This is a genomic window from Moorella naiadis (nom. illeg.), assembly GCF_051020825.1.
Lineage (GTDB): Bacteria > Bacillota > DSM-521 > Neomoorellales > Neomoorellaceae > Neomoorella > Neomoorella naiadis.
On sequence record NZ_JAXGFQ010000004.1, the window covers coordinates 115,344 to 173,014 of the forward strand.

Here is a 57,671-nt window from a genome sequence, read left to right on the forward strand (position 1 = left end):
AAGAACTAAACCTCCTGCCAGAACATTTATTTTTGCCTATTGATCATACTTTCGGTTTAGTCAAAATAACGATCTGCTACTTTTGGTTTAAATCCGCAACAACCTGGTTACACCCCAATCTTTTTATCAATCCCTTTTAAACCGTCCGGGTAATTTAATGCTATGCAGCATCATGTTACGCTTAACACAAGCCTGCAGGCAAAGGAGGGAGGCCAGAGGTTAAAGAGGCAGGAGTTGTTGTTGGTAGACCAAATAGCCCGAAGATTTCATTACAAGGAGGAACTGGTATGGCTGGTACAGTCAAGAATTTGGCGGATATCTTAAAAGAAAAGGGGATCCCCATCAGTTCCCAGTACGGTGGCCAGGCCCCGGAGAAATTGACGGATCGCGAAGTAAAAAAGGAACCGACACCCCGGGCCAAAAAATTAAGGGATCTTTACTTTAACACCTACTCCTCAGCCACGGTGGAATTCCCCTACTGGTACACCCGTAAATGGAATGAACTAGATTGTGAACCCTTTATCGTCCGCCGGGCGGCAGCTATGAAGTGTGCCTTTTCCCATTTGACCCCTACCATCTTCCCCGGCGAACTCCTGGTCATGGGTAAAGCCCACTATTACCGGGGCTCTTTCCCTATGCCCTGGCTGTCGGAAGGCTTCTTTATGACCAAGGAAGACGAACTCTACCAGGAAGCCTTGAAAAAAGGCGGTGACAGTGCCGATGAGGTCTCGAAGTTTGGTTCCGGCGGCGGTAATGTTACCAAGAGTTTCGGCAACGTTGTCTCTATCGCCGGTAAATTCGGCATCCGCAGCGAAGAGGTACCGGCCCTGATTAAACTGGCCCGGGCCTGGGTCGGCAAATCAGTAGATGACCTGGGTCATAAGTACGAACAAATGGTGCCTGAATATGAAACAAAAGAAAAAATAATGCGTAGTGTAATTTGTATGTTTGAATCCGGTTACACCCTTCCCCAGGGACGGGAGGTTATTAACTACTATTACCCCTTACAGTACGGCATTGACGGCCTTATCGCTATGGCAAAAGAAAGAAAGGCGGAAGTGGCCGGTAAAGCCGATGGCGATGGCCTAATCGGTATGGATCGCCTATATTACTACGATGCCGTCATTTTAGGTTTAGAGGGCATTCAGATCTGGATCCTCAATTATGCCAAAGAAGCCCGGCGTCTAGCCGCTATCACCGAGGACGCAACCCAAAAGAAGGAATATGAAGACATCGCCGAGTGTCTGGAATGGATCGCCCACAAACAACCACGTACTTTCCGGGAGGCCCTTCAGCTAACCTATACTATCCACATCGCCGTCTTAAACGAAGATGCTATTTCCGGGATGTCGCCGGGACGAGTAGGTCAAGTCCTGTATCCCTGGTTTGAACAGGATATGGCCGCCGGCCGGATCACTGAGGAAGAGGTCCTGGAACTCCTGGAGTGCCACCGAGTCAAATTTACCTGCATTGACTGCTTCGCCTCCATGGGAGTCGTCGGCGGCGTCCTCTCGGGTAATACCTTTAATAATCTGAGTATGGGCGGTTTGACCAGGGATGGCAAATCAGCCGCCAATGATCTGGAGATGCTCATTATGGAAGCAGGTATGACCTGCGCCACCCCACAGCCGACCCTGTCAGTGCTATATGACGAAAAACTGCCGGAAGAATTCCTCTTGAAGGCCATTGAATGCAATAAGGGTGGTACCGGTTATCCAGCCTGGATGAACAACCAGGTCGGCATCCAGTTCCTGCTCCAGCAGTATGGTCCGGAGGGTATGACCCTGGAGGAAGCCCGGGCCATAACCATCGGCGGCTGCTTGGAGACCTCCCCCTGCAGCTGGCATGAATTGACCCTTAACGGCAAAAATTACGTCATCCCCGGCGGTGCCGGCCAACCTACCAGCGTGGGCGTCCACTTTATCGCTAATCCCAAATTGCTGGAACTGGTTTTATTCAATGGCTATGACAATCGCACCAAGGAGCAGGTATTTGCCCCCCATAACAAAAAACTGGAAACCTATGAAGAACTGTGGGAGGTTTATAAAGACTACTACGAGCAAACCGTCAACTGCCTGGCAAAATGTAATAACATTCAACACGATATTTGGCGCAAAAACAACATGAGTATTTTAAATTCCATTTTGAAACCGGATTGCTTAACCAAAGGGCACCATATCGGCCATCTGGGTTATCGCTATAACGGCACCTTTAACGTTGAAAGCTGCGGCACGGCCAATATGGTCAACTCGCTGGCCGCCTTAAAGAAACTAGTCTACGATGATAAAAAGTACACTCTGGAAGAAATGAAAGAAGCCATTCTAGCTAATTTCGGCTTCAAAACTGCTGAAGAAGTAGGCAGCTACTCCCTCCTCTCCCAGGAGAAAAAGGAAGGCGGCGACAAATACGACCAAATTCATAGCGACTGCCTGCTGGCGCCCAAATACGGCAACGACGACCCCTACGCCGACGCAATCCTGAAAGAATATGAAGACTGGTTCTGCGCCATGTGCCATAACTACGAATCCCTTTACGCCAGACCATTGTATGCCTGCCAGATATCCGTTTCCACCCATGGTCCCCAGGGGGCTGTAACCCTGGCCACCCCCGACGGCCGCCTGGCGGGGACGACTTATGCCGATGCCTCCATGTCGGCCTACCCCGGCACCGACCGCAACGGCCCCTATGCCCTCTTTACCTCAGCCACCGTTTGGGATCATACCCAATCCCAAAACTCCCAGATGAACTTGAAGATCCATCCCAGCGCCATTAAAGGCATTGAGGGTTCACGGAAGCTCCTTGATCTTACCCGGGCCTATATGCGGCGAGGTGGTTTCCATATTCAATATAACATCGTCGACTCTAAAATGCTAAAGGATGCCCAAGCACATCCCGAAAATTACCGTGGCTTGATGGTCCGGGTGGCGGGCTTCACCCAGTATTGGGTCGAAATCGGCAAGCAAATCCAGGATGAAGTTATCGCTCGTACCGAATACGAAACCGCGTAAAGGAGTGGCACAAATGAGCAACGAGACTTCCAGGCATAATGATTGCCGGAATTTTGTACCCGTTGACGTAGCTAAGGGTATTTGTAGGGTACGAAATGAACTAATAGCGATCGATACGCCAACCTGCCAAAAATTTGACCCCCTCCCCAAGTGCAAAAACTGCGCCAACTTCACCGCAACGGAAAATACCTTGGGTGTCTGCGAAGCCGACAAAAATAAGCCGTGGGCTTTCGAGGATCTCATCGCTGTAACCTGTGCGATGTACCGGGCCCAGTAAGCCCGGCTAAGGCAGGGGGTGCCCGGCGCTGGTTCGGCACCCCCTACCCCTTTAAAGCTAACTTGATATCCCTCTGATAAGAGCAATTGGCCCGGGTAGTATAAAATATTTCTCTGCCAACGTCCCACTATGGCCAATCATCAGGGAGATAGATGGGTTATAACATTTAGAAGTGGGGGAAGTATCGCATGGATGATAATAATGCCAAGAAGATCGGTTATATGGTTGTCGGTGCTGCCTGGTTGGCGGTATTCTGCCTTTTCGGTTACCGGGCCACCTTTTCCGTTCTCCTAGGGCCTATGGCCAAAGATATGGGTTGGACCGTAGCGCAAACCTCCCTGGGCTACTCACTAATGATGACCATCTATGCTGTTACGGCCTTTTTCAGCGGGATGATCATTGACCGTTGGGGTACCCGGCCGGCTTATTTCCTAGGAGCTATCTTCGGCGCCCTAGGGTTTTACCTCACTAGCCTTACCCATAATTATTTTCAATACCTGGCCGTCTATGCCATCTTTGCCGGTATCGGGACTGGCATGCTCTGGGTTTCCTCCACGGTATCCGTGCGAAAGTGGTATGTCGGCAAGGCCTATGCCACTATGTGGGGCCTGGCCTTTATGGGCGCCCCCGTTGCCCAGGCTGTTTTAAGCCTAGGAGTCAAAAGTATCCTTCTGACCCTGGACTGGCGCCAGGCCATGCAGGGGTTATCGATAGTAATCTTGATAGCTTTAATCATCGCCGCCCTCATCGCCAAGAAAAACCCCGAAGCCTACAACCTGCAACCCTTTGGCTTAATGCCTGCCAGTGCATCTACACCGGCTAAAGCTGAATATAGCTGGACCGTCAAGGAAGCCTTCGGGCGGTACGCTATCTGGGGAACTATCCTGGCCTTCCTGACGAGTATGGTGGCCGAGTTCCTCATCTGGACCCAGGTGGTCATGTACTGGACTAAAGACGTTAAACTCTCCCTGGGCACGGCCACCAACCTTTATATCGCCATTGGTATTGCCGGCATCTTCACCATGCCCCTGATGGGGATGGTGGCTGATAAGATCGTGGCCGGGATCGGCAACGAACCCAGGGGCCGAAAGATCATGTTGGTGTTCGCCCCGGCGGCTGGCGTCCTGGCCTGTATCCTCCTGCTTTTAAGCAAGGTTTCCCTAACTTTCGGCATCTTTTCCTGTATCATCTTTGCCATCTATTGGGCCATTGAACCCGGCGGCTGCGCCGGTTACGCCGGCTCCATCTACGGACGCAAAAGCCTGGGCAAAATCTGGGGCCTGGCCACTTTGATCGTCATGGGCATCGGCCCCGCTGTAGGGAGTTTTATGGGCGGCTATCTCTATGACATCTCGGGTAGCTATAACAACTCTATCATTTTCGCCCTGGTTGCCTATGCCCTATCGGCTACTATCGCCTTTACCCTACCCCTTGCCGCTAAACCCAAAACTATTGCCGATCAAAAAGATACTTCCACCATACCTGGTTAAAGCCCTACAGCGGCGGGTATAGACGTTCCAACGGTCTATACCCGCCGCCAACGGCTCCGTAAAAAACCTTTTGGAGTGATCAAAGAATGCAAGAAAATAAGGGCTTGATCTTCGACATTCAGGGGCATTCAGTGCATGACGGTCCCGGCTGCCGGACGCTAATTTTTATGAGCGGTTGTCCCCTACGCTGCGAGTGGTGCGCCAACCCCGAAGGAATGGAATTCAAACAGCGTTTAATGTACCGGGAGCAAAAATGCGCCAATAGAACGCAAGGCTGTACCCGTTGCCTGGCAGCCTGCCCCCGGCAGGCCATCAGTATCAATAACGAAGTCGAAATACCCTTGAAAATAAACCGGGAATTATGCCACTCATGTACTACCTTCGATTGCACAACAGTATGTTATTTTGAGGCCTTAACCATCAGTGGCAAGTGGATGACTTTAGAGGAGCTCATGCGGGTAATCAACCGGGATCGGCAATACTGGGGCCAGGGGGGCGGCGTTACTTTTACCGGAGGCGAGCCCTTATTGCAAAAAGACTTTACTATAGCGGCTTTAAAAAAATGCCAGAGCGTTTATATTCACACTGCCATTGAAACCTCCGCCCACATCCAAAGAGAAACCTTCTTGAAGGCCATGGGTTACGTTGACTTCGCCTTTATAGATATTAAGCATATGGACCCGGAAAAGCACCGGGAAAAAACCGGCGTGACCAATGAACTAACCTTGAATAATATAGCCGCTCTGGTGGCTTCGAGCTGGCCGGGCCGGTTGATTATCCGCCTGCCCGTCATCGAAAACTTTAATGATACGGATGCCAATATTACCGCCACTGCGGCTTTCATTAACCAGATGGGCCTGCGGGAGATCAACATCCTGCCCTTTCACCGTTTGGGTGATTCTAAATGGACCCAGCTTGGCCTAACGTATCCATATAGAGATTACCAAGGAACATCGAAAGAAAAGTTGGAACAGATACAAAGCCTCTTCCACGAGCGCGGCATAGCTTGTTATATCGGCTCCGATACGCCCTTTTAGCAACACCTCCTTAGCCCCCAACCGCAGGTAAAGAAAACCGGCCCGGAGCCTGCCGGCATCTAAAAAATTATTTCATCTAAACCTACCCCGCGCGGAATATTCATAAAAACTATTGACATGCTGTAGCGAATTATTTAAGATAAACTTGTAACATTAACCGGCCGGCCCGCCGGAATAGATAGTACGGTAGGATGGCAGGAAGGGCGGCAATACTCCCTCCGGGAGTATTTTTGTTTATGATGCCCCATGCACTGCCTTGCCCACCGAAAAAATTATCAAGGAGGCAAGGGCGAAATGCTAAAAAAATTTGCGGCAGGATGGTTCCTAGTTATCCTCCTGACCCTGTTGCTGTCTGGCTGCGGTTCCGGAGGAAGTAAACAACAAGCCGGCAGTGACGGCGCCACAGGGAGCCAGGTCGGGCAGGCTAAAAACGTCAAACTGGGTATTATCCAGATCGTCGAACACCCGGCCCTGGATGCAGCCCGCAAGGGTTTCCTGGCCGCGCTAAAGTCCGGCGGCTATGAAGAAGGCAAAAACCTGCAGGTGGATTTTCAAAACGCCCAGGGCGACCAATCAACCTTGCAGAACATCGCCCGTAAATTCGTCCAGGATAAAAAGGATCTCATCCTGGCTGTGGCCACTCCCTCGGCTATGGCTATGGCCAACGAGACCCAGGACATTCCCATCCTGATTACGGCCGTTACCGATCCGGTCACCGCTAAACTGGTTAAAAGCATGGACAAACCCGGAACCAATGTCACTGGTACCACCGACATGAACCCCATCAAGGAACAGCTGCAACTGCTTAAACAACTGGTCCCGGCAGCTAAAAATATCGGCGTTATCTATAATTCCAGCGAGATTAATTCCCAGGTTCAGGTAAAAATAGTTAAAAAGGAAGCGCCCGGTTTAGGCCTGGCTGTAGTCGAGGCCCCGGTCACGGCCAGCAGTGAAGTAGTCCAGGCAGCCCAGTCCCTGGTGGGGCGGGTAGATGCCATTTATGTCCCCACCGACAACACCATCGTCTCCTCCATTGCCGGGGTGCTGCAGGTAACGGAGCAGCACAAAATACCGGTCATTGCCGGAGAGAGCGGTACTGTCGAGGCCGGCGTCCTGGGCACCATCGGCATTGATTACTACAAACTGGGGGAACAGACCGGGCAGATGGCCCTGCGAGTGCTTAAAGGCGAAAAACCTCAGGATATGCCCATTGAAAAACAAAAGGATTTGAGTATCGTTTTAAACGCCAAAACAGCGGCGGCCCTGGGAATAAACATCCCTGAAGATCTCCAAAAGAAGGCTGCCAAGATCTTTAAGTAGGTGACACCATATGTCCCTAAACATCTGGTTAGGGGCCCTAGAGCAAGGTTTACTATGGGGTCCAATGGTCTTGGGGGTTTACCTTACCTTTAGGATCTTGGATTTTCCGGATCTAACCGTTGATGGTGCTTTCACCCTGGGGGCGGCAATAGCCGCCCGGCTGATTATGTCCGGATATAACCCCTGGTTAACCCTGCTGGTAGCCCTCTGCGGGGGCGCCTTAGCCGGTTGGATAACGGGCATCCTGCATACCCGCCTGGGGGTTGCCCCCCTGCTCTCCGGCATCTTAACCATGATCGCCCTTTATTCGATTAATTTAAGGATCATGGGACAGGCCAACCTGTCCCTTCTCCGTGTTCCGACTATCTTTACCGGCGTTAAAAAAATATCCGGCATCGACCCCTACGGCCCCGCTTTATTGGGCTTGCTGCTGGTAATGGTAGTCGTTACCTTGCTTTACCTTTTCCTCCAAACGGAACTGGGGATGGCCGTCCGGGCTACTGGTGACAACGACCAAATGATCCGCAGCCTGGGAGTAAATACCGGCAGCATGAAACTGGTGGGTTTAGCCATTGCTAATGCCCTGGTTGCCCTTGCCGGAGGACTGGTCGCCCAATACCAGGGTTTCGCCGATATCGGCATGGGCATCGGCATGATTGTGGCCGGCCTCGCCGCCGTAATTATCGGCGAGGCCCTGGTTGGCAGTGCCACCCTGGTCCGGGCCCTGCTGGCCGCCATCGTCGGTTCCATTATCTACCGGGTCATCATCAGCCTGGTCCTGCAGTTAGGCCTGCCGGCTACAGACCTTAAACTCCTGACCTCGTTAATTGTCGTGGCGGCCATGGCCTTTCCCCTGGTACGCCGGCGCCTGGGATGGCGTGCCTTACGTTTAAGGAGTGAGCAAAGTGCTGCAACTGGCCCGCGTAACTAAAACCTTTAATCCCGGCGGGGTCAACGAAAAGCTGGCTTTGCGGGATATCTCCTTGCAAGTTAAACCGGGGGAAGTCGTCACCATCATCGGCAGCAACGGCGCCGGTAAATCGACCCTGTTAAACGTAGTGGCTGGAGTCTATGAAATTGAGGCCGGTCGGGTTTTTTTGGACGGCCAGGATATCACCATCTGGCCCGAGCATAGCCGCGCCTCTTTAATTGGCCGGGTTTTTCAGGACCCTTTAAAAGGCACGGCTGCGACCATGACTATTGAAGAAAACCTGGCCCTGGCTTTACGCCGCGGCCGTCCCCGGCGTTTACGCCGGGGCATTACGACGGCCGAGCGGCAGCTTTTTAAAGAGCGCCTGGCCCTGCTGGGACTGGGCCTGGAAGAACGCCTGAAGACCCGGGTAGGCCTGCTGTCCGGCGGCCAGCGCCAAGCCCTGACGGTGCTCATGGCCACCATCGCCACGCCGAAACTGCTCCTGCTGGATGAGCACACCGCCGCCTTGGATCCGCGGACGGCCGGAATAGTATTGGAACTGACCGCCAAAATAGTCGCCCAGAATCGGCTGACCACCCTGATGGTGACCCATAACCTGGAACAGGCCCTGCGTACCGGCGACCGGACCATTATGCTGCACGAGGGCCGGATTATTTTGGACCTCTGCGGCCCGGAACGAGCCCGAACAACAGTAGCCGACCTGCTGAAAATGTTTGAAAGGGCCAGCGGCAACGCCTTTGCCGACGATCGGGTGCTGCTTGGAGAAGGTTGCGGTAACTCCGCAACCGGGGGGGGTTATGCCCCCATGCCGGCGGCCGGCGCCAACGTAACCCCTTTCCCTTCCCGGAGGCAAGTGCGGGGTTGATATAATTAAGCCCGCATATCCGGTTTAAAAGAATAACCCCGCGAACGGGGTTATTCTTTTATATCCTGACCATCATATTAATTAGAATGATGCACCTCCACCACGCACCATTCTTCAGTTAACTTTTTACATCCGGGCGGTACTAGTACCTGGCATATCGTGGAAAAAGCTGCCGGAAAAGGTTACAGAGGGCTGACCCTGGGCCACTATCCTGGTCCCCGCCTTTCCCTCCATGGCGGCAACCAGTTCCCCCGGCGAGGTAATCAGGCCCTCCTTGCCGCCACGGCTAAGGTAACGCAGGATGGCCTTAACCTTGGGGCCCATATTACCCGGCGGGAAATGGCCTGCTTCTAGATAACTTTCGGCCTCGGCGGCACTAAGAAGGTCCAGTTCCTTTTGCTCGGGTCGGCCGAAATTGATGGCCACCCGGCTGACGCCGGTGGAGATAACCAGCAGGTCGGCGCCAATAGCCGTCGCCAGCAGGGAGGAGGCGTAATCTTTATCAATGACAGCGGCCACGCCCTCCAGAAGGCCATTCCTTTCAACTACCGGCACTCCCCCGCCCCCGGCGCAAACGACAATATAACCGGCGTTAATTAGATCCTTGATGGCCGCGCCTTCGACAATCTTTTGCGGCTCCGGCGAGGGTACCACCCGCCGCCAGCCCCGGCCGGCATCCTCGACTACCGTCCAACCGTCTTCCCGGGCGTGACGCTGCGCTTCTTCCTCGGTCATGAAACTACCGATGGGCTTGGTGGGATTTTGGAAAGCCGGGTCATTTTGATCGACTACCACTTGAGTAACGACGGTTACAGCCTGCCTGGCGATACCCTTATGCCGGAACTCGTTCATCAGGGATTGCTGGATCATATATCCTATAGCACCCTGGGTATCGGCCACGGCAAACTCCAGGGGTATCAAGGGCAACTCCCCCATGGCCAGCTCCGCCCGGCGGATTAAAAAACCCACCTGGGGGCCGTTGCCGTGGGTAACGGCCACATTCCAACCTTTTTGTACCAATTCGGCAACCTGCCGGCAGGTCTCTTTGACTGTAGCCAACTGGCTATATAAATCAACATGGTTCTTATCTTTAATCAAAGAATTACCGCCAATGGCTACCACTGCCAGTTTGCCCACTACCTGTTCCCCCTCTATTTGCGTTCTCATTATAAACATAAATAATAAATATGATTTAAATACCGGCGGACGATTTCCTTTGTAGGAACAAACTAAACAGCAGCCGAAATTACTATTAAACTTCAACATAAAAGCATCCGGGTAGTTCTCATCGAGGAACATTACCCGGATGCTTGATTCCTCTACCTTGTACAAACAGTGCCTTTTCCGTCCCCCCTACAAGGCCTCTCCAAAACAGGTCTTTACCCCTTTTTCTTCTAACGATGCTGACTGTAGGCATAGTTGTCTTTTACCGGCTATTTCATCCTGGTTGCGGCCAGTTGTACGGCGGCAATTATACTTTCGTAACCCGTACAGCGGCAGAGATGACCGCTTAAGGCCGCCTTAATCTCTTCTACACCAGGGTCAGGTTGGCGCGCCAGCAAGGCTTTGCTCGCCAGCAACATCCCCGGCGTACAAAAGCCGCATTGGACGGCTCCCTTTTCCATAAAGGCCTCCTGGAGAGGATGGAGCTTCCCATCTGTAGCCAGGCCTTCCACGGTCTCTATTCTTGAACCGTCTGCTTCCACGGCCAACACCAGGCAGGATTGAACGGGTTCACCGTTCAGCAAAACGGTACAGGCACCGCATTCACCGATTTCGCAGCCGGCCTTGGTGCCTACCAAACCCATTTCCTCTCGTAAAAGGCGCAAAAGGGTTAAATGTGGTTCAACCTCGCCCTCCCATAGATCTCCATTCACCGTTATGGAAAGGTGCTGTTTCATAACGTGGCTACCTCCTCGAGGCGATACTCCAGGGCCGCCAGTTTTGCCAGGGCCATCTCCATGAGTTGGCCAACCATTTCTTGCTTATACTCCGGCGTTGCCCGCAAGCTGCCGGCCCGCGGCGCAATAACCTCGGCAAATCTATCCCTGGCCTGGCGTATACGTTCATAAGTCAGCGGACCCTGCTTTAAAATCTCTTCTACTGTTCCGACCCTGGCCGGGGTTGCTAAGACAGCCCCGGCTGCCACCCGTATCTCTCGCTTACCCTCGGAATCAGGCAGTCCGGCCAGCACCGCTACACTGACCGCGGCTAGATCCATGCCTTTGATGCGTGAGCGCCGCAGGTAAGCCGTCCGACTTCCCGAAGGCAGGGGTGGTAGAATAAAGCCGACTAAAACCTCTCCCTGCCCCAGAGCTGTCCGGCCGGGTCCGAGCAGAAATTGCTCCAGAGGCAAAATTCTCCGGCCACCGGGACCGCCTATCTCTACGGCAGCATTGAGGATGGCCAGGACAGGGCCTGTTTCCGCCCCGGGTGAAGCGTTGCAGATGTTGCCACCGATAGTGGCCCGTACCCGGATTTCAAAGCATCCCATTACAGAAGCCGCTTCCGCCAGGGCTTTATATCTCTCTTGAATGAGGGTGTTAATAGCTATTTCCTTCATGGTGGTCAGGGCTCCTATCCATAAACCGCCCTCCCGGGTCTCTCTGATACCTTTTAATTCCGGAAGCCCTTTGATATCAACCACCAGCTGGGGATACACTTTGTTGCCGCGGATATTAACCAGCAGATCGGTTCCTCCTGCCAGGACTACCGCGCCCTCCTGCTTTAAAGCAGCGGTAGCTTCAACAAGGTTTCTGGCGCGGAAATAATCAAAGGACCCGGGCATACTTTTCATCTCCTTTGCCGGCAGGCTTTGCCCCCATCTTTTTTAAAGGCCGGAGCACGGCATCCGGGGTAAGGGGCAACTCGTAAAAGTCAATACCGAGGGCTGCATAAAGGGCATTAGCGATAGCTGGTGGGATAGCTACAGCTCCGTGTTCCCCCAGGCCCCGGGCACCAAAGGGGCCGGTTTGATCGGGGGTTTCGATAAAGATTGTTTTTAGTTCCGCCGGCATATCCATAGCAGTCGGTATTTTATAATCCGTCAGGGTGGGGTTACGCATAGCACCGTTGGGACCAAAAACCAGCTTTTCCGAAAGGGCCGAGCCCATAGCTTGGACCATGGCGCCGGTTATCTGCCCCCTGGCAGTTAGGGGATTGATCACCCGGCCGGGATCAATAGCCGTAACCAGCTTCAATACCTCAATCGTACCTGTCCGGAGATCAACTTCTACTTCCGCCCCCTGACAGCCGTAAGTCCAATCGGCGGCGCAATTGCCCTGCCCATTTTCCGGATCGGGATAGGTCAGGCCACGGGGAACGAAGGTAGCCCGGCCGATAATGGGATCATTGGCCGTCCGGCCGTCAGGATAAGTGTAGCCTGCGGCCAGTTGACTGAAGGGGAGGCCTTTATCCGGCCTGGATTTAACAAATACCCGTCCCCCTTCTATTTCGAGTTCCCCCGGTTTTACTGCCAAAATCGTGGCGGCGGCAGCCAGGACCTGTTTCCGGGCTTCCCGGGCAGCTGCTAAGACCGCCGTTCCCACGGCCCAGGTGGTATGGCTGGCCACCGTCTGCCATTCCAGGGGGGACACGTCCGTATCAACGAAAGGTACTACATGAATCTTGGTGACAGGTAAAGATAAAGCCTCAGCTGCAATCTGTCCCAAAGCGGTATAGGTTCCCTGGCCCATCTCCACAGCGCCGACACTTACACTCGCCGTACCATCTTCATTCAAGCGTACAATCGCCCCGGACTGGGCATTGGTGGTCATTACCGGCGATTTGCCGAAAGCTGCCAGGCCTGCTCCCCGGCGCCGGTACCAAGGTAAAGCCCTTTTAGCAGCTGCCTGGTTCCCCTGACCCTCTTCTAACCCCAGTTCCCGGGCAACCGCTTTGATGCAAAGATCGAGCCGGCCGTTATATTCCTCGATCATTTGACCTAGGCTGTTAACCTTACCCGGTCCCAAACAGTTCTTAAGGCGCAATTCCACTGGATTGATATTCAACTTATGGGCAATAATCTCCCGCTGGCGTTCACAGGCCCAGTGAACCTCGGGATGGCCATAACCGCGATAGGCCCCTGTAGGGGGAGTATTAGTATAGACGCCATAAGAATCGATGTGCAGATTGTCAATGGCATAGGGGCCGGGAGAATTATGACCGCCACCGGTGACAATATTGACAGCGTAATCGCCATACCCGCCCCCGTTCCAGTAGAGGGTAATCTTTTCCCCCAGAAGGCGCCCATCTTTAGCAACAGCAGTTTTATAATAAGCCACCAAACCACGCCCGATAACCGTTCCCTGAAAAACCTCCTCCCGCTCTAAAACCAGGCGTACGGGCCGTCCGGGTACCGCCGCCGCCAGAACACCCACCAGGGGCTCAATGGTAACATCCGATTTGCCCCCGAAACCGCCGCCCAGATAAGGTACTACAACGCGTACTTTACTAAGGGGCAGATTAAACATCGAAGCCAAGGTATGGCGGACGATGAAGGGGGCCTGAGAACTGCACCAAACAGTCATGCCCCCGCCCGGATGCACCTGGGCAATCGCCCCATGGGGTTCCAGGGCGACATGGTGGTTGGGAGGGAAGGTAAACTTGTTTTCAATGATCAAATCAGCTTCGGCAAAGGCCCTCTCCACATCGCCCCGCCGTAGTTTGTAATGATGAAAGATATTAGTTCCCGGCTCTGGAAAAAATCCGGGCAAGTGTTTATAGGTAGCCAGTTCTTCATGGATCAAAGGGGTTTCCGGCCGGGCTGCTTCTTCCGGATCGGTAACTGCCGCCAGGGGTTCGTACTCTACTTCTATAAAATCCCGAGCCTGCCTGGCTAAATCGGTGCTGCTAGCAATTACGGCCGCTACCGGTTCACCCATGAAGCGTACTTTGCCCCGGGCCAGGGGATATTGATCCGTAAGGCAGATGCCTATCCGTCCTGAAAAGTCGGCGCCGGTGACTACTGCTTTTACTCCTGTTACGGCCAGGGCTCTGGATTTATCTACCCGCAAGATCCGGGCATGGGCATGGGGAGAGCGAAGAATGCTGGCATATAACATACCCGGCAGAGTGATATCGGCCACGTACCTGGCCTGGCCGGTTACTTTCTCAATACCGTCGGCTCGTAAGACCTCCTGCCCTACAACTTTAAATTGTACCATCGGGTATCCCCCCTCAACAAAGCACGATTTAACCATTTTTTATTTACTACCAGTGCCATCTTACGGTATAGACTGCTCTAAGATTTAATCGTAATCATTTCTTCTGAGAAAAACCCACGGGAGTGAAGCAGCCCCCTCCCGTGGGCTCCGGGGTTAAGCCGTTAGTCTGCTTTGCTTATCCTGGCTGGCTGCACCCCTGGCAACAAACCAGTAGATTATCGCTGTAATGATTAGTGTTGTATATATAGCACCAATAGAATTGAAAACAAGAGGCCAATTCCTGACTACCAGAAAAATAATCGCTCCAATCACCCACGTTACTATTGCTCGCCAATTAATACCATTGGTGTACCAATAGCTTCCTCCCACTCTATTGGCCTGGGACCAATCATAATGACCACGACGGATAAAATAGTAGTCAATTAACATAATGGCGAACAGGGGAGCGAAGATAAAGCCTACATAATCAAGGAAAAGGATAAAAGCGTTCAGAAAACTGCCGATTATTATCGGAATTAGAGAGACTATGGTTGCCAAAATAGAAACAATCCAAAGGGCTTTGAAGGGAGAAATATCGCTCCAGATATTTACCGTAGACATCCCGGCGGCGTAGATATTCACTACGTTGGTAGTTACCGTACAAAGAATTAAAACCAGGAAAGCCACCCAACCCAAGCCAAGCTGTCCAACAACGCTTGAAGGATCCGACATATTGGGATCGAATTTACCACTCATCAGGGTTGCAGCAATAACGCCCAGGGTGCCAACTAGAGCGAACCAGAAGAGGGCAAAGTTAGCACCAATCATGGGAGCCACAGTCGAGGAGGCTTTATTTTTAGTATAACGAGTAAATTCAGCGATAGCCGGTACCCACCCTAAGCTGAAGGCTGCCATAGCATCCATAGCTTTGCCAAAGGGCATTCTTAATTCCGCCGGCGGCCGCCAGGCAAGAATCTGATCGAGGGACCAAGTCCGGAAAATCGCTACCGTTTCCCAGACAGTAAGTACGGCCAGCAGAATCACGGCATATTTTTCGAACAGCTTAATAGAACGGGAACCTCCGGCAACGGTCAGCCAAATCTGCAACAGACTATTAATCAGTACCCCGATTACCAGGACCCACCAGGAACCCGGGTTCCCAAAAGCCGGCCAGCCAAAGAGCTGGTTAAAAAGAAAACTCATCGAGATAGCGGCGATGAAGGTATTCACCGCGCACCAGCCGATAAATTGAGTAATATTGAGCACCGACGGCAAAGCGCTTCCCTTAATGCCAAAGGGAACGCGGGCCAAACCCATAGTAGTGGTGCCTACCCGGTAACCCATATAACCAATCAGGGCCATAATAGCGTAGGCGATCGGGTTAGCAATCAAGGTTACCGCTACTGCACCGCCAAAACCCAGCGCTGCCACTACCCCGCCGACAAACCAGGAACCAGTATTGGCATTAGCTCCAATCCAGGTGGCTACCATTTCCCCAAAGCCGATATGCCTATCCTCTAATGGTACGGCGACTTCCACGGGATATTCTTTTGTCGGGCTTTCACTCATTAGCTTCACCTGGCCTTTCTTATTATTCTAAGAAGAATTGTTAGCTACGGTTCAATTGCCGTTGCGTTTTATTAGTGGCTATCACCCGCCCCTCCTTGATTACATAAAGCCGGTCCGGCTGTAACCGGATGGCATCCTTGGCCGAATCACAGTCGAGAATTACCAGGTCGGCCCGGTTTCCGGGTTCCAGGCCATAGTCATTGAGCCTTAGAACCTTGGCCGCATTATAGGTCAGCATATCGAATACGGTTTCAATTTCATCAGGCAGGCTCATGTGGGCGGCATGGGCGGTGATCAGGGCCACCTCTAGCATATCCGCCTGACCGAAAGGATAAAAAGTATCTTTAATGCAATCCTGACCGAAGGAGACATTGACCCCGGCTTCCAGGAGCTCCTTCACGCGGGTGATACCCCGCCGCTTTGGTTGTTTGTCAAGCCGGCCCTGGAGCATGAGGTTGGTGGCCGGATTGGTTATCATATGAATCCCGGCGGCTTTGACTTTGTCAATAACATATTGGGCATAATGATCGTCATAAGCAGCTAAAGCGCAAGTATGTCCCGCCGTAACCCGTCCTTCCCAACCCATCTCCATAGTCTTGTCGGCTACCATTTCTAAAGTGCGATAAAAAGGATCGTCGGTTTCATCTACATGCATGTCGATATCGGCGTTAAAGGCTTTAGCAATCTCGAATACTATATCTACGTGCTTCTTGCTGTCTTGAGGCGACTTTTCGTTAGCTGGCATGCCGCCGACGAGATCCGCCCCTTGCTCCATGGCCTGCCACATCAATTCTTCTGTGCCCGGGTCTTGCACAATACCTTCCTGGGGAAAAGCTACAATCTGGAGGTCCATAATATCCTGGTAGCGACGCTGGGCTTCGGCCACACCCTGTAAGGGCATTAACTTACCAATGGTATCAACATCTACGTGGGTCCGCATCCGCGTCGTCCCGTTGGCGGCAGCCTGGCAAATAGCCTGGCCAGCGCGAGTAACAATGTCTTCAATCGTATACCGGGCCTTCTTTTCCCAGATAATCTCGATGGCTTCTTTTAAAGTTCCTGAGACATTGGGACGTACCACATCAACGATCATCGTCTTGTCGAGATGGATATGGGGATCAATGAAAGCAGGCGTCACTAACTTACCCCCGGCGTCGATCTCCTGGACTCCGGTTGCTTCAATCCGGGCGGCAACCTGGCTGATATTGCCACCCTCAATGGCAATATCCTTTAGTTCTGCCGCACCCCTTAACCTGGCGTTTTTAACTAACAAATCCACTTTAATCACCCTTTCCCTGATAATTTGAAATCTACTTCTACATTCAACTTCTGCTTTTTTCCTTCTTTTCCTTTATATAGTACATATAATCCTGTTGGTTGCGATTTGTAGGAAACTAATAATAAAAGCCATCTACCCCAAAAAGATAGATGGCTTATTTGCCTCTGCCGACAACCCTGCTCGCAATTTACTTGAATTCGCTTTAAGCTGTTATTCTAATTTGCTATATATCCCTATTCTATCTATGTCTCTAATACCCTCCCAGCAGATTTCACCATTTGTCCGGCCTCAAGTTTGTATACATTTTACAAGGGATAGGTTGCGCGCCAAAAACCAGCTGGCGCTCAGGCCGGTTGGCGGCCCCTACTCCGCCTCCTTAAAGATAAACCCATAGTAATCCTGGTTGACACCCTCTTTGACCACCCCTACGGTGGCCTTCAATTTCATCCCCATAGTAATATCCTCGCTATCGATCTGGCCGGTAACCCGCAGGCCGTTGGGGAACTCGACGATACCGAAGGCCAGCCAGGGTTTCATATAACCCTCGGGCAGGTTGTAGACCCGGGTATAGGTTAAAAGGGTGGCCGCGCCTTCCAGGGGCACGGTCTCGAATTCGCGGTTGCCGCACTGGCGGCAGACGAGGTAGGCCGGGTGATGGAGTCTTCCGCAACGGGTGCATTTATAAGCGTACATCTGCTCGGCCATGTTTACTCCACCTCCCTGGTAACGATGGTGGCGACCACATTATTGCCGAAGCCGCCGAAGTTGACGGCCAAGCCATTCCGGGCGCCCTCCACCTGGCGGCCGCCGGCTTCGCCCCGGAGCTGACGCACCAGTTCTACAATTTGGGATACGCCGGTGGCGCCAACGGGATGGCCCTTGGCCTTCAGGCCGCCCGAGGTATTGATAGGTTTCCGACCCCCGACTTTTGTATCCCCTCGCCGAACGGCCAGGTGCCCCTCACCCTTGGGGAAGAAGCCGACTTCCTCGGAGATGGCGACCTCCAGGATACTGAAGGCGTCATGCAACTCCGCCACATCAATATCCTCCGGCTTCAGACCGGCCATCTTATAGGCCTTTTGCGCCGCCTGACGCACAGCCAGCAAGTCCGTCGGCACCTCCCGGGCGGCAATGACGTGGGTGTCCGTAGCCTGACCGATACCGGCTATACGCACGGGCTTTTTGGCAAAACGGCCGGCAACGTCCATCGCGCAAAGAACCAGGGCCGCCGCCCCATCGGAAACCGGGCAGACGTCATAGAGCCTGAGGGGCTCGGCAACGTAGGGGTTAATAACCCCGGCGTCTTCGTCTTCCGTGATGGCATATAAATCAGGAACCAGCTGGATGTGGGCCACAGGATTATGCATAGCGTGCTCATGGTTTTTAACGGCGACCATGGCCAAGTCCTTCGAGGTAACGCCGTATTGATCCATATACAGCCGGGTAAACATACCGGCAAAGGCGGGCAAGGTTAACCCGTATTTATACTCCGCCTCATTATGCAACATAGTAGAAACAAAATCCGTTCCTTCCCAGCCGCTGACCACCCGCATCATCTCGCCGCCCACCACCAGGGCGACGTCACACAGGCCGCTGGCGATGGCCATAAAGGCCAGCTTGACCGCCGAGGCGCCGGAGGCCGGGCCGTTTTCCACCGTCTCCGCCATGGCTGGGAGTAAATTCAAGCTATCCACCAGGGCCGAGGCCACCCCCGTCTGGCGGTTGAGCATACTGGCGCCCATGGTGGCTACCAATACCTGATCTACCCCGTGGCCGGAACCGGTTTTAATCCCGGCGTCGTCCATTGCCTCCAAAGCAGCGGCCCCCAGCATCTCCAGTAAAGATTTATCCCAGCGGCCGAATTTAGTATGGCCGGCGCCCACGATACCTACTGCACGCACTACCTCCCACCCCCAAGTTTTTTAATTCGTTGTTCACATCCGCGAACTAAAATCTACCTGAGTGTTGAATTTACGCTGGGACCGCTTATCCCTGGAACGCATGACAACGTACTAAGGAAGGATAAGCTCCCTAGCCTTAGCCAGCATCTCTTCCGGTACTGGTCGCCGGCCGGTGCACTTGGCGGCCTTATGCTTCTCCCACAGGGCCTTGGTCAGGACATAGGTGGGGACGCCGCCCAGTTCATGCCACTGCTCCGGCCGCGGCTCCAACTCGTACTCAATCATCCAGCGGCGGAACCCGATAGGGCTCTCGGCGACAATCCAGACCTCTTCCTGGCCCAGGTAATCCATGTGATACTCCATCTTGGCGGCGAAGAGCTGGGCGCCGATGCGCAGCCCCCGCTTCAAGGTCATGGTGTGGTAGGACATGCCTACCTTTTCGTCGAGCATCCGCCCGTTAACAATACCGGCTATGACACCGTTGACTGTGCCTACCAGGCAATACTCATCCTTCACCCGGTAGCGATAATACCCTAGGAGCTCGGCATAGAGCCGGGCGGCGACGATGTCGTAGAAATCCTTGGCCACTGCTATCATGGGCTTGACTGCTTCCAAGACCCGGGGCACATCCTCCCGGCCGATCTGGTGGACGACCATCTTCTCCCCGGAAGCCAGAGTAATATATTTGGGTGGATAGGGCACCATGGGTGTCTCCACCGGCCGTAGTGATTGCTCCAGTTTATCAATTTGCATATTAATTCCCCCTGATATTTGTTTTCGACAATAATAGTGTGATTAATAATCTTGATGCGTTCTGACAAAAATCAGCCACTCATTTCTTTATCCTCCCTTCTCCACCAAATAAGCTGGAAAAACAAGCTGACCTTTTTATTTCTTACAATAATTAATTTCCCAACCGGGCCGATAATCCTTTGTAGATTTTCTATAAACTATGGCATCCGCCTTTATCGTTATTCATCGCACCCAGATACAGTTTTAGGGCTACCTCCAGATTAAAGCGGTCGTCGGGATTATCAAGATTCAGGCCGCTGATCTCCTGGATCCGTTCCAAGCGATAGAGGATGGTATTATAGTGGGTGAAGAGGGCTTCCGAAACTTTCTTCAGGTTGCCGTGATGTTGGAAATAAACCTGCAAGGTACGGATAAGCTCCGTATTCTTTTCCCGGTCATACTCAAGTAGTTTGCCCAGGGATTCCTGGAGAAAGTTCTGAACCTCTTTATCCCTGTCCTTGGCATAGATAAACCGGTAGATACCTAGGTCGCTAAAGGCAATGACGCCCCGGAGGGTGGGGAGATTCTCGCCCAGGCGCAGGGCCTGTTTCGCCTCTTGGTAACTCTGTTGCAACCCCCTTATCCCCGGGTAAAAACGTCCCAGGCCGATCCGCACTTCCCAACCTTTAAAAGCCCAGTCGAGGTATTCCCGGGCATACTGTAACCGCTGCCGGGCCTGATCATTGGCCTGCCGGGCAGTCAGCCCCTTTGCCGCGATGGCGGGCAGTACAACCAGGTACTCCCCCCGGAGACCCGCCAGACAAGTGACACCCTTTTCCAACATTACCGTCGGTAATTCCCGCAGCACCCTGTTCCGGATCTCCTGCTTATCTATTCTGCTCTGTTGGGGCGGTGTCGTTTGAATTAGGGCGACAACGTAGTCCTTTTGCAGGTCCCAACCGAACTTGCGGGCGTTCTGGATCTCCATCTCGGTATCCTCGATACGCCCGCTTAAAATGTGATTCAGAAACTCATTGGCATAGCGCCGCTCCACTTCCCGCAAAGAGCGCTCCCGGGCAATCTCCAGGGCCGCCGCCACGGACAAACGCTCCAGGGTTTTAATATCATTATTAGTTAAGGGACGCCTGGTTTCCCAGATGCGGATGTAGCCGTAAATCTCACTGGCTACCATCAGGGGCATACTAAAAAAACCGATACTACGCTCGTCAATGAGCAACTCTTCCCGGTCCTCCTGGGTAAGGAGCATCCCTTCGTTGAAATTGATTCTTTCTCGGTTGGCCGCTATTAAAGTTTCCATATCGCTTACCGGCCAGTTGACACAACTGTAAACGTGGCGGTCATTAATAAGGTCATTAATATAAACCGTATTCTCCACCAGGCCGGCCAGGGTATCGGCTATTTTTTGCAACCCGCCGCCCTCCAGCATAATCTGCATCAGGGCGCTGTGGACATCCAGCATCCGCGACAGGTAAGCCGATTGTTCTTGGAGGATAGCGCTCAGGACTTCATAAATCAAATCGGCGAAGCCTATATCCGGCGGCAATTCGATCAAGGGCAAATCGTAAGTATTTGCTTGGCAGAGCATGGACGAGGGGACTTCCGCCAGGTACCGCCTGGTCTTAATACAAAGTCCGGCCAGGCCCAGCTGGACCAGGGAGGGAATCAGGTTTTCCTGGGCTTCCCTGTTATCCCGGATGGCAAAGCCGGTAGTCACCAGCAGCTGCCCCGGCTTAACCCAGTTGGTAATATCCGGGACTTCCATGATATTAACCCCGGTAACTAGGCGCCCCAGGCCGCTGCTGCCGGCCAGGATCCGGCTCTGGTGGAAGATAGGCAATTCTAGGATGCGCCCCAGGGGCATGCCCAATTCCCGGCTTATTTCTGTAGCCTGGCCCTCAAGATAACTAACGTCTAGCATAGCTTTCTCCCCTCTAAGATTGGTTTGAGAAGCAAAATGCCCGGAGCGAGGGGGCACTTGCCCCTCACTTCGAGCATTATTTCGCCATAAAAGGCGCTATTCCTTCCTATTTTTACAATTTTATTCCGTTTTTTGCCTTATCAAACCACGCTTAAAAGAACCCCATCTCTACTGGCTAATCTGGCTTTTACGACTCAAAGAGTCCCCTGAGGACTCCAATGCCTCATTCAACCACCCCAGGGAATTGAGCAAGTAAATAACTAGCGATAGAACTACGCCCACCGTAGCCGCCAGGGCCATTCCCTTCAGCTCTACCGTACCCATGGTCAGTTTAGCGCCGCTGACGCCAATAACGAAAACTACGGCCGACAAAACAATATTATAGTTACGGCTGAAATCAACCATCTGTTCTACCAGCAAACGGATGCCCTGAGCAGCGATAGTACCGTAAAGGAGGATGCAGATACCGCCCATGACCGGCACCGGAATGGACTGGATGGCGGCGGCGAATTTACCAATGGTCGAGATGATGATGGCAATAATCGCCGCCCCGCGGATGACCCAAACAGAATAAACGCGGGTAATAGCCATGACGCCGATGTTTTCACCGTAGGTAGTATTGGGCGGGGACCCGGTAAAACCGGAGATGATATTGCTCAAGCCATCGCCCAATAAGGAACGGTGCAGGCCGGGGTCCTTGACCAGATCGCGTTCGCAGATGTTGCCCGTAACAATCAGGTGGCCGATATGCTCCGCCAGCACGACGATCACTGCCGGTGCAATAATAGCTATAGCGTTAAAATCAAAGACCGGGGCGTGAAACTCGGGGATTTTGAACCATGGCGCCTGGGCGATGATACTCAGATCGACCATGCCTTTAAATAGGGCCAAGATATAACCACAAACCACCGCCGTCAGGACGGGAATAATCTGCAAAAAACCGCGGAAGACCACCGTACCGATGACGCCGACCAGCAAGGTAAATATGGAAACCATGATAGCGTTAGGGTCGACTTTATCAGCTGTCAGGCCGGCCATTTGCGCCGCCACCGGTGCCAATTCCAGGCCGATGACAGCCACCACGGCGCCCATAACCGGCGGCGGCATAACGATATTAATCCACTTGGTGCCTACTGCACGAATAATAAACGATACTATGACAAAGCAAAGGCCGAAGAAAATGTACCCCGACTGGGCATGGTTATAACCCACTTTAGAAATAATTAAGAGCGTCGGGGCGATAAAGGCAAAGCTGGAACCCAGGTAAGCGGGGATACCGCCTTTGGTAACAAAACTGTAGAGCAGGGTGCCGAAACCGTTCATGAGCAGGGCGATGGCCGGGTTAATCTTGAACAGGTAAGGCACCAGCACGGTAGCGCCAAACATGGCCATCAGGTGTTGCAGGCTTAAAGGTATAGTTTCAAAAATCGGCAGCTTTTCTTCTACTTGAATAACGCGCCTTTGGGCCATTTACCATTCCTCCCTCTAATGAATTGCAAACATAGGGACGGATCTTTTGGTTGCCCCATTTTCATGGTTAGCCAAGAAGTCGTTAGCCCCCCATGAAATGGTCGCCACATTTCCTAATTTAGCAAAATTCCCCATGCTATCTCCTATTTAGGCATTCATACTGATCCCCCCTCAAACACGACCGCTGCATTTCCAGCCGGTTAGTTGATATCCAGCAGGCGCAGTGCTACCTGGAACTGCTAACCTTACCATTATTATCCCATATTATCCCAAGTAGCACTGTGCCCGGGAATCCACTTCATAGTGCCCGTTCTTGCCCTTTTTATCCTTGTACCTGGTGTCGCCTCAACTACTTCCGCCCGGCCTGCTCTTGCCAGGCCAGGTAAACCCTTTCCGCCGACAAGGGTACCTCGTACATCTCCAGGCCGGTGGCGTTGGCCAGGGCATTGCCGATGGCCGAGGTAATGGAGATCATGGGATGTTCGGCGACACCCCGGGCACCGTAGGGACCGTCAAGTTGCGGGGTTTCGACAAAATAGATCTCCATAGCGTCAGGCAGGTCTTTAGCCGTCAAGATTTTATAATCCACCAGGTTGCGAGTCAGCAGCCTGCCCTCTCCGTTATAGCGCAGCACCTCGGTGAAGGCCGTCCCCAGGCCCTGGACGACACCGCCGATTACTTGGCCCTTGACCAGCATTTCGTTGAGGACTCTCCCGACATCGAAGGCCGAGACTATTTTGCAGACTTTAATATCGCCGGTGGCGGTATCAACTTCGATCTCAATGCCGTGGGCGCCATAGGTCCAATCCAGGGCCGGCCGGCCCTGGCCGGTTTCGGCGTCCAAGAAGCTCAGGCCCTGGGCAATATAGCGGCCGCGGCCGATCAGGGGGCCGCCAACGGCGTTGCCATTTTCATACGTATAACCTATAGCCAGCTCCCGGTAGGCCAGTCGCTTATCAGGGTGGTGGCGGACGTAGATCTCTTCCCGGCCGAATTCCAGCTCCTCCTCGGCCGCCCGCAGGATGGCCGCCGCCAGGCTCTTCATCTGGGCCAGCAAGTCGTCGCAGGCGCGGATCACCGAGTTGCCCCCCATGACGGTGAAGCGGCTGGCCACCGTCTGCCAATCGTAGGGACTGGTTTCTGTATTGGTTTCCCAGACGACATGGACCTTCTCCAGGGGGAGGTGTAGTCTCTCGGCGGCGAGCTGGGCCAAGGTAGTATAGGTGCCCTGGCCGTAATCGATGCCGCTGACCATAACGTTTACTGAGCCGTCTTCGTTCATTTTGATAATTGCCGAAGAGGCGGTGGACGGCGGCATGGCCGGCGCTTTATGAAGTACTGCCAAGCCCAGGCCCCGATACTTGCCGGTTGCCTTCTCCCGGGCCTTCTCCTCTTCCGTCTTGACTAGGGGCCAGCCGATTTTCTCGGCTACCAGGGCCAGGCACTTATCAACCCGGCCGGTATTTTCGTGGATCTTTTCCCCGGTTATCGTAACTGAACCCGGCTTGAGCAGGTTCTTCATCCGGAACTCCAAGGCATCCATGCCTAATTTTTTGGCGATGATGTCTCGCTGGCGCTCAACGGCCCAGAAAAACTCGGCGTGGCCGAAGCCCCGGTAGGCGGTGCCAAAAATATGGTTGGTATAAATGGTGTAGGAATCGATCTTAACGTTATCAATCTCATATGGTCCGACGCCGGAATAGCCTGAGGCCCGGCCGATATTGACCCCGTAATCGGCGTAGGCTCCGGCATCCCAAAGGTAGGCAATCTCCTCGGCGACGATGCGGCCTTCCCTAGTCACCCCGGTCTTAATCTTCGACAGCAACCCCTGGCGGCACGGCAGGCTAGCGATCTCCTCCTCCCGGGTGGCCGTCAGTTTTACTGGCCGGCCATGGGCCGCCCGGGACAGGCAAGCCACCAAAGCTTCCAAGTGAATACCCGCTTTCCCGCCGAAACCGCCGCCGACATAGGGCACAATCACCTCAATCTGGCTGCGGGGTACCCCCACGGTCATACTTAGGAGGTCACGCACGGCGAAGGGTGACTGGGCGCTGGTCCAGATTTTAATCCTGTCGCCGGTAGACCATTTAGCTATGGTAACATGGGTTTCCAGGGGCATATGCAGCACCTGGGGCTGGAAAAAGCTATTTTCAATAATCTCATCGGCGGCGGCAAATCCGGCCTCCAGGTTGCCCTTGCGTATTTTGAAATGATTGGCAATATTGGTCCCTGGTTGCGGGAAATACACGCCCTTGATCCAGGAATAAGTCTCCAAATCCTCGTGGACCAGGGGCGCTCCCTCTTTGAGGGCTTCTTCGACATCCTGGATCACCGGCAGGGGTTCATACTCGACCTCAATGAGCTCCACTGCTTCCCGGGCCGTATCCAGGTCCAGGGCCGCCACGGCTGCCACCGGCTCGCCGTAATAACGGACCTTGCCGGTGGCCAGCAGGGGCCGGTCGATCATATAAAGGCCCAGTTTATAAGGCACGTCCTGGCCGGTGAGGACCGCCTTGACCCCCGGCAAGGCCTTGGCTTTACTGGTGTCAATCTTCTTGATACGGGCGTGGGCATAAGGGCTGGTCTTAAGGGCGGCGTAAAGCATCCCCTGGATCTTCAGGTCATGAACATAAAGGGCTTCGCCGGTAACCTTCTCGACACCGTCAATGCGAGGCACTCCCACGCCAATGAGGCTCTGGCTCATTCCTGTCCCCCCTTTGCGGCAACATCTTTTATCGCCTCAATAATCGGCACATACCCTGTGCAACGGCAAAGGTTGCCTTCCATGGCATCCTTGATCTCTTCCTCGGTGGGATGCGGGTTCTGGTTCAACAATGCCCGAGCGGCCATGACCATCCCCGGAGTACAGAAACCGCACTGGAGGGCGTTATGCTCGATAAAAGCCTTTTGCAATTCGGATAGCCGGCCGTCCCGGGCCTCGCCTTCAATGGTATAAACCTCCGCCCCTTCGGCCTCCACGGCCAGGACCAGGCAGGAGTTGACGGCTTTGCCATTAAAAATCACCGTGCAGGCACCGCACTCGCCGGCCCCGCAACCTTCCTTGGTCCCCGTCAGGTTTAACTCTTCCCGCAACAACCAGAGGAGGGTTTTATCGGGTTCCACGGCCGCGGCGTATTCTTCCCCGTTGACCTTCAGCCTAACTATACGCTTCATGCCTTACTCCTCCTTCCCCAGGAAAGCCAGGGCCTGCCGTACCAGGTAAGCGACCATGGCCAGGCGGTACTCCCGGGAGGCCCTCTGGTCGCTAATGGGCTTGACCCGGGCCAGCACCTGGTCAACGATGGCTGTGATGCGCTCCTCCTGCCGCAGGTCACCGTCCCGGACCGGTCCCAAATCCTGCACCAAGACGGGCACTGGTGCCACGGCCCCCAAGGCCAGACGTAGTTGCCCGTCCACACCCAGGAAACCGGCCACCCCTACCTGGGCGAGGTCATGGCCTTTGATTCGTGACTTCTTCAGGTAAATACCCCGGCCAGCTGAAACAGGAATTGCAATTTTTGCCGCTATTTCGCCCCTTTGCAGGACGTTTTGCTTAACCCCGCTGAAGAACTCCGCCAGGGGTATACGCCGGGAACCCGTTTTCGCAACGGCCACCACCGCCGCCCCCAGAACCAGGGCCGCCGGGGCCATATCGGCAGCCGGGGAAGCGTTGCACAGGTTGCCCAGGAAGGTTGCCCGGTTGCGGACCAGGGTATTGGCCAGGGAACTGCCGGCCTGAATCAAGATGGGGTAGTTTTCCCGGACCTGTGGTGCCTGGAGAAGCTGGTTGATGGTAACGGCCCCGCCAACGACCAGGCCCTCTCCCTCGCTATACCGGAGTTCCTGCATCTCCGGGATAGCCTTAATATCGATGAGGTATTTGCATTGCAGGGCTTTATCCCGTAAATTAACGATAATGTCCGTACCGCCGGCCAGGACCCTGGCCTCATCCCCATATTGCTCCAGGAGGGCCACCGCCTCGCTCAGGCTCGCCGGCTTAAAGTAATCTAACACGGCCATTGGTTCCACCTCCCATTTAACCATAGAAATTAATCTTGCCCCTCTACCGGTGCCCGCGGCAGGTAGCCAGTAAAGGGGCAAAGCTATGCCCCCTTAACTATTCCTCATCGAAGGCCACAATACGGCTAATGCAGGACTCCCCGCCGACAAAGCGCCAGGGGAAGCAACCGATAATCATCCGCCGGCCGAGGATCTTATCAATATCGCCACCGACGTTTTCGGCGTGGATGATATTATAAGGGAAGAGAGCAATATGCATCACCTGGTAATCCTGGGGCGGCAGCAGTTCGTCAATGGACTTGTTATATTTCCGGCGCATATAGGCGTCGCATTCCTTAGCCTGGACCGGCATCCACTCACGAATCTTGGTGTTCATGGGATGATCGGCGGAACCGCAGTCGACGCCGATCCATTTAATCTTCATCTTATAGCACCAGTCGGCGAATTCCCGAGTCGGACCGGGGTGCTTGGTAAAATAACGCACCTCGTCGGCCTGGGGTTGATCCCAGGAGTAGTGATGGTAACCGGTATGGATAATAAGGATGTCCCCTTCTTTGACCTCGACGCGATCGGTAATATCCTTGGAAGTATATATGCCATAGTCTTCAGCGATATCACTCAGGTCAACAACCACCCCCGGCCCTACCAGGAAATCTTTCAGGGGTAGGCTGGCGATATCCCCTCCATAACCGCAAAAATGGATGGGGCCGTCCAGGTGGGTTCCCACATGGTTGGAATGGGTCAGGATCTGGCCGTTGGCGCCATTGGGGCACAGGCGTTTGAAGAATTTAATCTGCAGGGGTTCGTAAGTGGGCCACGGTGGCGTTAGGTGGCTCAGGGGTTGGGTCAGATCGTACATCTTGACGTTGTTCCAGTTCTTCAGCATGGCTATCTCCTCCTCTTCCTAATATAGAATTTCCCCCAAAACCTTGCTCTGTGGGTGGGGATATGTCCCTGCGCCGCTCAGGAGTTACGCGCCGACAGGACTACGGCTCGGTTCGGACCGCTGCACGCCGCCTGTGGATTGCCCATGAAAAGGCTTTTCGCTCAGCAAGGCTTTATTTCTTTATGAGATTACGCCATATTCCTCGCCAGGGAACGTTCAGGCGTCCTCGGCGGCGGCAGCGGTTGCCTCACCTCGCCTGTCCTGTTACCGGCGCTCCACTATTCGCGGCTCCGGGACATATCCCCACCCTAACGTCAGATTCATTCTTGGGGGCGTTAGCCCCCTGCTGCCGGCAACTCTTACTAACCCTTCGCCTCACCTCCCGCGCCGTATTGCTCAGCCAGGGCCAGGATGGCCCCGGCGAAGCATTCCCAGGGTGGATTGACCAGGCCGGCACCCACCTGGCCCACCCCGGCCTCCCGGTGGGCGATACCGGTATTGATCTGGGGCAGGATGTTGTTCTCGACCACCTTGCGGACGTCAATGCCGGTAGGTGTGCCGCGGAAATCAAAGATCGGGATGGAATAAGACGGGTTCTCTTGCAGGGTAATTTCGTACATGCGGTTGGAATAATGCAAAGCGTCCTGGGGTTTGCCGCCGACAAACTGGACAATGGCGATGGCCGCGGCCATGGCAAACCCACCCACGCCGGCTGTCTCGGTGATGGCGCTATCGCCGATATCGGGGTTGGCATCGGCCTCACTGAAGCCGGGGAAGTAGAGGCCCCTGACCATCTGGGCCGGGCCGGTAAACCAACGACCGGGCAGGCCACTGACGCGGATGCCGAAGTCCGTACCGTTACGGGTCAAGGTGGTAACCATGGTGCTCTTTTCTACCCCATGGGCGGCGTCGAGCATGGCCTTACAGGCCGGCATGGAGAGGTTCAGGAAAAAGTGATCGTTACCATTAATGAAGTTGAGAATGGCGGCCAGTTCGTCACCCGGTAGTTCGGCCTGGACCAGGTACGGGGCGATGGTCCGGAAAAAGAGGGAAGTAGCCGCCTTATTACGATTGTGGACTTCATCGCCCATATGCAGGGCCTGGGCGATTAGAGCCCGCAGGTCAATACCCCCCGAGAGGCGAATGGCCTTTTGCAATCCCGGGGCCAGGACCCTTTCCATCCAGCGCAGGCGGTCGATGACCTCCTGGCTGTAGGCGCCGAAACGCAGCACCTTGCCCAGGCCCTCGTTCATGGTACAGTAGGCGTCATTGCCGTGGGTCTGGTTGTGGATGACGAAGACCGGCATGGAAGGGGAGATAATCCCGGCCATGGGGCCGACGGCGCCGTGCTCATGGCAGGGTTTAAAGGTAATGGCTCCTAAAGATGCCAAATCTTCGGCTTCATCCGGCGTCGCCGCCCGTCCTTCGTAGATCAAGGCGCCGATTACCGCCCCCCGCATGGGGCCGGGCATCCGCTCCCAGGTTAGGGGCGGGCCGGCATGGAAAAAGGTGTCCGGGGTCATGCCCGGGATGACATCCAAGGCGCGACGAATATCCACCAGGACCGGCACCGACGAGGCATAACGGTTGAAGGCCTCCTGGTTGGCGGCGTCAATATCCGGGCGGTGGCTTAATTGCTCCAGGGCGGCGATTAATTCCACCCGACCCCGGGCCGGCGGCTCCCAGTCCAAGTTGGTAACCTCGACTCCCACGCTCTGTAGTTCGGAAGCAAAGCCGGCATTGCCCAGGTTAAGGGCTTTGATTTCCTGTTGAAAGAGTTCGTTAATCGCCATTCAACCTCACATCCTTTCCGGCGCTGCTATCTCTTGAGCCAGGGAAGCCGCCACCCGGGCCGCCCGCACGTTACTGGTGAAAACAGCTACCCCGGCCTCCTCCAGCAGGCGCCGTTGCTGCTCCAACCCCTGGGGATCAGCGGCCGTACCAATGAGGGCGGTGATAAAGAACAGCTGCCTGCCTGCCGTCGCGGCCCGCTGCCGGGCCTGCTGTATGCCGCGGGCGGTAACACCGGCCGGGTCGCTGTGGGAACCGTGACCCAGGATTACGTCGAGAAGGATTATTGCTACTTCCGGGTCGGCGGCCTCTTGGAGGAGGCGCGGTATTCTCAGGGACGGTTCCAGCATGGGATGGGGCCGGCCGCGGGTAAAGTAATCCTCCCCCATATCCAGGAAGGTATGCCCCTGGCTACGTTCTACATTGGCCAGGTTTTCTTCCGGGGTCAGGGGAACATTGGAGAATATGGGAATCCCAGCATCGCGGAAGACGGTCATAGCCTCATCACAGAGGGTACCGCCACCGTATAAGGCACGGACATATTTTTGGTTAGGTTTCCTTCTTGCCAGGAATTCCTGGGCCGGCCGGTCGCCGCCCTCTTCCGGTAGGATGACCGGCTGGCCGCCCCGGACCAGGGAGACGGCCTGGAGGGCTGTCTCTTCCAGGTTGCGGCACTGGATAATCCCTTTGCCCTCAACTGGCATGGTCCCGGCTCCTAACAGGCACAACACCACTGGTTTCCCCGTGTCTGCCGCCCGGTCCAGGACCTTCGCGGCTACTTCCGGTGCCGGCGGTTTGGAGATCAGGACAATTACTTTAGTCTGCTCATCGGCGGCCAAAGCGTCTAGTGCCGCCAGCGTCGTCATACCGCCCACCCTGGCCGATAAGTCGCGGCCGCCGGTACCGATGGCCTGACTGATCCCTTTCCCCAGACCGTCAATCAGAGTTGTCACCTGTTGAATACCTGTACCTGAGGCGCCGACAATGCCGATTCCTCCCCGCCGGACGCGGTTGGCGAAACCCAGGGGCACGCCGTTGATGATGGCCGTACCGCAATCAGGCCCCATCATCAGCAAACCTTTAGCCGTGGCCTTCTTTTTAAGATCAATTTCGTCTTCCACGCTGACATTGTCGCTGAAGAGGAAGACGTGCATCCCCTGGTGCAGGGCCTCCCGGGCTTCCCGGGCGGCGTAAATACCCGGCACGGAGATGAGGGCCAGGTTATAACCCGGCTGGGATTGGCAGGCCCGGGCAATACTGCGCAGCTGTTCCTTAGGGGCCCCCTCGCTACCATCCGCTGTACTATCGCGGCGCTGGCTCAGCAATTCGTCGATCTTCTGGAAAACCCGCTCCAGGACCTCCTCCCCGGTCACCCGGACGCCGATAAGCAGATCATTGGGCGAGGCTGCCCCGGCCTCACCGGTCAAAAGGTCGACCCGGGCCAGGGATTCCTTGTTGAGATCTGTACCCATACCGACCAGGATGTCCTGGACCCCTTCCATCTCGGCTAACTGGCCGGAGATGCGCATCAGCGTTACCGAATCAAAATAGGTGTTTGGTTTAATAATTGTTTTCGTTAGCACTCCGCCACCCCCGCTTTCCCTGAATATTGCGCTCTGCCGGCGCGGCCGGCCAGCGCTTTCCCTCTGGTTGCTGCCAATTCAATACGACTCCTTTGCTGACGATGATTTTATGCCCCCGGCCGGGTTTAGCGGCCAAATAAAAACGCTTTTTTGCTAGACAGCAGGTGATGATGAGGCCCAGGACCCTGCCTGTCGCCGGGATACCCGCATGGCAACAGTACCAGTCACCGAGGGCAATGCTTTCTTTGCTCGCTAATGTCCGGCTGCCTGCCAATCGCCTGGCGATACCCAGGAAAATCCCAGGTAGATACCCCGGGCGATATCCGTCCCGGAGGTCGCCCCCAAGCCCAGCAGGCGGCGGGCCATGGCCGTCACCTGGGTCGGTATCCCGTTGATTACTGCATAGACAACCTCCTGCACGTATTCATGGTAGTCACCCCCCAGGGCCTGCCCCAGGAAAAAAGCGCTGATGGTGTTGGTACGCTTCAGGTTGTCCGCTATGGCCCGGTGTAATCCTGCCAGTTGCTCCTGATAGTCGGTCCCCCCGCTGGTAGCTGCCAGTAACCCCAGCAATAAGTCATCACCGCTGGGTGTTAAGCCCGGCCCGTAACCCAGGAGACCATTCACCGCTCCATCCAGACGATCACCTTTAAGACCCTGTAAATAACATGGCTTATTACTTTCATCCACTGCTGATGCCGCCCGGCGGCATGGGCCTCTACCCAGGAGTCCCGCCCTTAATTGCTCCAGCAGTTCTACCACCGGCTGGTAGGGATTATGGCGGCCGGCGGGATACCCCACCCCGCCCTTTGTTCCCCAGCGGCTGATGGCCTGCCCCAGGGCCGCCACATTCGCCCATGCTAACCCTTCCCCTTCCCAACGCAACTCCTCCGGCCTGCGGCCCTGCCAGGGGATGCTCCCCCGGCAATCAATCTCCAGAGCATCACCTACTCGCAGCCAACCGCCGGCCAAGGTAACGGGCAGATCCTGCCTTATACCCAGGACGCAAAAATTGATATTTTCCGGAAGGTCAATGATGATGAAGGCGGCGGCATTACCCTTTTCTGGCCCTGCCAGGGCGAAGAGCTCGGAGCCCAGGTAGAAATTGATAACGCGATGGAAGACGCTATGGACATATCCTCCTGCTTTGATGGTTTGAGTTGTAACCTGTGGAGATCCGGGCTTGCTGGCAGCGGGGTCCCGCGACACCGTGGCCTGATCCCCGGAGGAAAGTACCTCCCCTGTCGGTATTGTCAGGCCCATGATAACTGCGGTTGAAGTCTCCTGCAGCAGCTGGTAGAAATACCTCCCGCACCTTATAGCCCGGCAACAATAGGGCCTTCCCGGCATCATGCCTTCACCATCTAACAACTTTTTCTCTATTATAAGTTTTTCTCTTTTCAGGCAATCACCTTTGTAAGATTTCTACAAATCATCGGGCCTACTGGTTATTAGATGTTGTAGCCTGAACCACCTGGCAGGATAACCTCTATTTCCCATTTTGAGCGCCTATTTTTTACTATATATTCTCTATTTCTGGTATCGCCAGGTCGGGTAGATACACTACCTTTCCCGGTTTTGGCTACCGGGCTGGTAAAAAATAAAACCACCTATCATTGATGATAGGTGGCCACTTTGCTCCCTGAGCTTCTTTGCTCATGTTTTTTGGGGTTCCAATAATAGTATATATTTCCTCGACTGTAATGTCAATGGTAGATTGGGCGTGCAGCGACTCTTCTCCCTTAAGATTTAATGTGCCGGCTACCGGGCTTGACTACCGGGATTCCCTGGCGGCAAAGAGGGCAGTCGTCCGGCTCGTAGGTCTCGATATTAAAGGTAATCAGGGGCTCAATGGGCACACCAACATCCGCCCGGCCGCCACTGCGATCCACCAGGACACCGGCCGCCACCGGGATGGCCCCGTGTTCCTTTACTACCTCAACTACCTCCCGTACCGACCCACCGGTGGTGATTACGTCCTCCACCACCAGGACCTTTTCCCCTGGTTCGAGGGTGAAGCTCCGACGCAGGGTCATGACGCCATTCTCCCGCTCGGTAAAAAGGGACCTGGCCCCCAGATGACGGGCTACCTCATAGGCCATGATAATCGCCCCAATGGCCGGGCCGATGACCGTGGTGATGCCTCGGTCTTTAAACCTGGTCGCCAGGTCGCGGCAGAGAATGGTATTCTCAGCAGGAAACTGCTGCACCCGGGCGCACTGGAGGTAACGGCCGCTGTGCAGACCGGAGGTCAGGATAAAGTGTCCCTCCCAAAGGACGCCGGTGCGGCGGAAAATAGTCATGATTTCATCGTGGCTAAGCATATTTTTTCACCTCATGAAGATTTATAGCGAACACACCTGCCGCTAACACGGGGATTAGTGAGCTGCCTACCTTCGCGCCCACCAGGCACGTGACCTGCATAGGAGGGGTGCAATTCAACGCGCTTCCTGCTGCTATCCGCGGCAGGCGCCGATCAACTCCCGTACTCCGGTCAGGCCCTTTGCCATCAGATAACTCTCCAGCCCTTCGATAACCGCGATTAAAGCCCGCGGGTTGACCAGGCTGGCCGTTCCCACAGCTACGGCGCTAGCCCCGGCCAGGAGGAACTCGATGGCGTCCCGGGCGGTAGTAATGCCGCCCATACCAATTAGCGGCACCTGTACCGCCCGGGCTACCCGCCAGACGGCGTAAAGGGCCACCGGTTTGACGGCCGGGCCGCTTAACCCCCCGACAATGTTGGCCAGGGACGGCCGGCGAGTGTCAATATCAATAGCCATACCCTGCAGGGTATTAATGAGGGAGAGGGCATCGGCACCGGCGTCCACCACCGCCCTAGCTATAGTCGTGATGTCCGTTACATTGGGGGTCAGCTTGACAATTACCGGCAGGTTGGTCTCCCTACGCACGGCTGCCGTCACCTGGGCGGCCATGGCCGGTTCAGTGCCAAAGACGATGCCGCCTTCCTTGACATTGGGGCAGGAGATATTGACCTCCAGGGCGGCGATGCCTTCCGCAGCGCTCAAGCGGGCTGCCAGTTCCCCGTATTCGGCTACTGTTCGCCCGGCGATGTTGACGATCAGCGGGGGCGCGAACTGGCGCAGGTAGAGCAGTTTCTCCCGGAGGAAAACCTCCAGGCCCGGGTTCTGCAGGCCGATGGAGTTAAGCAAACCGCCGGGGGTCTCCATTAAGCGCGGGGGCGGGTTGCCCGGGGTGGGGTGAAGGGTGATGGTCTTGACCACAATGGCCCCCAAGCGGTTCAAATCGATAAATGGGGTGAATTCCTCACCGAAACCAAAGGTACCGGAGGCCGGCAGGACCGGATTCGCCAGCTTCAGGCCCGCTATCTCTACCCCCAGGTCAACCCCGGCGCCGGCTCCGGGCCTGGGACCTACAACGGCCTCGATCGCGGCGTCAGCCCCGGTGGTTCCCGTGCTGGCCCCGGAAACAGTTGCCTGGCCTGGAGAACCAGGAGTGCCTTTAGCCTCTTTCTTAGCCAACTCCATTATCAGTCCTCCCAGCAGACGGCGGCAGCGTCAAAGACGGGGCCGCCGGTACAGACATTCTCGTAATACTTTTCACCCCGGGCGTCGCGCAGGGCGGTTACACAGCCCCGGCAGGCGCCAAAACCGCAGGCCATCCGCTCTTCCAGGGAGACTTCCGCCGGTATACCCGCTGCTGCCGCCAGGCGGGCAAAGGCCGCCAGGGCCGGCCGGGGACCGCAGGCATAAGCGCGGTCGTAGACTCTACCCTGTAACTGCTGTTCCCAGAGGGCCGTCACCGACCCATGCAAGCCGGCGCTGCCGTCGTCGGTAGCGAGATATAGCCGGACACCCAGACCCTCCAGGTCCTCCAGGCGGTGCAGACCCTGCCGGTCCCGGGCGCCGTAAAAAAAATCAACGGTGTTGCCTATCTCCCGGGCCACCCGGGCCAGGAAAAACAGGGGCGCCATCCCCAGACCCCCGGCCATCAGGGCCAGCCTCCCGCCGGCTACCAGGGTAAACCCCCGGCCCAGGGGCCCCAGGAGATCCACCCTGCTACCGGGCTGCCGCCGGCTCAACCAGGACGTACCCCGGCCCTTGACCTGGTAAAAAAGGGTCACTTCCCCCCCGCCGGCGTCATGGATGCTCAAAGGCCGCCGCAGGAGAGGGTCCCGGCCCTCTCCACAAAGAAGATGCACAAACTGGCCCGGCCGGGCGGCGCGGGCCAAATCCGGGGCCTTTAGCTTCAGCAGGCAGGTATCCGTCCCCACCGGTTGGGAGGTTAGAACTTCTACTTGCAGGTGCTGTGGCATGTACTTCATCCTTTACTTTATTTCCTCTCTATCTTCCCCTACGCCACCATTGCGGTTAAAACCCCCGCTGGGGGCTTGCCGCCAGCGCATCCAGGAAGAACCGGCTGCGCCATGTAACCTTTACCAAAAATCATTGTTGTATTCGCCACGGCCGCCCCATTTCCTGCCAAAAGGGCCCCGGCGTTTTAAACGCCGGGGCCCGGGAAATAACTTGCCTGCCTTCTACATCATGGGCATACCGCCACCACCGGGCATACCGCCGCCGGGGATAGGCGGTTCTTCTTCCGGAATGTCGGCTACCACGCTTTCCGTGGTCAGGACCAGGGAAGCAATGCTGGCGGCATTCTCCAGGGCGGAACGGGTCACTTTGACCGGATCAACGATACCGGCCTCAATAAGGTTGACATACTCCAGAGTAGCGGCGTTAAAGCCCAGGCCGTCGCTACTCTGGCGCACCTTCTCCACAACTACCGAACCCTCGACGCCGGCATTGGCCGCGATCTGGCGCAGGGGTTCCTCCAGGGCGCGGTAGACCAGGCGCACCCCCGTCAGTTCGTCGCCCAGGGCCTGGACATCCTTTAAGACTGCCTGGGCGCGTACCAGGGCCGTGCCGCCGCCGGCAACGATACCTTCTTCCACTGCCGCCCGGGTGGCCGACAGGGCGTCTTCAATGCGCATCTTCTTTTCCTTCATTTCCGTTTCGGTGGCCGCCCCAACTTTAATGACCGCCACGCCACCGGCCAGCTTGGCCAGGCGTTCCTGGAGTTTCTCCCGATCGTAATCAGAGGTGGAGTCTTCATACTCCCGGCGAATCTGGGCTACCCGGGCCTCAATGGCCTCGTCCTTGCCGCGGCCTTCGACGATGGTGGTCTCTTCTTTACCCACCCGGACCTGGCGCGCCTGCCCCAGCATATCCAGGGTGGCGTTCTCCAGCTTCAGGCCGGTTTCTTCGGTGATCACCCGGCCGCCCGTCAGGATAGCGATATCTTGCAGCATGGCCTTGCGCCGGTCGCCGAAGGCCGGCGCCTTGACGGCCACGCAGGTAAAGGTGCCCCGGAGCTTATTGACCACCAGGGTAGCCAGGGCTTCGCCCTCCATATCTTCGCAGATGATGAGCAAGGGCTTGCCCGTCCGCACCACCTTCTCCAGGACAGGTATCAGGTCAGCCACGGCGGTAATCTTTTTATCGGTAATCAGGATGTAGGGTTCTTCCAGGACGGCTTCCATGCGCTCGTTGTCGGTGACCATATAGGGGGAGATATAGCCGCGGTCGAATTGCATGCCTTCCACGACGTCTACGGCGGTTTCCATACCCTTGGATTCCTCTACGGTAATGACCCCGTCTTTACCCACTTTCTCCATGGCCTCGGCCACCAGGGAGCCAATCTGAGGATCATTGGCGGAAATGGCGGCTACCTGGCTGATGGAGTCCTTGCTTTCCACCGGCCGGGCCTGAGACTTCAGGTTCGCCACCACGGCTTCTACAGCCCTCTGGATCCCTTTCTTCATGAACATGGGGTTGGCCCCGGCGGCTACGTTCTTCATACCCTCCCGGACAATGGCCTGGGCCAGGACGCAGGCGGTGGTGGTACCGTCGCCGGCGACGTCGTTAGTCTTGGAGGCCACCTCCCGGACCAGCAGGGCGCCCACATTCTCCAGGGGATCTTTTAACTCTACCTCTTTGGCAATGGTCACACCGTCATTGGTGATGGTCGGCGCCCCGAATTTCTTTTCCAGGACCACGTTCCGGCCCCGGGGTCCCAGGGTAACCCGGACGGCCTCAGTGAGTTTGGTAATGCCGTTTTCCAGAGCCTCCCTGGCTTCACGGTCAAAGACTACTTGTTTGGCCATTATGTAGCTCCTCCTAGCTTATTCAGTCTTTATTCAACTATCGCGAGAATATCTCGTTCGCTGAGGACCAGGTATTTGGTGTCACCCTGTTTCAACTCGGTACCGGCATACTTGGCATAGAGCACCCGGTCTCCGGCTTTAACCTCCATTTTTCCCCGCTCACCATTATCCAGCAAACGGCCGGGGCCAACGGCTACAACCTCTCCCTGCTGGGGTTTCTCCTTGGCGGTGTCCGGCAGGACAATACCGGCCGCTGTTTTTTCTTCGGCTTCCAGGGGCTTAATGAGGACACGGTCCCCTAAGGGCTGAAAACTCATCGATGGGCCTCCCTTATCAGTAGTTGTTAGCACTCCTTTTTAAGGAGTGCTAAGTACAGGTATTATCATATATTCTTTACGCTAAAAATGCAAGCCCTTTCGCCGGGATTCGCTACTGCCGGGCGGGTCGTTCCGGTAAAAGGGCTAAACTTGAGTGGAAGCCGCCTCTTCCGGGGCCAGTGCGCCGGGAAAGTCCTTGAGATTGGCAGTTACCACCCTGAAGCTACGAAGTTCGGCCGTAGCGGCGATTAAGCTGTCAGCCATTCCCGCCGGTTTTCCCTGGGTAGCCAGCTCGCGCCGGAGCGCCGCAGCCCTTTCAGCGACCGCCCGGTTAACAGGAAAAAGCGTCCAAGTTTCCAATAGGGTTTTTATGGCAGCCTGAGCTCTGGGGCTTTTCGCGCCGGTCAAGAGCTCATGATATACTACTACACTGGTGGCCAGAGCGCCGGAACGCGCCGTCTGTTCCAGCCATGCGGAAACAGGTGGCGCCAGCCTTCCTGTAAGGTGATCAATAAGCACACAAGTATCGATTAAAAAGGCCGCCAAGTAATATCCCTCTCTTGTTCCCGGATCTCTCGTACCCATTTAGCACTGGGGCTATTAAACCATTCCGGCGCGTCTTCCGGCTCCAGAATGCCACGGGTTTCTTTAAGCTTTTGTACTTGTATCTCTCGACATAGCTTTTCGGCTACGGCTTCTGTGATAAACCCGCTCCGGCTTATATCCCGGGATTGAAGAAAAGCATCCAGACGTGTTGCTATATCATCTGGAAGCCGTATATGCATAACTTTTGTGTTAGCCATCGATGTAACACCTCCTGTTATATATTCATGATACTATGGTTATTAGAGGAAAGCAATATCAAGATTCCGGTGCAAGAACCCCAAAATACCTAACTCGCGCCAGGTGCGTAAAAGCTCTAACATCAAAAATGGCATTTTGCAGGTAATATAACTGCATTAGTGGCCAGTCAAAAACCGTAATCTACCCCCGTTTCCTGGTTTTTCCATACAAGCAGGGACACTAACCCCCTGTAAAGGCATTTGGGGGTTGACAGAGATTTCCTTAACCTCCTTAGCTTTAACCTAAAACCAGCTTTTTTAAGCTGCTGGAAATTATGGGCAATACATTTCAGACCCATTGCCAGAGCGCACTTTACTTTACCACGTACGGCTAATTTGGTAGCACTGCGACTGCGTTTTATCGCCAAGACGGTTCCTCCGATGGCCGCTCATTTACTGGTATTCTCCCGCCGATATTCGCCACTGGCCGGCTCTTTGCGGGTCTCAGCTGCCAGAAGGGCGCTTTCTTAAATTCTTAAACTAATTTTCATCTATCCCTGCCCGTGCGGCTAATTTCCCCAGCTGGCCATAAACAGGAACCAGATTCGTAAAAACTTCTGCATATAACCGTGTATAGGGTTGATAAAATCGGTGTAGCTTTAAGTCAACCTCGTACCTTTTACCGGCCCGAGATGACTGCAGCGCTACAGTTTTAAGATCCCGGTAGATACCGGCAGCATAGCCAGCCAGGATGGCAGAACCGAGTATACCCACTTCTTCCCGGTCCAGTTTAACATAAGGTATGCCCAAAATGTTGGCCTTCATCTGGTTCCAGAAATCACTGCGGGCGCCCCCGCCGATAACCCGGACTTCCTTAAATTCGAGTTCCGGGTAAAGCTGCTTTTCTATATTTAAATAATAGCAATACTCATAGGCGATACTTTCCATGATGGAGCGATAAAAGCCTCCCTGGTCATGGTTCCAGCTAAAGCCGATCCAGGCCCCGCGCACACTGCTGTCATAAGGGTAAATACGCCCGCCGAGATGGGGGACAAATAACAATCCCCCGCTGCCCGGGCTTGCAGCGGCAGCTTTTTTATTTAAGAGATCATAAGCGCTGTTCCCCTGCTGTTGCGCCTGTTCCTTTTCCACCGGGGCGAAGGTGTCCCTGAACCACCTCAAACACAGGCCGCCACCGCCTATATAGGCGTGGGGCAACCATAGATCTTTTGGTATTGCGCGCGGCATGATGATGGTCCTATGGGCAACGTCGGGGACGAAGCGATCAACGCAGCAGGACAGAATAGAAGCCGTCCCAGCGACATCCACCACCAGGCCCTTCTCCACCAGGCCGGCCCCCAGGCAGCTGGCGGCATGATCGCCAGCGCCGGCGGCTACCGGTATCCCTGCTGCCAGTCCTGTATCCTCTGCCGCTTTCGCCGTAACATAACCCACTATTTCCCATGGCTCCACGATACGCGGCATTTTTTCCAGCGGTATGTCAAAAAGGTCGAGCATTTCCGTGGACCAGGCGATATTACGCGCATCGCTGACCCCGGAAAAGTGGACGTAAGTATGGTCGACAAAGGCCTCCTTCGCCTTGAGGCCGCAAATCCGGCCGGCTACATAAACTGCCGGGACAATAAATTTAGCAATCCTTTTAAAGGTCTCCGGTTCTTCATTTTTCCACCAGAGCATCTTAGGGCCGTGGGCTACCGTCGGCGGCATACCCACGGTATTGATGAAAATATCGCTATAATTTTCGCGGATCCAGTCCACATATTTCTGGCAGCGAATATCCAACCAGGAATCGTACCGGGTTACCGGCTGCCAGTCGCCGTCAATCCCTAAAATCCCGGCCATCTGCCCGTCAAAGGCGATGGCAGCTATCTCGGCGGGGTTGATGCGGCTCTTTTCTAAAACGCGACGCACAGTTAAACAGGTGGTTCGGTAAAAGTCTTCGGCCTCTTGTTCTACCCAGCCGGGTTGGGGATAATGCAAGACCGATTCTTCATAAGCGTCGGCAACCAGGTTGCCTTCCAGGTCAAACAGCCCGGCTTTGGTACCGGTAGTACCAATATCAATGCCCATTAAATATTTCCGGTCCATTGTCCTCCTCCTATCTGCTGTAGAGAGGATTATCTATGATTGTCGGGATATTATTTTTTTCTATAACCAGTTTATAAAAACCTTTTTCTTCGATGGTACCGTAATTATGCCCGGCATCCCCGCGGTAAACGCCAAAAAAGATCAGTGGCTCGCTGCCGACATTGATTGTCCGGTGGGCCCAGAAAGGCGGTATATAGGAGATGCTCCCCGGGTACATATCCAGAGCCATAAAATCACCCTCAACCGTTTGCATTACTAATTTACCCTGGCCCCGTAAACAAATATATATTTCTGCCGTCCCTGGAATAGCGTGATAATGTCCCTTGGTCATAAAGTATTCATTGCCGACTTTGCCCGGGTAGATAATACTGGTGCAGTGCTGCAGGTGCCCCTCCTCTTCCGGGATGATGACGTTATAAAACTCATAGATTTTGGGGTTTTCCTTAAGCATCACTTCATAGGCATCTCTATCGTGAAAAACTCCCCGCATATCGGCAAGACAGCGGCTAATCAGGTTGCCGGGTGGGTTTAAAACGCCGGTATTAAAATTGCAAGTAGTATTAAATGGTAAAAAATCGTACATTGCCAGTTCTCCTTCCTCAGTGGATAAGGTTTATTTTTCAAAGCTTATAGCAATCTTTTTCCCGGTATTTCCTTGTTGAAAAGCCTCAGCAATCGCTTCCAGGGGGTAAATTCTGCCGATCAAACTTCCTGTTTCGACTTTTCCGGCGGCAATAAGCTCCAAAGACCGCCGGTATTGTCTGTGGTTGGAACCGGTGGTCCCCGTTACTATTAGCTGCTTGTAGTGAATTAAATTGGTATTGAGGGATACCGTCTCCTGGCCCCGGGGTAACCCGCCAAAAAAATTGATCCGCCCGAGGATGCCAGCAATTTCTAGGGCCTGCTGCTGGACGACCGCCGCCGAGACGGCGGTAATGACGGCATCCGCCCCTTTCCCTTTTGTTTCCTCCTTGACAACGGCTTTGATATCTTCTTGCTGCGGGTTGATTAGAATATCGGCCCCGTACCGCCTGCCCTCCTGCAGGCGTTCCTCAACCGGCTCGCAGAGAATAATTTTGGTTGCCCCACCCAGCCTGGCCAGCTGGACATGCAGCAACCCTATGGGGCCGGCGCCAAAGACGACTACTGTATCTCCTGGCTTAATGCCAATTGATTCAAAACCGTTATAAACGCATGAAAGGGGTTCTACTAGTACTGCTTCCCGGTAAGATATTCCATCGGGAATTTCCAGGATATTTCCCTGGCGGATTGCCGCGGCTGGAATCTTCATATATTCGGCAAAGCCGCCGTCGAGGCTGATGCCAAAAGCCTCGTAATCGGGACAGAGCTGGTTCCAACCCTGGACGCACATATCGCAGTGGCCGCAACCGATATTCGGCGCTATCGCCACCCTCATGCCCGGCTTTAAGCCCTGCACCTGGCCGCCTACTTCCGCTATTTCTCCTACCACCTCGTGGCCGAGCACCCTTTTAGCACCCGTTGGAATTTTAAAATGGCCGTAGTTATAAATGCGCAGATCAGTACCGCAGATGGTACAATCCCGTACCCGTAAAAGAGCTTCGTCCGGGCCGATGACCGGGACTTCATCCTCAACCACTTCCAGCACGTGCGGTTCCAGGTAAACTGCTTTTTTCATCTTTCTTCTTACCCCTTTTCCAGATTTCCAGGTTGGCCTATTCAATTTACTACGCTTTCCGGCCGCCTTCCATCCAGGGCGTCGATGAGATTCCCGGCAGCCTGCATGCCCATCATTAAGACTGCTTCCTCTGTATAGGCGCCGATGTGGGGGGTTAACACCACATTGGGCAGTTTCCTTAATTCTTCATTGGCCAGGGGCTCGACGCTGAAGGTATCCAGGGCCGCCCCCCTGATCCATTTTTCGCGTAGAGCCTTTACCAGAGCATCCTCATCAATTATGCCGCCTCGGGCGGTATTCACAATTATGGCGCCGGCCTTCATCAGCCTCAACCCTGCTTCACCGATTAAATTACGGGTAGCCGGCAGGAGGGGCAGGTGCACGGACACAAAGTCGGCCTCCTGCAACACTTCTGCCAGGTCGGCGTAGCGGCCGCCCACCGCGGCCGCAAAATTTTCATCCCTGGCTATATCGTACAGCAGGAGTTCCGCTTCAAACCCTTTTAACCTCCTGACCACGGCGCGCCCTATTTGACCCGTACCCAGGACGCCTACCGTCTTTTTAAACAAGGATACACCCATAAACTTTTTCCATTCACCTTTTTTTATTGAATGGTCGGCTGCAGCTACCTGGCGGGCCGCGCAGAGCATCAGGGCCACCGCCAGGTCGGCCACTGCTTCCGTATTCACGCCGGGAGTATTGGTAACAATGATACCTCGCTCCCGGGCCGCCTGCAAATCGATGTTATCGACACCCACGCCGTACTTGGAAATTACCTTTAAGCCCGGAGAACCTTCTATCACCTGCCTTGATACTTCATCAATCCCTACCAGGAGGCCGTCGGCGTCAGCGGCCAGCTCGAGAAGCTCCTCCTGTTTTAAAGGGCGCCCCTTTAAGTTAAGTACTACTTCATAACCCTTTTCCCGCAACATGTCCAGGGGCCTGGTGGAAGTCGCCCCAAAGGAGCGGGGCGTAACTACTACTTTATAGCCCATCGAACTTATCCTCCCGATAAATGGGGTAAAATCGTGATTTCCGCATCAGCTTCGATGATGGTGCCGGCCCAATTTTCATTGGCAACACCACGCCCATCGAGGAGGAGGGCCCAGGCCGGCGGCGTAAAGCTATAGTTGTACCTGGCCGCGATAGTATCTAACACCTGCCGGAGGGATACCGGCCGGTCGAATTCCAGGACGTCGCTGGCGGTGTTGCTGAAGCTGGAGGCCGGGCCCAGGTAACGCACTGCGACCTGCATTTTGCTTAACCCTCCCGCAGGCAAAATTCCAGCCCCAGCTCCTGCAGCCGTTCCGGCGTGGGCCTGCCTTCTTCGTCCCACCCCCGGGTGCGGTAATATCCATCGAGCATTTCATCGTACATCTCCTTGCTCAAGACATGCCCCCGGGCCGGGCCCTCCGGCAGCTTCTCCTTCATGATGCGATCCGGTAGGTAATCGTGGGCCCTTGTTACCCCCTCGCGCCCTAAAATAAGCCGCTCCAGGGTGTAAATACGCTCACCGATGGTCATCAATTCCGGCGTAAAGTCATAGCCGGTAACCAGCGCAAGGACATTACCCGTGGGCTTGTCAGTAAATCCCATGGCCGACCTTACCACAGTGCAGATCCCCAGGGAGTCAATATAAGCCCGGGTATCCTGGATGGCCTTGACCAGTTCCCCTTTGCCTTTTACGGCGAAGGGATCGTACTCTCCCGTCAGCAGTTCGTCGCGGATGGTCCACCCGCCCACATTATGGCAGGCGCCGCGGCTGGAGGTCCCGTAAGAAAGGCCTATGCCGTGAAAACCGCGCGGTTCATAAGCGGCAAAGGGCATCCACTTGGCGTGCATCATGTACGGAACGGTCGCCGGGTACTTTTGCGCCAGGTAGCGAAAACCCCGCGCCAGTTCAGCCCCGAACCCTTCCATTTCACCAATGCGCTTCACCATGGCCACCATAGCCTCACCATCGCCGAAGGGCAGCTTCATCCCCAGCTCTTCCTCCGTAAACAGGCCCCGTTCATAACATTCCATAGCATAAGCGATAATCGTACCCGCCGACATGGTGTCGAGGCCGTATTCATCGCAGAGGCTGTTGGCGGCCACAATGGCGCCGAAATCGCTGACGCCGCACTGGCCGCCAAAGGCGCCGATGGTTTCGTATTCAGGATCACTTTTAAATCCCTTAAAAGGACCTTCTTTTACCTCGCAAAGCTGGGCGCAAGCAACCGGGCAGCGATAACAGGCCAGGTTCTTTACTTTATAATGTTTTTCCATATATTCAGCGGTAATGGTATCTATACCGTCAAAGACGCCAGTGCGGAAGTTGTAGCTCGGGTAACAGCCGAACTCATTCATTATAGAGGTATACTGGGCCGTGCCGAACCGGGTATGCACCGGTTTCCCATCCCGGGCTTTCTGCGCAGCCGTCTTGCCCAAATCGTTTATCTTTTCCGCGTCGTAAACAGGAATTTTCCCGGTACCGTAAACCACCACGGCTTTTAAATTTTTACCGGCCATGACCCGGCCTGCGCCGCCGCGGCCAAAGCTGCGGCCGTCGACCATGATGCAGGCCAGGTCGGCCCCTTTAACAGCCGCCGGTCCGATACACATAATTGCCGCGCGGGGCTCACCGGTAAGTTCCTTTAACCTCTTTTCAGCCCGGGAAGTGCTTTCTTCCCAGAGTAAGGCGGCGTCCCTGATTTCAACGCTGTCGTTATTAATGTAAATGAATACAGGATTGGCGGCGCGGCCTTCAACTATCAAACCGTCGTAGCCAGCAAACTTCAGGTGGGGACCCACCCTGCCGCTGGAGTTGGAACAGAGGTAAAGGCCCGTCATGGGCGACCTGGTGGCCATTTGGAATTTGGTCGTCGAGGGAAGATTGAGGCCGGTAAGGGGGCCGGTAAAGAAAATGAGCTTGTTGTCAGGAGACAGGGGTGCCGTGTCCGGCCCGATTTCCCGGTAATAGTAATAGGCCGCCGCCCCGCGCCCGCCTAAAAACTGACGGTAGATGCCCGGATTGACATTTTCTACGGCTATGGAACCGGTGCTCAGGTTAACTCGTAAAACTTTACCCAGGTACCCGCCTTTAAACATAAAACTTTCCTCCTGGAATAATTGCTATTACATAATATTGTCTTTACATGTACGTTTACTCCAGCATGCCAGGTGCCGGAAAAAACCGGTTTTTATAATCCTACAGGCTAACCACTTTCCCTGTAATTATCGACTGGTTGGCGGCCCGCACCACGTTAAGGGCTCGTTTCCCATCCAGCAGAGTCGTCTGCGGCTGCACGCCTTTTACCAGGCATTCCACCAGGTGCCTGTCCTCTCTTAGATAGGCATCCCGGAAGAGGCTTCGCCAGCTATCGACAACATTCTTCGCGACGCCTTTGCTCCTGGTACAGACTGTCAAACCATGCCGGGCGATATCCCCGATAAAGAGCAGCCCTTCGGTTCCCTGGATCTCAATCCTGGCGTCATAGCCGTATTCGCTGGGGCAGGAGCCGTCGATCGTACCTAAACATCCGTTGGTCATCTCAAACATCACCAGGGCGTTATCGTAGAAATCGGGGAACTCTTTTCTCAGTTCCTCTGAGCGGAAATTTTTCCCCCTGGCAAAAACCCAGGCATATTCCGCTTCCATCAGCCAATGGACAGAATCGAAATCATGGCTGTTGACTTCACCCAAGATACCATTGCTTTTTTTTACGTCCCACGCCCAACGCGACGGCAGTCCCGGGCCTTTACCAGTTGACTTTATAATGAGCGGGCGGCCGATATCACCCCGGGCAATAATCTCCCTGGCCCGGCGGAAATTTTCGTCATAGCGCCGCATGAAACCCATGACGAAGGGCACCCCGGCGGCGACAACCGCCTCCTGCATGGCTTCGGCCTCGTCGGGAGTGAGCGCCAGGGGCTTCTCGCACAGGATAGCCTTTTGGGCCGCAGCAGCCGCCACGACCAGGTCTTTATGGGCAAAGGTCGGCGCTGCGATGACCACGGCATCGATGCTGGCGTCCCGCAATAAATCTTCAATATCATAATAGCCTTTAGTCCCCAGCTCGCTAACTACCGCATCGACGCGCTCTCTATCGGCATCATATACTCCTACCAGTCGTGCCTCAGGTACATGCTCCGCAAAGTTGCGCGCATGGACCATGCCCGCGCGCCCGGCACCAAGAACTGCTATTCCGATCATTTCACTTTTAAGCATTAATTTTTCCCCCTTGTTGAACTACTTAATGCCTGGTTTAAAAATTTTTTACTTCGAGGCATAAATATAACACATAAATTGAATTATGCTATCCGCCCATAGTACCCATAGGAAACATTCGGTTGGAGTCACTAACAAACCTGTGCATCATGTTAATTTCTCCTTTAGTACTTTGTTTAAAAGTACTGCAGCAACCAGTATAATTCCTTTAAATACGCTCTGATAAAATGATTGGATACCAAGAAGATTCATCCCATTGTTAAGAAATCCAACGAGTAATGCACCCATAAGCATTCCGATAACTGAACCCTCACCACCTTCCAAAGGTGTACCACCAAGGACTACGGCCACAATTACATCAAATTCGAACCCCACTCCAACATTTGGCTGGCCGCTAGCCAACCTTGAAGCTAAAAGCGTACCTGATAATCCTGCTAAAAGTCCAACCAGCGTATACAGTAAGAATACAATTGCATCGACATTTATTCCTGAAAGCCATGCAGCTACTTTATTTCCGCCAATCGCAAAAGAATACTTACCCACAACTGTTTTACTCTCAATGATATAAAATATTACCACCATAATTAGAACAATTACTGCTGAAACAGGAAGGGGACCTATAAATCCTTGTCCCATGTAACCAAAATTTTGCGGTAATCCTACAGAAATTGATTTACCATTACCTATAATGAAAGAAAGTCCTCTTGCAACATACATCATTCCCAGAGTTGCTATGACAGGTGTTATTTTTAATTTAACAACCATAGCACCATTGAGCATCCCCATGAAAGCTCCGATAATGCAAGAAAGAACGATTGATAATGTTATTGGCATCCCCCAAACCACAAATAGTGCCGACAGCATTCCACATAATGCTAATATGCTTCCAACTGATAGATCTATGTTGCCGCTTATCATCAACAAAGTAGCTCCACAACCTGTTATTACTATCAACGCTGTTTGTTGAATAACATTTTTTAAGTTTGCAGTGGTAAAAAAATCATTACATAAAATCGTCAACCCCACTATCTCAATTGCCAGTATGCCTAATAATATAAGTTTATGAAGAAGATATTTATTAACTTTGATTTTCATTGTGTTAACACTTGCCTCCCGTTACTATAAGCATGATTTCTTCTCTGTTAATTTCTTTATTGTTTTTCATAACAGCTTTTATTTCCCCATCAAAAAGTAGTATTATTCGATCACATAGATTAATAATCTCGGGAAGGTCGGAAGAAAAAACCATGACGGACTTCCCTTCTTTGGAGAAATCCCTTATAACTTTGTAGATTTCCTGTTTCGCACCCACATCAATTCCCCTAGTTGGTTCATCCAACAGCATTATTTCTCCTTCAGCATTTAAACATTTTGCTAGCACAACTTTTTGTTGATTTCCTCCACTCAATAAGGAAACAGTTTTATCCTCATCAGCTGTCGCTATCCTTAATTTCTCAATATATGTTTTAGCAAGATCCCGCTCTTTCCAAATGATGGTAAACATGTATCGTGATATTTTTTTGATATTCATCAACGGTATATTTTCGCGTATTGATAATTTAGTGACTAGCCCTTGTGTTCTTCTTTCCTCCGGTACCATACATATTTTCTTCTTTATGGCTACACGAGGGTTTTTGATTTCTGTCTCTTGGCCATTAATAAATATAGAACCTCGTGTCTCATCAATGCCATATATAGCCCTTGCTATCTCCGTCTTACCTGCACCCCGTAAACCATAGAAACCTAGAATTTCTCCTTTATAGAGCTCAAAGCTAATATTTTTCAGTTTTTTATTGCATAAACTTTTTGCTTAAAAAACTTTCTTGTTATAATCAATTTCACTGGGGATATAGCCTTCTTCAACTGCTTTTCCTGTCATCATCTTTATTAATTCAGAAGGAGATGCTATATCTACAATTCGCTTCGTCCCAACGCATTTTCCATCCCTTAGGACAGTTACATATTGCCCACACTCAAATATTTCATTTAGCCTATGGGAAATATATATAACTGTAACATTTTGCTTCGTTAAATCATTAATGACTCTAAATAACCTTTTGGCCTCCTCTTCGCATAAAGCTGCGGTTGGTTCATCCATGACTATTACACTTGCATCTAATGTGATGGCTTTTACGATTTCAATGATTTGTTTTTGTGCTACACTCAATTCCGAAACCCTTTTTCCCAGTTGTATGTCAGGGGCAAAACTTCTTAGTACCTCAAAAGATTTATCTGCCTCTTTGCTTCTCCTTATGAAGCCATATTTCTTTTTTTCAATTCCAAGAGTTAGATTCTGTTCTACTGTAAGAGTTTCTACTACGTTCAATTCTTGAAAAAGAAAACTCATTCCCGAATTGATTGCATCGCGGATATTCTGGGGATTATAATCGGTGTTATTATATATGATTTTCCCCTTGCTTCGTTTGATTGCCCCTGAAAGGATTCCTACAAAAGTAGATTTACCCGCACCGTTTTCTCCCACAATACAATGAACCGTATTTCTTTTTATGTCAAAACTAACACCGTCAAGTGCTGTGGTGCCCGGATAGTATTTTGACAGATCTCTTATCTCTATAACATTCTCACTCATGCATACTCACCCTTTTTTGAGTACTAAAGATATGATATCTAAAGTCATCTCTTGTGTCTTTTGCCATCACTCCCTTTAATTGATTTATTGTCCGGTTTTCCCTAGAATTTTCTAGGGGGTCGAGGGCCTAGCAGTTAGTGAGGTTATAACTTCTATTTATTCAAAAGCTCTTTTTCTATCGCTTTCAGGCGTTCGATTGAAAGACGGGCATAATCATCGCGCAGGTATTCAAAACGCTTGATACGCGTAGCCAAGTATGGATCTGGAACCGGAGGGAGCGGCTCTAGGCTTAACGTCCATTTATATTCAATATCCTGCAAAGCCTGAACGATGGAACGAAAATCGGTATGGCCCTCTCCTACAGCCCTCCGGTTGCTATCGGCGATATGCAAATTAATTAGGGCTTCCCCGGCTTCCCGAATGGCACCTGCCGGGCTAACCTCCTCAACATTCATGTGGAAAGTGTCCAGATGGAGCTTCACCGCCGGCGAATTGATCTCACGCATCATCCTCAGTCCCTGCTCGCATGAGTTCACTAAAAATGTTTCATAACGGTTGATGGGTTCGATAGCCAGAAACACACCCCGTTCCTCTGCGTGAATGGCTGCCTTCCCTACCGAGTCTACCGCCCATCTCCACTCATCAGCATATGCCTTTAACCATTCGTCATCACTTCTTGGATTACCAACCGGCTGAGTCTTGGATACCGCTGAGGGTACAACTATGATCACCCTGGCTCCCAATTCATTGGCAAAAGCACAGCAGTCTTTTAAGTATTGCACGGCCCGAGAGCGAATAGCCGGATCGGGATTGCTGAGATCTCGTTCCTCAGTAGGCCAGGGATACATCCCGGCAATGGTAAGGACTTTCAGCCTAAACTCCCGGCATAGTTTACGAACTTCTGCTACATCATACTTCCCAGGTTCGCCCATTAACTCTACACCGTCATAGCCAAACCGATGCAAACGCTCAAATGTAGTCCGGAGATCTTCCTCGCCATAAATCCAGTTGCTGATTACATATTGAAATGCCATGAAAATATTCCTCCTCCCTGACAAAATAGCTTCACCCGATATTTCCTTGTTGTCATGTCCATCCCTATGCAAATACAACTGGCTCCACATCTAGTAACTCACAGATCTTAACTAACTCCGGTACCCAGTATCCTGCTACACCATGGGCATGGTTTGACCCATATACCCGGATCAGTTCATCGGGTTTTACCTTAAGTTTTGTAAATGCTTGCGGCCATTCCGGAGAGGTTTCTTCCATCTTTTCAACAGGGTAGGTGACAAATTCTCCCGGCATAATGGCCATCCAGTACCTGCCGTTACGCCTGGCAAGTCTGGCTATAGTAACTTCGCCTGCAGCAGCCATATATTGTACTGTTGCTCCACTGGCCCGGTAGAAAGTTGGAGTTTGTGGATAAAAGGATACGGGTCTGAGATTTTCCTCGGGCATCTGTGAACGGCCTGCGTACCAGGTTGATTGGGAGCCGCAGTTGCTGAAAACATAGATGTCTTCTTCGGGATCATAGTGACGGAAATCAAAGAATAGGACAGGGAGATCTGTAAGCAAATGAAGTATCTGCATAGTCAAGGCGCCATCCATATCGCACTCGCAGGCAGTAGGTGTGATAGTTTTGGAGCCTTCCATATCATATGGATCGTTAAGAAATGCCTGGCTGAGACATAGACTGCAATAATGATCTGCCATTTCAGGCTGGCATTTAATACCAATGAAATGTAAATTAAAATCTCGAACAATCTCTTTAGTAGCCATGTATGTCCTGATTTGATAGCGAAGCTTGTCTTCTGTAAACATGTTGTTGTAAACAATATGCCCGATCCGCTCCGTTAACCACCGAAAAGCTTTCTCTACCCTTTCAGGATCTATAGTACTGGCTCGGCGTACAATTTCCAGCTCGTCTATATGCTCAACATCAACACCAAACTGTAACTGCCACTGGCGTAGGTCAGCAACTGCCGTGTACATACCCATACTGCGCCCGCCAATCTGGCCGTATGTCTGCCCCTTCAATCTGCTCACCACCGAGGCTGCCCGGGCGAACCGGATAATCTGGTCCAGCACTTTTGGATCCTGGACATCGCCCCAAACCCGAGAATTTTTAATACCCAATTGATCAAGGCTCCCGGCGGTTGCCATCATGCCGACCAGGCCAGCATAGCGAGGGTTGAGATTGGAGAGAAGCAAGTAGGGGCCTTTGCCATGCTGAGCTGCAATCACCCCGAGGTGGGGGAAACACCAGATGGAAAAATTAAAAATAGTACCATCAACTTCAGCCGCCTTAAGTCGATGGGCCTGGCGCTTTGCCTCTTCCGGAGTGGAGATAATCTCATCGCCAACTACTAGTTCAATCTCATCCACTGCAGAAAGGGCCTGTACCACGCGCTCCTGGAAGGCGCGGTTCATTTCCAAAAGTTCGGCATGGGCTTCCGGCCTGCCGTCAGAAAAGGTAAGAAGTCCAATCCTGCGAACCATATTATCCCTCCTATACTATCATCCGCCCTGCTGTCTTTCAGCTTTCAATTTACGGCGTCAGGTTAAGGCTGGGGGCGGGATCGGCCCTGACCCCCAGCCTTCTACGGATAAGACCCAGTTATACTATAACTATAATGAGGTACTTTTAATGAGGCACTTTCCATTTACACAGATTGATTTACTCTTTTACCATCTTTGCCAATTCAGCTTTTAAATCCACATCCATGAAATATTGGGTTTTGAGGAATGACTGGAATTTATTTACATCATAACTCCAATAGTCCATAATAACATCAAATGTATCAACAGTTTTATCCTCATCCATCTTATATTCACCTTTAATAGTTTTTAAACAGGTATCTATAAGAGTCTTTGCATTCATCGCAGGTTGTAGTGCCATCGTAATTTTATACGCAGAATTTGGGTTTATTATCTGTAGTATTTCCGGCTCGGTTCCATCTGTCCCGACAATCAGTTCTGTAAGAGGTATCCCATTTTTTGCTTTTCCTCTTCCAGCCATTTGATATGCTGACAATGCTCCAAGTGCAGAATCTGCATTAATTCCATAAATGATATTAGCTTCGGGATGTGCTTGCAGAAGATCCTGCGCAGCCGCGAAGGCTTTATCCCTAAGACCACCGCCAGCAACCATTGCTGCAACTTTTGCATCTTTATCTACGCTCTTGACACCTTCAATAAATGGCAGTGCCCTATTTTCATGTACATATGCTATCTCAGGTTGATCTACAACACCAATGAATATTGGCTTATCAGGATAAAATTCTTTCCACTTCTTGGCAGCCAACGCACCTAACTCAAATGAGCTTTTCGCCTCATTAATCCTTACATATGGAGCTTTGGTTGTCTTTTGCTTTTCAAAGAACGTAACAACCGGTATCCCTGCTTTATGCGCTTCCGTGATAGAGCTGTCTATAGCAGCTCCGTCTAAAGGCTGGACAATAATCCCGTCCACTTTTTTAGCAATTAATTCGCTCATCGCATTTGCAATCGTATTTGAATCCATTTTCCCGTCAAGTAATGTCAAATTAATTCCCAACTCTTTTGCATAAGCTTCAGATGCTTTCATATCTGCTTGCTGGTACGGTTGATCAAACGAAAGAATAACTCTTCCAATAGTAATTTCCTTCTTCGCTGTCCCATCAGCTTTTGTTTTAGTAGGTGTTCCACATCCTACTATGCTCATGACTGTGAAAATGAGAAGTGCCATCAATAAAATAGCATTTAAACACAGTTTGCCTTTTCGCATGAACCTTACCTTCCTTTCTTTTTAAACTTGTTAAACTTGGACTCAAAAACACCATAAAACCTTAGGATAGTTAATATATATTCCCTGAAGCACACCTCCTTGAGTAACTTACTGTATCTCTATTTACGGAATCAGAGGGATTCCGCCTCTTCACGCGCAATTTTACACCATTTAATGACGTTTTCCGGATTTCCGCCGATCGTAGTCGTATCTTTCAAAATTACTTCTACCCTGCAATTGCAATTCTTGGCAGCCTGGAAAACACTTCTCAGGTATTTGCGTATAAATTCCTCGTCTAACATAGGGGTTGCCAGATATGCCGGCTCCGGTTTAAATGAAAATACATACCTATCCCCCAATTTCTCGGCCATATCTTTAGCATCTGCCTTAGGTGAAACCGACACTCTTCTAAGATGCGGTATTTTTTTTACTATATCCCATCGTTTGTTTAAAGGTTCGCAGCAGCCATAACAATTTAAACCAAACCGATCCAAGATAGGTAATTGGTATTGAAATACAAATTCCTCAAACTGTGCCGGGGATACACCCACGGTTTCCTGGCTTTCAGCAAACCCCCACATATCAATTGTTCTAACAGTTTTTCCGTCAAAATCCTTTTGGGGTAGTTCGTGAGTCCACCCGAAGCCACCTGAGCCTACGTACGTACCATCATTATTCAAGCTTAAAAGATTATTTTTCTCCAGGAATTCCAGCATATGAATATGTCCGTCTCTTAAAAAAGCCATCACTCGATGAAGTTCTTCGGGGTGATCATACATATCCCACATGATTTGTTCCAACCCGCGGAGATCCACCAGTGGCCATGTCATACCAAGAGTCCACCACCAGATGTTTTTACGGCGAACCTTAAAAATGTCTCCAAATATCTCCTCTGCCTGATTCAACACTAAATCGGATTTGCCATAATCAACGATAATCTCAGGGAAATGCAGTTTGTCCATATCCTCATAGCTCTTCAAGGGGGCTTCCCATTTATAAGACCCCTCCGCAAGGTCACCGATTACTTTCTTATCCATACCCCAACCTGTGCTTTTAGCAATGTGGGGTACATCAAAATATATGTCCGTTACCCGGTCATCACCCATGGATTCTCCCCAAAATATTTCTTTTCTTAACTTGTTTTCCCATATAAGAGCCAGGTCACCTTCACACTTCAAATCGGAGTCTTTTATTATTTCATTCCAACCCAACTCAGGGTCGCAGAAAATAACGGGCCTCGTTTCCTCCAAACTATTGAGCTTATACCAAAGTTCCCTTTTTTCGTCCTCAACTGGCCGTGCTGCAAGCTCTGCTACTTTCTTTGCCAAATCTCTTAACACCTTTTTATCATTTCTGCTCACTTCTAGATTAATTAAATTACCTGTTTTCGTACTTTCTAATACACATGCCTGATCACGAAATGCATATACCTGATCACTCATTTTTCTTTTCACTCCTCACCTTAATTTTGTAGGTAAAAGGCACTACTCACGGGGTGCCTACCACTGTTGCCACTAGACGTGCAGTTTTGCCCACATCCGGCGACCCCTATGCTATCCCCTCTTTATTTTGTTTTTATCTATAGCCCTTTTGATGCGCTCTGATTAGTGTTTTGATATTATTTCTGTCTATAATTGTTGCTCCTGCATCCATATTAGAAGGAATAATTCCATACCTGCAGTAGAGCGCTAATTGCAAAACTGGATAAAATCCCTGTACATAGGGCTGCTGGTCAATTGTAAATCTTATAATCCCTTCTTCTATAAATTGAATGATCTTAGCGGATAAATCAAAGCCGGCAACGAAATAATCCTTATCCTTCTTTAAAATATTTGCAGCTATGCCTGCACCCTCTGTATCCGCTTGTCCGGTGCATATAATAGCATTAATTTGTTCATCCTCTTTTAAGGCTTTTAAAATGATGCTAGATGCTTTCATAGGCTCAATTCCTGTTACAACAACCTGTGAAATTATGTTTTTGTTGCTTAATACTTCCTGTGCACCCCTGAGACGATCATCTAAAGCAGATACCCCTACAGAATGCAAGGTGAATAAAAGTCTACTTTTCTCCGGTATATATTTCATTGCTTCTCTACCTAAAATTTTGCCCGCTTCATATACATTTTGGCATATGCAGCTTAATCTTTTGTTTGACGGGTCATTGGAATCAATATTAAATCCCACGACAGGAATACCGTGTTTTAATGCTTTTTCTATGACAGCATTAAATTTTGTAGGGTGAGTTATACTTAGGGCAATACCATCATATCCTTGTTTGATCGCATTATCAACCATCTCGATTTGCTGGTCAATGTCAACTTCTTCTGTTCCAATAAAATCGGCTTTGACATCTATCAATCGCGAAGCATCATGAACTCCTTTTTTAACTGGATTATAAAAATCTTCATTAACACAGTTAGTAATAAATACAAATTTTAATGTTTCGTTTTCAGTTTTAATTGTCCTACACCTCCTTTAAATTATGCCACCAAGGCGTCGGCTGACCCATCCATCAAATAATTCGTTCGCCGGTATACCCTTGTATTTTTTGCATTACCCCCTTTTGTCTAGATATGACCCTGCTTTAACCTGAAGTTTTTTGGGCGTTTACGAGAACTTGCATTATCTATTATCTGTAGATTTGAGTTTGCTGCTCTTACGTTTCTTCTGCAGTGCTTATATGTTCTTGGCTTGACTTTATGTTGTATTTACATCATTAATATTCTCCTTTCTTATTAAGATTCCTGCTGGTTTATAAAATTTTTTCCCCAAGCTATTTACAATAATGGCAGAAGGTCTTTGAAATTTAATTAGTATATACAGAAACCCTATATAGATATACTATAAACAACATCTTTTTTTGACTAATTAGTTTTACCCCATACAAAATAATGAGTAAGAAACCATCATCCATTTCACAACAAGAATGGTATTATATTTGTTATGTAATTTATAGTAATAACATTAGAACCTGTTATTTCTTCCTTACACAACGCCCTACCTAAAACTCTTACATTCATATAAACCCCCGCATTCATTCCCATTTGTATATCCAAGGGGGAATCGCCCACCATTATGCATTGCCCGGCATCTAATCCTAATCGCCGGCAGACAAGGTATATAAGATCAGGAGCCGGCTTGGCCCTCTCGACCTCGTTACGGCAAGCATAGGCATGCAGGTAAGGAGCCAGTCCGGCATACTCCATTAGAGCGTAGGTACGTTCCATATCATCATTCGTAGCAACGGCGAGCTTGAAACCGGCTTCAAAAAGATTTTTTAGAGTTTGTTGGGCACCAGGAAACGGCTGGGCCTGACATGCCAGCCCCATCTCCTGATCACATAAGTCAAAAGCCCGGTTTACTTTTTCCATGCCTGCATCCCAGGGGATACCTCGATATACAAAAAGCATGGTAGCCATTGCTGCCGCCGTTTGCTCCCGCGACCCAACTACAATGGGGCTCCGCCGGATAATCCCCCCTTCGTTAAGACCCATGGTTTTTTCTAAAAGCCGGGCCATTTCATTATCAAAACCTATTTCCCTTTGTAAAATCTTTACCCTAGCTTTTATTAAATCCGGCCAGATCTTGAAAGAGTCAATTAGGGTCCCGTCTTTATCAAAGATAACTCCCTCACACTCGATTATCTTGCTACCACATCTTAGTGCAGGCATAAACTCTCCTTTTACCTTATTAAATCAATAGTAAACTGGCTCCTGTCGCCGCGGTAGCGGGCGATAGAAAATTCGACCGGCCGGTTATACTGGTCCCAGGTCACAGTTCTTGATAACTGAATGGGACTCCCTACTTCTATCTCCAGCAATTTGGCGTATTCTTCTATGGCAGCTATTGCCTCCAAAACACGCCTGGCCCTGGAAATATGGATACCATATTGAGCCTCCAGTGTTTTATACAAGGACTGGTTATTCAAGTCCTGCTGCATAAGAGTAGGACAATACTTCTGGGGCAAATACGTTGTCACCACTACTATAGGCTCATCATTGATAAACCTTAACCTGTCTAACTGGAAAACAGGTTCTTCGATGGCCAGGGACAAATGAGCGGCAACACTTTTAGAGGCGGGTACAACCTGTAAGGACAATACCCTGGTGGTGCCTTTTAAACCCTTTTGTTCCATCTCTTCCGTAAAGCTGACCAGCTTTTGCATAAAATCCTGCTGGATTTTCGGTACCGATACAAAGGTGCCTTTGCCTTTAATGCGATGCAACAACCCTTCCCTGACTAATTCATTAAGGGCCTGGCGCACCGTCGGCCTGCTGACACCGAATTTCTCGCATAGTTCATTTTCCGAAGGAAAGGAATCTCCCGGTTGGTATTCCCCTTCTTCGATCTGCTGGCGAAAAAGCTGCATCAGCTGGTAGTAGAGGGGTATGCGGGGGTCCATGTTTAAACCCTGGGGAACAGGCATTAATTTCACTGCCTTTAACACATAAATTATTCGGGTGGAATAACTTACACTGATCTCATATTGTGTTTACATCCTCTATATTCTACATTTCTTACGAAATTCCTGCTGGCTAAAAAAATTTTTTCTGTCAAGATGATGTATTTACATGTTGACATTAGCACTTGTATTCGTTATGCTTAAATAAACATAACTAAGAAGGGGAGGAACAACCTTGTCAAGGCATAATGCTTTCATGTTGATTAACGGTGAAATCATTTACGAGAGTTCCAGCGAGAGTCAAAAACCAATCAGCAACCCCGCCACTCTGGAAACCATCGGTACTCTACCCGAAGCGAGTGATGCCGAGATCCAGGCCGCCCTTAACGCCGCCGGCAAAGCCTACCGGGAGTGGTCGGATACCAGCCCTGCCAGAAGGGGGGAA

Annotated in this window: 50 protein-coding genes (1 of these 50 only partly in view); 8 read left to right on the forward strand and 42 right to left on the reverse strand. The window is 52.3% G+C overall.

Translation table 11 applies throughout. The features are described from left to right. Positions 1-287: 287 nt before the first annotated feature. The 7 genes from hpdB (at position 288) to SDD30_RS04005 (ending at position 8,931) form a co-directional block, all read left to right on the forward strand. Complete coding sequence (gene hpdB, locus SDD30_RS03975; RefSeq protein WP_434073642.1) at positions 288-3,008, forward strand: 4-hydroxyphenylacetate decarboxylase large subunit; 2,721 nt, start codon at positions 288-290, stop codon at positions 3,006-3,008. Between the two features lie 13 nt (positions 3,009-3,021). Continuing rightward, positions 3,022-3,285: a 4-hydroxyphenylacetate decarboxylase small subunit gene (gene hpdC, locus SDD30_RS03980; protein WP_434073643.1), complete on the forward strand. Its 264-nt coding sequence runs from the start codon at positions 3,022-3,024 to the stop codon at positions 3,283-3,285. 188 nt (positions 3,286-3,473) lie between these two features. Next, entirely contained in the window at positions 3,474-4,775 is a 1,302-nt protein-coding gene (locus SDD30_RS03985) for an MFS transporter (protein ID WP_434073644.1), read from the forward strand. An 86-nt stretch (positions 4,776-4,861) separates the two neighbouring features. Next, positions 4,862-5,812 carry a 4-hydroxyphenylacetate decarboxylase activase gene (gene hpdA, locus SDD30_RS03990; RefSeq protein WP_434073645.1) on the forward strand — a complete coding sequence of 317 codons (951 nt, stop codon included), beginning with the start codon at positions 4,862-4,864 and terminating at the stop codon, positions 5,810-5,812. A gap of 294 nt (positions 5,813-6,106) precedes the next feature. Next, on the forward strand, positions 6,107-7,132 hold the full coding sequence (locus tag SDD30_RS03995; protein WP_434073646.1) for an ABC transporter substrate-binding protein: 1,026 nt from the start codon (positions 6,107-6,109) through the stop codon (positions 7,130-7,132). A gap of 10 nt (positions 7,133-7,142) precedes the next feature. Next, positions 7,143-8,063, forward strand: a complete 921-nt coding sequence (locus SDD30_RS04000) for an ABC transporter permease (protein WP_434073647.1) — start codon at positions 7,143-7,145, stop codon at positions 8,061-8,063. Beyond that, entirely contained in the window at positions 8,038-8,931 is an 894-nt protein-coding gene (locus SDD30_RS04005; protein WP_434073648.1) for an ABC transporter ATP-binding protein, read from the forward strand. Before SDD30_RS04000 ends, SDD30_RS04005 begins: the two co-directional genes overlap by 26 nt. A 126-nt stretch (positions 8,932-9,057) precedes the next feature. Here SDD30_RS04005 and arcC read toward each other — a convergent pair whose 3' ends face one another. From arcC to SDD30_RS04215, 42 genes are all read right to left on the reverse strand, one after another. Then, a complete protein-coding gene (arcC, locus tag SDD30_RS04010; protein ID WP_434073649.1) occupies positions 9,058-10,068 on the reverse strand; it encodes a carbamate kinase in 1,011 nt (336 codons plus the stop codon). A 296-nt stretch (positions 10,069-10,364) separates the two neighbouring features. Continuing rightward, positions 10,365-10,832 carry a (2Fe-2S)-binding protein gene (locus tag SDD30_RS04015; RefSeq protein ID WP_434073650.1) on the reverse strand — a complete coding sequence of 156 codons (468 nt, stop codon included), beginning with the start codon at positions 10,830-10,832 and terminating at the stop codon, positions 10,365-10,367. Beyond that, positions 10,829-11,719, reverse strand: a complete 891-nt coding sequence (locus tag SDD30_RS04020; protein WP_434073651.1) for an FAD binding domain-containing protein — start codon at positions 11,717-11,719, stop codon at positions 10,829-10,831. Before SDD30_RS04020 ends, SDD30_RS04015 begins: the two co-directional genes overlap by 4 nt. Next, on the reverse strand, positions 11,703-14,096 hold the full coding sequence (locus tag SDD30_RS04025; RefSeq protein ID WP_434073652.1) for a xanthine dehydrogenase family protein molybdopterin-binding subunit: 2,394 nt from the start codon (positions 14,094-14,096) through the stop codon (positions 11,703-11,705). Before SDD30_RS04025 ends, SDD30_RS04020 begins: the two co-directional genes overlap by 17 nt. Before the next feature lie 153 nt (positions 14,097-14,249). Then, complete coding sequence (locus SDD30_RS04030; RefSeq protein ID WP_434073653.1) at positions 14,250-15,644, reverse strand: cytosine permease; 1,395 nt, start codon at positions 15,642-15,644, stop codon at positions 14,250-14,252. A gap of 40 nt (positions 15,645-15,684) precedes the next feature. Further along, positions 15,685-16,923: an amidohydrolase family protein gene (locus SDD30_RS04035; protein WP_434073654.1), complete on the reverse strand. Its 1,239-nt coding sequence runs from the start codon at positions 16,921-16,923 to the stop codon at positions 15,685-15,687. 363 nt (positions 16,924-17,286) lie between these two features. Continuing rightward, on the reverse strand, positions 17,287-17,628 hold the full coding sequence (locus tag SDD30_RS04040) for a Zn-ribbon domain-containing OB-fold protein (RefSeq protein WP_434073655.1): 342 nt from the start codon (positions 17,626-17,628) through the stop codon (positions 17,287-17,289). A 2-nt stretch (positions 17,629-17,630) separates the two neighbouring features. Further along, complete coding sequence (locus SDD30_RS04045; protein ID WP_434073656.1) at positions 17,631-18,824, reverse strand: thiolase C-terminal domain-containing protein; 1,194 nt, start codon at positions 18,822-18,824, stop codon at positions 17,631-17,633. 111 nt (positions 18,825-18,935) lie between these two features. Beyond that, on the reverse strand, positions 18,936-19,577 hold the full coding sequence (locus SDD30_RS04050; protein ID WP_434073657.1) for a hypothetical protein: 642 nt from the start codon (positions 19,575-19,577) through the stop codon (positions 18,936-18,938). Positions 19,578-19,767: 190 nt separating this feature from the next. Then, the gene (locus SDD30_RS04055) at positions 19,768-21,495 is read right to left on the reverse strand and encodes a PucR family transcriptional regulator (RefSeq protein WP_434073658.1); all 1,728 of its coding nucleotides are present in this window, start codon (positions 21,493-21,495) and stop codon (positions 19,768-19,770) included. A gap of 168 nt (positions 21,496-21,663) precedes the next feature. Next, positions 21,664-22,965 (reverse strand): uracil permease, encoded by a 1,302-nt coding sequence (uraA, locus tag SDD30_RS04060; protein WP_434073659.1) that lies wholly within the window; start codon positions 22,963-22,965, stop codon positions 21,664-21,666. Positions 22,966-23,314: 349 nt separating this feature from the next. Next, entirely contained in the window at positions 23,315-25,669 is a 2,355-nt protein-coding gene (locus SDD30_RS04065) for a xanthine dehydrogenase family protein molybdopterin-binding subunit (RefSeq protein ID WP_434073660.1), read from the reverse strand. Beyond that, entirely contained in the window at positions 25,666-26,139 is a 474-nt protein-coding gene (locus tag SDD30_RS04070; protein ID WP_434073661.1) for a (2Fe-2S)-binding protein, read from the reverse strand. Before SDD30_RS04070 ends, SDD30_RS04065 begins: the two co-directional genes overlap by 4 nt. A 3-nt stretch (positions 26,140-26,142) precedes the next feature. After that, a complete protein-coding gene (locus SDD30_RS04075) occupies positions 26,143-26,985 on the reverse strand; it encodes an FAD binding domain-containing protein (protein ID WP_434073662.1) in 843 nt (280 codons plus the stop codon). 97 nt (positions 26,986-27,082) lie between these two features. Next, positions 27,083-27,871 (reverse strand): cyclase family protein, encoded by a 789-nt coding sequence (locus SDD30_RS04080; RefSeq protein ID WP_434073663.1) that lies wholly within the window; start codon positions 27,869-27,871, stop codon positions 27,083-27,085. Positions 27,872-28,233: 362 nt separating this feature from the next. Beyond that, complete coding sequence (locus SDD30_RS04085; RefSeq protein ID WP_434073664.1) at positions 28,234-29,664, reverse strand: YlbE family protein; 1,431 nt, start codon at positions 29,662-29,664, stop codon at positions 28,234-28,236. Positions 29,665-29,670: 6 nt separating this feature from the next. Beyond that, positions 29,671-31,245: an acyl-CoA synthetase FdrA gene (fdrA, locus tag SDD30_RS04090; protein WP_434073665.1), complete on the reverse strand. Its 1,575-nt coding sequence runs from the start codon at positions 31,243-31,245 to the stop codon at positions 29,671-29,673. A gap of 252 nt (positions 31,246-31,497) precedes the next feature. Then, complete coding sequence (locus tag SDD30_RS04095) at positions 31,498-32,598, reverse strand: oxamate carbamoyltransferase subunit AllH family protein (protein WP_434073666.1); 1,101 nt, start codon at positions 32,596-32,598, stop codon at positions 31,498-31,500. A 389-nt stretch (positions 32,599-32,987) separates the two neighbouring features. Next, positions 32,988-33,569 carry an orotate phosphoribosyltransferase gene (gene pyrE / locus SDD30_RS04100; protein ID WP_434073667.1) on the reverse strand — a complete coding sequence of 194 codons (582 nt, stop codon included), beginning with the start codon at positions 33,567-33,569 and terminating at the stop codon, positions 32,988-32,990. A gap of 132 nt (positions 33,570-33,701) precedes the next feature. Next, positions 33,702-34,751: a dihydroorotate dehydrogenase gene (locus tag SDD30_RS04105; RefSeq protein WP_434073668.1), complete on the reverse strand. Its 1,050-nt coding sequence runs from the start codon at positions 34,749-34,751 to the stop codon at positions 33,702-33,704. A gap of 2 nt (positions 34,752-34,753) precedes the next feature. Continuing rightward, a complete protein-coding gene (locus tag SDD30_RS04110; protein WP_434073669.1) occupies positions 34,754-35,539 on the reverse strand; it encodes a dihydroorotate dehydrogenase electron transfer subunit in 786 nt (261 codons plus the stop codon). A 222-nt stretch (positions 35,540-35,761) separates the two neighbouring features. Further along, positions 35,762-37,390 (reverse strand): chaperonin GroEL, encoded by a 1,629-nt coding sequence (gene groL / locus SDD30_RS04115; RefSeq protein WP_434073670.1) that lies wholly within the window; start codon positions 37,388-37,390, stop codon positions 35,762-35,764. A 29-nt stretch (positions 37,391-37,419) separates the two neighbouring features. After that, positions 37,420-37,707, reverse strand: coding sequence for a co-chaperone GroES (gene groES, locus SDD30_RS04120; protein ID WP_434073671.1), 288 nt, complete (start codon positions 37,705-37,707; stop codon positions 37,420-37,422). Positions 37,708-37,851: 144 nt separating this feature from the next. Continuing rightward, entirely contained in the window at positions 37,852-38,253 is a 402-nt protein-coding gene (locus SDD30_RS04125; protein WP_434073672.1) for a type II toxin-antitoxin system VapC family toxin, read from the reverse strand. Further along, a complete protein-coding gene (locus SDD30_RS04130; RefSeq protein ID WP_434073673.1) occupies positions 38,238-38,510 on the reverse strand; it encodes a ribbon-helix-helix domain-containing protein in 273 nt (90 codons plus the stop codon). Before SDD30_RS04130 ends, SDD30_RS04125 begins: the two co-directional genes overlap by 16 nt. A 519-nt stretch (positions 38,511-39,029) precedes the next feature. Further along, entirely contained in the window at positions 39,030-40,598 is a 1,569-nt protein-coding gene (locus SDD30_RS04135; protein ID WP_434073674.1) for an FGGY-family carbohydrate kinase, read from the reverse strand. Between the two features lie 10 nt (positions 40,599-40,608). Further along, complete coding sequence (locus tag SDD30_RS04140; protein WP_434073675.1) at positions 40,609-41,181, reverse strand: glucose-6-phosphate isomerase family protein; 573 nt, start codon at positions 41,179-41,181, stop codon at positions 40,609-40,611. Between the two features lie 30 nt (positions 41,182-41,211). Continuing rightward, positions 41,212-42,255, reverse strand: a complete 1,044-nt coding sequence (locus SDD30_RS04145; RefSeq protein ID WP_434073676.1) for a zinc-dependent dehydrogenase — start codon at positions 42,253-42,255, stop codon at positions 41,212-41,214. A 41-nt stretch (positions 42,256-42,296) separates the two neighbouring features. After that, a complete protein-coding gene (locus SDD30_RS04150) occupies positions 42,297-43,250 on the reverse strand; it encodes a phosphoglycerate dehydrogenase (RefSeq protein WP_434073677.1) in 954 nt (317 codons plus the stop codon). A gap of 5 nt (positions 43,251-43,255) precedes the next feature. Beyond that, on the reverse strand, positions 43,256-43,510 hold the full coding sequence (locus SDD30_RS04155) for a MoaD/ThiS family protein (RefSeq protein ID WP_434073678.1): 255 nt from the start codon (positions 43,508-43,510) through the stop codon (positions 43,256-43,258). A 5-nt stretch (positions 43,511-43,515) separates the two neighbouring features. Next, the gene (locus SDD30_RS04160; RefSeq protein WP_434073679.1) at positions 43,516-45,345 is read right to left on the reverse strand and encodes an aldehyde ferredoxin oxidoreductase family protein; all 1,830 of its coding nucleotides are present in this window, start codon (positions 45,343-45,345) and stop codon (positions 43,516-43,518) included. Between the two features lie 100 nt (positions 45,346-45,445). Beyond that, on the reverse strand, positions 45,446-46,465 hold the full coding sequence (locus SDD30_RS04165) for a Gfo/Idh/MocA family protein (protein ID WP_434073680.1): 1,020 nt from the start codon (positions 46,463-46,465) through the stop codon (positions 45,446-45,448). A gap of 147 nt (positions 46,466-46,612) precedes the next feature. Further along, the gene (locus tag SDD30_RS04170) at positions 46,613-47,560 is read right to left on the reverse strand and encodes an ABC transporter permease (RefSeq protein WP_434073681.1); all 948 of its coding nucleotides are present in this window, start codon (positions 47,558-47,560) and stop codon (positions 46,613-46,615) included. Positions 47,561-47,564: 4 nt separating this feature from the next. Next, on the reverse strand, positions 47,565-48,251 hold the full coding sequence (locus SDD30_RS04175) for an ATP-binding cassette domain-containing protein (protein ID WP_434073705.1): 687 nt from the start codon (positions 48,249-48,251) through the stop codon (positions 47,565-47,567). Between the two features lie 24 nt (positions 48,252-48,275). Continuing rightward, positions 48,276-49,055 (reverse strand): ATP-binding cassette domain-containing protein, encoded by a 780-nt coding sequence (locus SDD30_RS04180; RefSeq protein ID WP_434073682.1) that lies wholly within the window; start codon positions 49,053-49,055, stop codon positions 48,276-48,278. Positions 49,056-49,207: 152 nt separating this feature from the next. Beyond that, positions 49,208-50,089 carry a sugar phosphate isomerase/epimerase family protein gene (locus SDD30_RS04185; RefSeq protein ID WP_434073683.1) on the reverse strand — a complete coding sequence of 294 codons (882 nt, stop codon included), beginning with the start codon at positions 50,087-50,089 and terminating at the stop codon, positions 49,208-49,210. 64 nt (positions 50,090-50,153) lie between these two features. Next, a complete protein-coding gene (locus tag SDD30_RS04190) occupies positions 50,154-51,557 on the reverse strand; it encodes an L-fucose/L-arabinose isomerase family protein (RefSeq protein ID WP_434073684.1) in 1,404 nt (467 codons plus the stop codon). Positions 51,558-51,735: 178 nt separating this feature from the next. Continuing rightward, the gene (locus tag SDD30_RS04195) at positions 51,736-52,824 is read right to left on the reverse strand and encodes a sugar ABC transporter substrate-binding protein (protein ID WP_434073685.1); all 1,089 of its coding nucleotides are present in this window, start codon (positions 52,822-52,824) and stop codon (positions 51,736-51,738) included. A gap of 131 nt (positions 52,825-52,955) precedes the next feature. Continuing rightward, on the reverse strand, positions 52,956-54,266 hold the full coding sequence (locus SDD30_RS04200) for a hypothetical protein (protein WP_434073686.1): 1,311 nt from the start codon (positions 54,264-54,266) through the stop codon (positions 52,956-52,958). A 133-nt stretch (positions 54,267-54,399) separates the two neighbouring features. Further along, positions 54,400-55,284 carry a substrate-binding domain-containing protein gene (locus SDD30_RS04205; protein WP_434073706.1) on the reverse strand — a complete coding sequence of 295 codons (885 nt, stop codon included), beginning with the start codon at positions 55,282-55,284 and terminating at the stop codon, positions 54,400-54,402. A gap of 455 nt (positions 55,285-55,739) precedes the next feature. Further along, complete coding sequence (locus SDD30_RS04210; protein WP_434073687.1) at positions 55,740-56,495, reverse strand: HAD family hydrolase; 756 nt, start codon at positions 56,493-56,495, stop codon at positions 55,740-55,742. Positions 56,496-56,506: 11 nt separating this feature from the next. Beyond that, positions 56,507-57,250, reverse strand: a complete 744-nt coding sequence (locus SDD30_RS04215) for a GntR family transcriptional regulator (protein ID WP_434073688.1) — start codon at positions 57,248-57,250, stop codon at positions 56,507-56,509. 211 nt (positions 57,251-57,461) lie between these two features. Here SDD30_RS04215 and SDD30_RS04220 point away from each other — a divergent pair, with 211 nt between their 5' ends. Continuing rightward, a protein-coding gene (locus SDD30_RS04220; RefSeq protein WP_434073689.1) for an NAD-dependent succinate-semialdehyde dehydrogenase crosses the window boundary here: on the forward strand, positions 57,462-57,671 show its start. It continues 1,239 nt past the right edge of the window; only the first 210 of its 1,449 coding nucleotides appear in the window; the start codon lies at positions 57,462-57,464; the stop codon falls past the right edge of the window.

Bases quoted from the DNA above. Each gene is read 5' to 3' on its own strand.
- SDD30_RS04150 (WP_434073677.1), bottom strand. From the start codon at position 43,250: ATGGGCTATAAAGTAGTAGTTACGCCCCGCTCCTTTGGGGCGACTTCC.
- SDD30_RS03995 (WP_434073646.1), top strand. From the start codon at position 6,107: ATGCTAAAAAAATTTGCGGCAGGATGGTTCCTAGTTATCCTCCTGACC.
- SDD30_RS04030 (WP_434073653.1), bottom strand. From the start codon at position 15,644: ATGAGTGAAAGCCCGACAAAAGAATATCCCGTGGAAGTCGCCGTACCA.
- SDD30_RS04110 (WP_434073669.1), bottom strand. From the start codon at position 35,539: ATGCCACAGCACCTGCAAGTAGAAGTTCTAACCTCCCAACCGGTGGGG.
- SDD30_RS04025 (WP_434073652.1), bottom strand. From the start codon at position 14,096: ATGGTACAATTTAAAGTTGTAGGGCAGGAGGTCTTACGAGCCGACGGT.
- SDD30_RS04055 (WP_434073658.1), bottom strand. From the start codon at position 21,495: ATGCTAGACGTTAGTTATCTTGAGGGCCAGGCTACAGAAATAAGCCGG.
- SDD30_RS04040 (WP_434073655.1), bottom strand. From the start codon at position 17,628: ATGGCCGAGCAGATGTACGCTTATAAATGCACCCGTTGCGGAAGACTC.
- SDD30_RS04020 (WP_434073651.1), bottom strand. From the start codon at position 11,719: ATGCCCGGGTCCTTTGATTATTTCCGCGCCAGAAACCTTGTTGAAGCT.
- hpdC (WP_434073643.1), top strand. From the start codon at position 3,022: ATGAGCAACGAGACTTCCAGGCATAATGATTGCCGGAATTTTGTACCC.
- SDD30_RS04095 (WP_434073666.1), bottom strand. From the start codon at position 32,598: ATGATGCCGGGAAGGCCCTATTGTTGCCGGGCTATAAGGTGCGGGAGG.
- SDD30_RS04065 (WP_434073660.1), bottom strand. From the start codon at position 25,669: ATGAGCCAGAGCCTCATTGGCGTGGGAGTGCCTCGCATTGACGGTGTC.
- SDD30_RS04170 (WP_434073681.1), bottom strand. From the start codon at position 47,560: ATGAAAATCAAAGTTAATAAATATCTTCTTCATAAACTTATATTATTA.
- SDD30_RS04200 (WP_434073686.1), bottom strand. From the start codon at position 54,266: ATGAGTGATCAGGTATATGCATTTCGTGATCAGGCATGTGTATTAGAA.
- SDD30_RS04185 (WP_434073683.1), bottom strand. From the start codon at position 50,089: ATGGCATTTCAATATGTAATCAGCAACTGGATTTATGGCGAGGAAGAT.
- SDD30_RS04015 (WP_434073650.1), bottom strand. From the start codon at position 10,832: ATGAAACAGCACCTTTCCATAACGGTGAATGGAGATCTATGGGAGGGC.
- SDD30_RS04000 (WP_434073647.1), top strand. From the start codon at position 7,143: ATGTCCCTAAACATCTGGTTAGGGGCCCTAGAGCAAGGTTTACTATGG.
- SDD30_RS04215 (WP_434073688.1), bottom strand. From the start codon at position 57,250: ATGCCTGTTCCCCAGGGTTTAAACATGGACCCCCGCATACCCCTCTAC.
- pyrE (WP_434073667.1), bottom strand. From the start codon at position 33,569: ATGCTTAGCCACGATGAAATCATGACTATTTTCCGCCGCACCGGCGTC.
- SDD30_RS03985 (WP_434073644.1), top strand. From the start codon at position 3,474: ATGGATGATAATAATGCCAAGAAGATCGGTTATATGGTTGTCGGTGCT.
- SDD30_RS04085 (WP_434073664.1), bottom strand. From the start codon at position 29,664: ATGGCGATTAACGAACTCTTTCAACAGGAAATCAAAGCCCTTAACCTG.
- SDD30_RS04210 (WP_434073687.1), bottom strand. From the start codon at position 56,495: ATGCCTGCACTAAGATGTGGTAGCAAGATAATCGAGTGTGAGGGAGTT.
- SDD30_RS04195 (WP_434073685.1), bottom strand. From the start codon at position 52,824: ATGCGAAAAGGCAAACTGTGTTTAAATGCTATTTTATTGATGGCACTT.
- SDD30_RS04145 (WP_434073676.1), bottom strand. From the start codon at position 42,255: ATGAAAAAAGCAGTTTACCTGGAACCGCACGTGCTGGAAGTGGTTGAG.
- SDD30_RS04180 (WP_434073682.1), bottom strand. From the start codon at position 49,055: ATGAGTGAGAATGTTATAGAGATAAGAGATCTGTCAAAATACTATCCG.
- SDD30_RS04165 (WP_434073680.1), bottom strand. From the start codon at position 46,465: ATGCTTAAAAGTGAAATGATCGGAATAGCAGTTCTTGGTGCCGGGCGC.
- hpdA (WP_434073645.1), top strand. From the start codon at position 4,862: ATGCAAGAAAATAAGGGCTTGATCTTCGACATTCAGGGGCATTCAGTG.
- groES (WP_434073671.1), bottom strand. From the start codon at position 37,707: ATGAGTTTTCAGCCCTTAGGGGACCGTGTCCTCATTAAGCCCCTGGAA.
- SDD30_RS04075 (WP_434073662.1), bottom strand. From the start codon at position 26,985: ATGGCCGTGTTAGATTACTTTAAGCCGGCGAGCCTGAGCGAGGCGGTG.
- SDD30_RS04070 (WP_434073661.1), bottom strand. From the start codon at position 26,139: ATGAAGCGTATAGTTAGGCTGAAGGTCAACGGGGAAGAATACGCCGCG.
- SDD30_RS04160 (WP_434073679.1), bottom strand. From the start codon at position 45,345: ATGTTTAAAGGCGGGTACCTGGGTAAAGTTTTACGAGTTAACCTGAGC.
- SDD30_RS04190 (WP_434073684.1), bottom strand. From the start codon at position 51,557: ATGGTTCGCAGGATTGGACTTCTTACCTTTTCTGACGGCAGGCCGGAA.
- SDD30_RS04080 (WP_434073663.1), bottom strand. From the start codon at position 27,871: ATGCTGAAGAACTGGAACAACGTCAAGATGTACGATCTGACCCAACCC.
- groL (WP_434073670.1), bottom strand. From the start codon at position 37,390: ATGGCCAAACAAGTAGTCTTTGACCGTGAAGCCAGGGAGGCTCTGGAA.
- SDD30_RS04105 (WP_434073668.1), bottom strand. From the start codon at position 34,751: ATGGAGTTGGCTAAGAAAGAGGCTAAAGGCACTCCTGGTTCTCCAGGC.
- uraA (WP_434073659.1), bottom strand. From the start codon at position 22,965: ATGGCCCAAAGGCGCGTTATTCAAGTAGAAGAAAAGCTGCCGATTTTT.
- hpdB (WP_434073642.1), top strand. From the start codon at position 288: ATGGCTGGTACAGTCAAGAATTTGGCGGATATCTTAAAAGAAAAGGGG.
- SDD30_RS04155 (WP_434073678.1), bottom strand. From the start codon at position 43,510: ATGCAGGTCGCAGTGCGTTACCTGGGCCCGGCCTCCAGCTTCAGCAAC.
- SDD30_RS04130 (WP_434073673.1), bottom strand. From the start codon at position 38,510: ATGGCTAACACAAAAGTTATGCATATACGGCTTCCAGATGATATAGCA.
- SDD30_RS04140 (WP_434073675.1), bottom strand. From the start codon at position 41,181: ATGTACGATTTTTTACCATTTAATACTACTTGCAATTTTAATACCGGC.
- SDD30_RS04135 (WP_434073674.1), bottom strand. From the start codon at position 40,598: ATGGACCGGAAATATTTAATGGGCATTGATATTGGTACTACCGGTACC.
- SDD30_RS04050 (WP_434073657.1), bottom strand. From the start codon at position 19,577: ATGCAAATTGATAAACTGGAGCAATCACTACGGCCGGTGGAGACACCC.